47 protein-coding genes (1 of these 47 running past the window's edge) are annotated in these 57,671 nt (G+C 61.9%); 25 read left to right on the top strand and 22 right to left on the bottom strand.

Annotated elements, in window-relative coordinates:
* The 3 genes in view from AC5E6N_RS02855 to AC5E6N_RS02845 are tightly spaced (at most 14 nt apart) and all read right to left on the bottom strand, a layout consistent with a single transcriptional unit that may run on beyond the window.
* On the bottom strand, nt 1-286 hold the 5' portion of the coding sequence (locus AC5E6N_RS02855) for an RbsD/FucU family protein (protein WP_491746394.1). It extends 143 nt beyond the left edge of the window; only the first 286 of its 429 coding nucleotides appear in the window; its start codon is at nt 284-286; its stop codon lies beyond the left edge, outside the window.
* The gene (locus AC5E6N_RS02850; protein ID WP_491746393.1) at nt 276-1,328 is read right to left on the bottom strand and encodes an aldo/keto reductase; all 1,053 of its coding nucleotides are present in this window, start codon (nt 1,326-1,328) and stop codon (nt 276-278) included. Before AC5E6N_RS02850 ends, AC5E6N_RS02855 begins: the two co-directional genes overlap by 11 nt.
* A gap of 14 nt (nt 1,329-1,342) precedes the next feature.
* Complete coding sequence (locus AC5E6N_RS02845) at nt 1,343-2,053, bottom strand: GntR family transcriptional regulator (protein WP_491746392.1); 711 nt, start codon at nt 2,051-2,053, stop codon at nt 1,343-1,345.
* A 112-nt stretch (nt 2,054-2,165) separates the two neighbouring features.
* On the opposite strand from AC5E6N_RS02845, the gene AC5E6N_RS02840 reads away from it, so the two are divergent.
* The 11 genes from AC5E6N_RS02840 to AC5E6N_RS02790 all read left to right on the top strand — a co-directional run bounded on the left by AC5E6N_RS02840 (nt 2,166) and on the right by AC5E6N_RS02790 (nt 15,694).
* Nucleotides 2,166-3,689: a UxaA family hydrolase gene (locus AC5E6N_RS02840; RefSeq protein WP_491746391.1), complete on the top strand. Its 1,524-nt coding sequence runs from the start codon at nt 2,166-2,168 to the stop codon at nt 3,687-3,689.
* On the top strand, nt 3,665-3,910 hold the full coding sequence (locus AC5E6N_RS02835) for an SDR family NAD(P)-dependent oxidoreductase (protein ID WP_491746390.1): 246 nt from the start codon (nt 3,665-3,667) through the stop codon (nt 3,908-3,910). Before AC5E6N_RS02840 ends, AC5E6N_RS02835 begins: the two co-directional genes overlap by 25 nt.
* A 51-nt stretch (nt 3,911-3,961) precedes the next feature.
* Entirely contained in the window at nt 3,962-5,470 is a 1,509-nt protein-coding gene (locus AC5E6N_RS02830; RefSeq protein WP_491746402.1) for a sugar ABC transporter ATP-binding protein, read from the top strand.
* Nucleotides 5,467-6,474, top strand: coding sequence for an ABC transporter permease (locus tag AC5E6N_RS02825; protein ID WP_491687982.1), 1,008 nt, complete (start codon nt 5,467-5,469; stop codon nt 6,472-6,474). The genes AC5E6N_RS02830 and AC5E6N_RS02825 overlap by 4 nt, the downstream gene beginning before the upstream one ends.
* Nucleotides 6,475-6,544: 70 nt before the next feature.
* On the top strand, nt 6,545-7,489 hold the full coding sequence (locus AC5E6N_RS02820) for an ABC transporter substrate-binding protein (RefSeq protein WP_491746389.1): 945 nt from the start codon (nt 6,545-6,547) through the stop codon (nt 7,487-7,489).
* Nucleotides 7,490-7,848: 359 nt separating this feature from the next.
* Nucleotides 7,849-10,515 carry a GH116 family glycosyl-hydrolase gene (locus AC5E6N_RS02815; RefSeq protein ID WP_491746388.1) on the top strand — a complete coding sequence of 889 codons (2,667 nt, stop codon included), beginning with the start codon at nt 7,849-7,851 and terminating at the stop codon, nt 10,513-10,515.
* Nucleotides 10,516-10,529: 14 nt separating this feature from the next.
* Nucleotides 10,530-11,810: an ABC transporter substrate-binding protein gene (locus AC5E6N_RS02810; RefSeq protein ID WP_491746387.1), complete on the top strand. Its 1,281-nt coding sequence runs from the start codon at nt 10,530-10,532 to the stop codon at nt 11,808-11,810.
* Nucleotides 11,811-11,877: 67 nt separating this feature from the next.
* A complete protein-coding gene (locus AC5E6N_RS02805) occupies nt 11,878-12,774 on the top strand; it encodes a carbohydrate ABC transporter permease (protein WP_491746386.1) in 897 nt (298 codons plus the stop codon).
* Nucleotides 12,771-13,655: a carbohydrate ABC transporter permease gene (locus tag AC5E6N_RS02800; RefSeq protein ID WP_491746385.1), complete on the top strand. Its 885-nt coding sequence runs from the start codon at nt 12,771-12,773 to the stop codon at nt 13,653-13,655. The genes AC5E6N_RS02805 and AC5E6N_RS02800 overlap by 4 nt, the downstream gene beginning before the upstream one ends.
* Nucleotides 13,656-13,679: 24 nt before the next feature.
* The gene (locus tag AC5E6N_RS02795; RefSeq protein ID WP_491746384.1) at nt 13,680-14,579 is read left to right on the top strand and encodes an AraC family transcriptional regulator; all 900 of its coding nucleotides are present in this window, start codon (nt 13,680-13,682) and stop codon (nt 14,577-14,579) included.
* Complete coding sequence (locus tag AC5E6N_RS02790; RefSeq protein WP_491746383.1) at nt 14,576-15,694, top strand: ABC transporter ATP-binding protein; 1,119 nt, start codon at nt 14,576-14,578, stop codon at nt 15,692-15,694. Before AC5E6N_RS02795 ends, AC5E6N_RS02790 begins: the two co-directional genes overlap by 4 nt.
* Before the next feature lie 30 nt (nt 15,695-15,724).
* Here AC5E6N_RS02790 and AC5E6N_RS02785 read toward each other — a convergent pair whose 3' ends face one another.
* The 3 genes from AC5E6N_RS02785 to AC5E6N_RS02775 all read right to left on the bottom strand — a co-directional run bounded on the left by AC5E6N_RS02785 (nt 15,725) and on the right by AC5E6N_RS02775 (nt 20,381).
* Nucleotides 15,725-17,581 (bottom strand): ABC transporter ATP-binding protein, encoded by a 1,857-nt coding sequence (locus AC5E6N_RS02785; protein ID WP_491746382.1) that lies wholly within the window; start codon nt 17,579-17,581, stop codon nt 15,725-15,727.
* A gap of 185 nt (nt 17,582-17,766) precedes the next feature.
* The gene (locus AC5E6N_RS02780; RefSeq protein ID WP_491746381.1) at nt 17,767-19,359 is read right to left on the bottom strand and encodes an ATP-dependent DNA ligase; all 1,593 of its coding nucleotides are present in this window, start codon (nt 19,357-19,359) and stop codon (nt 17,767-17,769) included.
* The gene (locus tag AC5E6N_RS02775) at nt 19,356-20,381 is read right to left on the bottom strand and encodes a ligase-associated DNA damage response exonuclease (protein WP_491746380.1); all 1,026 of its coding nucleotides are present in this window, start codon (nt 20,379-20,381) and stop codon (nt 19,356-19,358) included. Before AC5E6N_RS02775 ends, AC5E6N_RS02780 begins: the two co-directional genes overlap by 4 nt.
* Before the next feature lie 228 nt (nt 20,382-20,609).
* On the opposite strand from AC5E6N_RS02775, the gene AC5E6N_RS02770 reads away from it, so the two are divergent.
* The 5 genes from AC5E6N_RS02770 (at nt 20,610) to AC5E6N_RS02750 (ending at nt 25,717) form a co-directional block, all read left to right on the top strand.
* The gene (locus tag AC5E6N_RS02770) at nt 20,610-21,911 is read left to right on the top strand and encodes an NAD(P)/FAD-dependent oxidoreductase (RefSeq protein ID WP_491746379.1); all 1,302 of its coding nucleotides are present in this window, start codon (nt 20,610-20,612) and stop codon (nt 21,909-21,911) included.
* Nucleotides 21,912-21,937: 26 nt separating this feature from the next.
* The gene (locus AC5E6N_RS02765; RefSeq protein ID WP_491746378.1) at nt 21,938-22,618 is read left to right on the top strand and encodes a type 1 glutamine amidotransferase; all 681 of its coding nucleotides are present in this window, start codon (nt 21,938-21,940) and stop codon (nt 22,616-22,618) included.
* A 189-nt stretch (nt 22,619-22,807) separates the two neighbouring features.
* A complete protein-coding gene (locus AC5E6N_RS02760; protein ID WP_491746377.1) occupies nt 22,808-23,809 on the top strand; it encodes a 4-hydroxyproline epimerase in 1,002 nt (333 codons plus the stop codon).
* Nucleotides 23,810-23,821: 12 nt separating this feature from the next.
* The gene (locus AC5E6N_RS02755) at nt 23,822-24,856 is read left to right on the top strand and encodes a trans-3-hydroxy-L-proline dehydratase (protein WP_491746376.1); all 1,035 of its coding nucleotides are present in this window, start codon (nt 23,822-23,824) and stop codon (nt 24,854-24,856) included.
* A 30-nt stretch (nt 24,857-24,886) separates the two neighbouring features.
* A complete protein-coding gene (locus tag AC5E6N_RS02750; protein WP_491746375.1) occupies nt 24,887-25,717 on the top strand; it encodes a class I SAM-dependent DNA methyltransferase in 831 nt (276 codons plus the stop codon).
* Here AC5E6N_RS02750 and AC5E6N_RS02745 read toward each other — a convergent pair.
* Nucleotides 25,714-27,609, bottom strand: a complete 1,896-nt coding sequence (locus AC5E6N_RS02745) for a hypothetical protein (RefSeq protein WP_491746374.1) — start codon at nt 27,607-27,609, stop codon at nt 25,714-25,716. The genes AC5E6N_RS02750 and AC5E6N_RS02745 overlap by 4 nt on opposite strands.
* A gap of 308 nt (nt 27,610-27,917) precedes the next feature.
* On the opposite strand from AC5E6N_RS02745, the gene AC5E6N_RS02740 reads away from it, so the two are divergent.
* Entirely contained in the window at nt 27,918-30,413 is a 2,496-nt protein-coding gene (locus tag AC5E6N_RS02740; RefSeq protein WP_491746373.1) for a hypothetical protein, read from the top strand.
* Between the two features lie 37 nt (nt 30,414-30,450).
* On the opposite strand, the gene pap is transcribed toward AC5E6N_RS02740, so the two are convergent.
* From pap to AC5E6N_RS02715, 5 genes are all read right to left on the bottom strand, one after another.
* Nucleotides 30,451-32,013 (bottom strand): polyphosphate:AMP phosphotransferase, encoded by a 1,563-nt coding sequence (gene pap, locus AC5E6N_RS02735; RefSeq protein WP_491746372.1) that lies wholly within the window; start codon nt 32,011-32,013, stop codon nt 30,451-30,453.
* 49 nt (nt 32,014-32,062) lie between these two features.
* Complete coding sequence (locus AC5E6N_RS02730; protein WP_491687963.1) at nt 32,063-32,362, bottom strand: hypothetical protein; 300 nt, start codon at nt 32,360-32,362, stop codon at nt 32,063-32,065.
* Between the two features lie 65 nt (nt 32,363-32,427).
* Complete coding sequence (locus AC5E6N_RS02725; RefSeq protein ID WP_491746371.1) at nt 32,428-33,633, bottom strand: efflux RND transporter periplasmic adaptor subunit; 1,206 nt, start codon at nt 33,631-33,633, stop codon at nt 32,428-32,430.
* A 2-nt stretch (nt 33,634-33,635) separates the two neighbouring features.
* Nucleotides 33,636-36,071: an ABC transporter permease gene (locus AC5E6N_RS02720; protein ID WP_491746370.1), complete on the bottom strand. Its 2,436-nt coding sequence runs from the start codon at nt 36,069-36,071 to the stop codon at nt 33,636-33,638.
* A gap of 2 nt (nt 36,072-36,073) precedes the next feature.
* Nucleotides 36,074-36,781, bottom strand: a complete 708-nt coding sequence (locus tag AC5E6N_RS02715) for an ABC transporter ATP-binding protein (RefSeq protein WP_491746369.1) — start codon at nt 36,779-36,781, stop codon at nt 36,074-36,076.
* Between the two features lie 400 nt (nt 36,782-37,181).
* Between AC5E6N_RS02715 and AC5E6N_RS02710 the strand changes: the two genes are divergently transcribed.
* Nucleotides 37,182-38,750: an alkaline phosphatase gene (locus AC5E6N_RS02710; protein WP_491746368.1), complete on the top strand. Its 1,569-nt coding sequence runs from the start codon at nt 37,182-37,184 to the stop codon at nt 38,748-38,750.
* Nucleotides 38,751-38,998: 248 nt separating this feature from the next.
* Here the strand turns inward: AC5E6N_RS02710 and AC5E6N_RS02705 are convergent, their stop codons facing one another.
* The 3 genes from AC5E6N_RS02705 to AC5E6N_RS02695 are packed head-to-tail and all read right to left on the bottom strand — an operon-like array spanning nt 38,999 to nt 41,341.
* Nucleotides 38,999-39,502 (bottom strand): GAF domain-containing protein, encoded by a 504-nt coding sequence (locus AC5E6N_RS02705; RefSeq protein ID WP_491746367.1) that lies wholly within the window; start codon nt 39,500-39,502, stop codon nt 38,999-39,001.
* A 4-nt stretch (nt 39,503-39,506) separates the two neighbouring features.
* Nucleotides 39,507-40,613: a M24 family metallopeptidase gene (locus tag AC5E6N_RS02700; RefSeq protein WP_491746366.1), complete on the bottom strand. Its 1,107-nt coding sequence runs from the start codon at nt 40,611-40,613 to the stop codon at nt 39,507-39,509.
* A complete protein-coding gene (locus AC5E6N_RS02695) occupies nt 40,610-41,341 on the bottom strand; it encodes a GntR family transcriptional regulator (RefSeq protein WP_491746365.1) in 732 nt (243 codons plus the stop codon). The genes AC5E6N_RS02700 and AC5E6N_RS02695 overlap by 4 nt, the downstream gene beginning before the upstream one ends.
* Before the next feature lie 86 nt (nt 41,342-41,427).
* Between AC5E6N_RS02695 and AC5E6N_RS02690 the strand changes: the two genes are divergently transcribed.
* From AC5E6N_RS02690 to AC5E6N_RS02670, 5 genes are all read left to right on the top strand, one after another.
* Complete coding sequence (locus AC5E6N_RS02690) at nt 41,428-42,420, top strand: sugar ABC transporter substrate-binding protein (protein WP_491746364.1); 993 nt, start codon at nt 41,428-41,430, stop codon at nt 42,418-42,420.
* A 61-nt stretch (nt 42,421-42,481) separates the two neighbouring features.
* Entirely contained in the window at nt 42,482-44,512 is a 2,031-nt protein-coding gene (locus tag AC5E6N_RS02685; RefSeq protein ID WP_491746363.1) for a hydantoinase/oxoprolinase family protein, read from the top strand.
* Entirely contained in the window at nt 44,509-46,215 is a 1,707-nt protein-coding gene (locus AC5E6N_RS02680) for a hydantoinase B/oxoprolinase family protein (RefSeq protein ID WP_491746362.1), read from the top strand. The genes AC5E6N_RS02685 and AC5E6N_RS02680 overlap by 4 nt, the downstream gene beginning before the upstream one ends.
* Nucleotides 46,216-46,227: 12 nt before the next feature.
* Nucleotides 46,228-47,763: a sugar ABC transporter ATP-binding protein gene (locus AC5E6N_RS02675; protein ID WP_491746361.1), complete on the top strand. Its 1,536-nt coding sequence runs from the start codon at nt 46,228-46,230 to the stop codon at nt 47,761-47,763.
* On the top strand, nt 47,756-48,691 hold the full coding sequence (locus AC5E6N_RS02670) for an ABC transporter permease (protein ID WP_491746360.1): 936 nt from the start codon (nt 47,756-47,758) through the stop codon (nt 48,689-48,691). The genes AC5E6N_RS02675 and AC5E6N_RS02670 overlap by 8 nt, the downstream gene beginning before the upstream one ends.
* Before the next feature lie 46 nt (nt 48,692-48,737).
* On the opposite strand, the gene AC5E6N_RS02665 is transcribed toward AC5E6N_RS02670, so the two are convergent.
* The 3 genes from AC5E6N_RS02665 to AC5E6N_RS02655 form a co-directional block, all read right to left on the bottom strand.
* Nucleotides 48,738-49,640, bottom strand: a complete 903-nt coding sequence (locus tag AC5E6N_RS02665; protein ID WP_491746359.1) for a complex I NDUFA9 subunit family protein — start codon at nt 49,638-49,640, stop codon at nt 48,738-48,740.
* A 226-nt stretch (nt 49,641-49,866) separates the two neighbouring features.
* Complete coding sequence (locus AC5E6N_RS02660; RefSeq protein ID WP_491746358.1) at nt 49,867-50,073, bottom strand: hypothetical protein; 207 nt, start codon at nt 50,071-50,073, stop codon at nt 49,867-49,869.
* A 347-nt stretch (nt 50,074-50,420) separates the two neighbouring features.
* Nucleotides 50,421-51,638 (bottom strand): MFS transporter, encoded by a 1,218-nt coding sequence (locus AC5E6N_RS02655; RefSeq protein ID WP_491746357.1) that lies wholly within the window; start codon nt 51,636-51,638, stop codon nt 50,421-50,423.
* Nucleotides 51,639-51,748: 110 nt separating this feature from the next.
* Between AC5E6N_RS02655 and AC5E6N_RS02650 the strand changes: the two genes are divergently transcribed.
* Nucleotides 51,749-52,393: a TetR/AcrR family transcriptional regulator gene (locus AC5E6N_RS02650; protein WP_491746356.1), complete on the top strand. Its 645-nt coding sequence runs from the start codon at nt 51,749-51,751 to the stop codon at nt 52,391-52,393.
* Here AC5E6N_RS02650 and AC5E6N_RS02645 read toward each other — a convergent pair.
* Nucleotides 52,390-53,262, bottom strand: coding sequence for a DMT family transporter (locus AC5E6N_RS02645; protein WP_491746355.1), 873 nt, complete (start codon nt 53,260-53,262; stop codon nt 52,390-52,392). The two genes, AC5E6N_RS02650 and AC5E6N_RS02645, sit on opposite strands and share 4 nt — an antisense overlap.
* Before the next feature lie 171 nt (nt 53,263-53,433).
* On the opposite strand from AC5E6N_RS02645, the gene recQ reads away from it, so the two are divergent.
* Nucleotides 53,434-55,281 carry a DNA helicase RecQ gene (recQ, locus tag AC5E6N_RS02640; protein ID WP_491746354.1) on the top strand — a complete coding sequence of 616 codons (1,848 nt, stop codon included), beginning with the start codon at nt 53,434-53,436 and terminating at the stop codon, nt 55,279-55,281.
* A gap of 23 nt (nt 55,282-55,304) precedes the next feature.
* Here recQ and AC5E6N_RS02635 read toward each other — a convergent pair whose 3' ends face one another.
* The 3 genes from AC5E6N_RS02635 to dctP all read right to left on the bottom strand — a co-directional run.
* Nucleotides 55,305-56,612 carry a TRAP transporter large permease gene (locus AC5E6N_RS02635; protein WP_491687944.1) on the bottom strand — a complete coding sequence of 436 codons (1,308 nt, stop codon included), beginning with the start codon at nt 56,610-56,612 and terminating at the stop codon, nt 55,305-55,307.
* A complete protein-coding gene (locus tag AC5E6N_RS02630) occupies nt 56,612-57,118 on the bottom strand; it encodes a TRAP transporter small permease (protein WP_491746353.1) in 507 nt (168 codons plus the stop codon). Before AC5E6N_RS02630 ends, AC5E6N_RS02635 begins: the two co-directional genes overlap by 1 nt.
* Nucleotides 57,119-57,169: 51 nt before the next feature.
* Nucleotides 57,170-57,671, bottom strand: a 502-nt coding sequence (gene dctP / locus AC5E6N_RS02625) for a TRAP transporter substrate-binding protein DctP (protein ID WP_491746352.1), incomplete at its 5' end; no start/stop codon positions are given.

The following is a 57,671-nucleotide window of genomic DNA, read 5'->3' as shown; positions in this document are numbered from 1 at the left end:
CCCGGATGATCCTCTGAAAATCGGCGACCGCCTCGGGGACGGCGTCCGGCTCGCCGACCACCTGCATTGTCAGGGCCGGATCGGGCACGAAACTGTCCAGCGGCATGACGGACAGGATCGCTTGCAAAATGCGGCTTGCCGTCGACCCGTCCGCACGGATGCAAGTCGGACCGAGGCTTTCGCCTGGGAAATTGGCGTCGGCAATGACGATTTCGTTGCCGTGTCCCATTGCCCGCAGGGCATGGAGCAGATCAGGCGACAGGACCGGATCAATGTCACGCAGCATAGTCGACCTCCGAGGGGAGCGGCGCGTCCGGATGGATCAGCCCTTCGCCGCGAAGGTCGGACCACAGAGCCGCGGGGACCGGTGTTTCGAGAACCTCGACATTGGCGCGCACCTCGCGTGCATTGACCGCGCCGGGAATGACGGTCTTGACACTCGGATGGCCGAAAACGAATTGCAGGGCGGCGGCGATCAGGGGCGTATTATGGGCCTTGCAGACCGCCTCGATCTTCCCGACCCGTTCCCGGATTTCAGGCGATGCTTCCGCGTAATTGTATTTGGCACCGGGCACCGGGCCGGTCGCCAGAATGCCGGAATTGTAGGGGCCGCCCAGAATGATGCCGACATCGCGTTTCTCGCACAGCGGAAGGAAACTCTCCAGCGCTTCCTGCTCCAGCAATGTGTAGCGGCCTGCAAGCAGGAAACCGTCGAAATCACCAAGGCCGAGCAGTTTCTCGCAGACCTGCCATTCGTTGACGCCGGCGCCGATGGCCGCGATATCGCCCGCATCCCGCAACTCGCACAAGGCGCGATAACCGCCGCCGTCGAAGAGTTCTTTCACCTTGGCGTCGCTCGCTTCCTGCGAGCCTTGCGAAAAGACACAGACGTCGTGCACCAGCAGAATATCGGCATTGGCAACGTCCAGCCGCCCGCGGCTCGCCTCATAGCTGCGCATGACGCCGTCATAGGTGTAGTCGAAGACGATGCGTTTTTGCGGCACGTCGACAAAGGCCTCCGGCGTGACCTCGTGCGGTTCGCAGTCGAGGAGCAAACGGCCGATCTTCGTGGAGAGCTGAACATTGTCACGGCCGAACCGCTTGAGAGCCTCGCCGAACCGTTCCTCCGAACGTCCGAGCCCGTATTGCGGAGCTGTGTCGAAATAGCGGATGCCGGCATCGAATGCCGCCTGAAGCGCGGCCTGCGCGTCGTCCTCGGGCACCTTGCGATAAAGATTGCCCAGGGGTGCGCCGCCGAAGCCCATTCTTGTCAATGGAACCGGCTGTTTCGTGCGGGAGTTCAGAAGTTTGGTGTCAGTGACCTTCATGCAGGTTTCCTGTCTTATCGAGATTGGAAAAGTTCCGGGCGGGTCTGTGCGAGTGCTTCGATGCGCGGCATCAGTTGGTCGAGGTGATGCTGCATGGCTTGCCGTGCAGCTTCCGGATCCCGGGCGCGAACGGCATCGGTCACAGCCTGATGTTCTTCAAGCGTTTCCGTTGCGCGGCCTGGCGTCGGCAGCAGGAGCATCCGCGCACGGGTCACCTGCAAGGATACATTGCGTGCAACCGCTGTTAGCCGGGGATAACCGGTGAACCGCATCAAAAGCGCGTGGAAGTCTTCATCGGCCTGGTAGAAGCCGGCAAAGTCCAGGTCCTCAACGAGAAGGGTCTGCAGCCGCATGTTCCGGTTGATCTGGGCCATCTGGTCTTCAGTGCGGTCCGATGCGACTTTTGTGACAGCGGCAAGTTCCAGCGCCTCACGCAGGAATGTGCCCTCGCGAATGTCCTCCATCGAAAAGTAAGCCACACGCGTCCCGGACTGCGGAATCACATCCACCAGGCCTTCATTCGCCAAACGCGCGATCGCTTCCGCCACCGGGGACCTGGAAACGCCGAGCTTCTCGCAGACCGGTGCCTTGCGCACAACGGCTCCGGGAAGGAACTGCAGCGAGAGGATCGCTTCCTGGAGGGCCAGGTAGACTCTCTGAGCAAGCGATCCTTCGAAGGAGCCAATGTCCTTTAGGTCGGTCACGTCGATTTCGGAATTCGTCATAAGTGCCCTCGTCTAACTAACATGTTAGTTGACATAGTCTGCAAGTCAAGCTAGTGCCTGAGGACAATGAACATCCACAAAAGTGGAGATCACGGGTGAGTGGAACGCACAAATGACGGGAAGGGATGTTCTGAAGCTGCGAGGCAATGACAATGTCGTCATCGCTCTGCGCGCGATTCCGGCCGGTTCCGTTCTGGACGGTGTGGCCGAACCGTTATCCGTCGCCGTCACCCCGGGGCACAAGATCGCCTGCTCGACGATTGCCGCCGGCCAGGATGTCCTGCGGTACGGTCAGATCATCGGCCAGGCCAAGATGGAGATCAATCCTGGCGAGCATGTCCACTCACATAATCTTGGCATGGCGTCCCACAGCCTGCGGGACCATGAGTTCGCGACACAGAACGATCCCCTGGAGCCTTTCGTCGAGCAGCGAACGTTCCTTGGCTATCACCGGGCGGACGGAAGGGTCGGAACCCGCAACTATATCGGCATCCTGACGTCGGTGAACTGTTCCGGCTCGGTGGCGCGCTTCGTTGCCGAAGCCGCCGACAAGGCCGGCCTTCTGGATTCGTTTCCCAATGTGGATGGCATCGTTCCGATCGTGCATGGCACCGGCTGCGGCATGTCGTCGGAAAACGAGGGCTACGCGACGCTTTTCAGAACCTTGTCCGGCTATGCCCAGCACCCGAATTTCGGCGGTATTCTCCTGATCGGGCTGGGCTGCGAAGTGATGCAGATTTCCGATCTTGTCGGCGGCCGGTCGATCCGCGCCGACGGTGCCCTGCGCTATATGACAATCCAGCATGAAGGCGGCACCCGCAAGACCATCGAGAAGGGGTTGGAGGAACTTCGCGGCATCGCCGAAATAGCCGATACGGCTTCAAGGAAACCGGCGCCGGTGAGCGAGATCACCGTCGGCATGCAGTGCGGCGGCTCGGACGGTTACTCCGGCATTACGGCCAATCCGGCGCTGGGATATGCGTCGGATCTCCTGGTACGTCATGGCGGCACGACCATCCTTGCTGAAACATCCGAAATCTACGGCGCCGAGCATCTGCTGACGCGCCGCGCCAAATCGGTGGACGTGGGAAAGAAACTCATCGAGCGCATTCGCTGGTGGGAGGATTACACCGCCCGCAATGGCGGCGAGATGGACAACAATCCAAGTCCCGGCAACAAGCGCGGCGGATTGACGACGATCCTGGAAAAGTCCCTGGGCGCCGTCGCCAAGGGCGGCACCGCCCCGCTGACGGATGTCTATCAGTTCGGCGAAATCATCGACAAGAAAGGGTTCGTTTTCATGGACAGCCCGGGGTTCGATCCCTGTTCGGTCACCGGGCAGGTGGCGTCGGGCGCAAATCTGATCACGTTTACCACCGGTCGCGGCTCGGTTTCCGGGTATAAACCCACGCCCTGCATCAAGCTGGCGACGAATTCGGATATGTACCGGCGCATGTCGGAGGACATGGATCTCGACTGCGGCGACATCGTTACCGAGGGTGTCGGCATCGAGGCGAAGGGCGAGGAGCTTTTCGAGTTGATGATCCGCGTCGCCTCCGGTGCGCGGACCAAGAGTGAGGAGCTCGGTTTCGGCGGTGCGGAATTCGTGCCGTGGCAGATCGGAGCGGTGATGTGATGCGGCTGCAGGGAAAGACCGTTCTCGTTACCGCGGCGGGCCAGGGCATGGGCAGGGCGAGCGCGCTTGCCTGCGCCGCCGAGGATGCCAGCGTGATCGCCACGGACAGGGACAAATCCCTGATGGACGGGCTGGGCGACATGGAGTGCCGGACCCTTGATGTTACCGACCCGGAAGCGATTGCCGCGCTGGCGGCGGACCGGCCAGGCGCTTCTGGTTGACGGCGGCGTAACGATTTGAGGTTTGGAGGAGCCGTGGCACCGATCGTCAAAATGACAGGTATCGAAAAGCGCTTTCCCGGCGTTCACGCCTTGAAGAACGTGCAGTTCGAACTGGAGGCCGGCGAGGTCCATGCCCTGATGGGAGAGAACGGGGCCGGCAAATCCACGCTGATGAAGATCCTTGCCGGAATTTACCAGTGCGATGCCGGCGAACTGCTGATCGACGGTGAGGGCGTGGAATTCGATTCCCCGAGGGCGGCGCTGGACCGGGGCATCGGCATCATTCACCAGGAACTCAGCCTGATGAATGATCTGACCACGGCGCAGAACATCTTTATCGGGCGGGAACCGCGCCGGCTTTTCGGTCGGCTCGACGAAGCTCTGCTGAACCGCAACGCGGCCGAAATCTTCGCGTCGATGAATCTCAAGCTCGATCCGAAGGCGAACGTCGGCAGTCTGACGATCGCCAAGCAGCAGATGGTCGAGATCGCCAAGGCGCTGTCCTACAGGTCGCGTGTCCTGATCATGGATGAGCCGACGGCGGCGCTGAACGACGCCGAGATCGCCGAACTGTTTATCATCATAAATCGCCTCAAGGCCGAAGGTGTCGGTATTATCTATATCAGCCACAAGATGGATGAACTGAAGCGGATCGCCGACCGCGTGACCGTCATGCGCGACGGCGAATATGTCGCTACCCTCGGAGCGGCCGATACGCCCATTTCCACCATCATCGCCATGATGGTGGGGCGCGAGGTGAAGGAGGAGCCGGTGGAAGCGCCGGACCTTTCGGATGCCGAAATCGCGCTGGAAGTGTCGGGCCTGTCGCGCGGCAGGGAAATCCGCGATGTCGGCTTTACCCTTCGCAAGGGGGAGATTCTCGGTTTTGCCGGGCTGATGGGTGCGGGCCGCACGGAGGTGGCGCGCGCCATTTTCGGCGCCGATCCGAAAGACGCGGGTTCGATCCGTGTTCACGGAAAGGACGTTTCCGTCTCGACGCCCCACGACGCCGTTGCGGCGGGGATCGGGTATCTGTCCGAGGACCGAAAGCACTTCGGCCTGGCGACCGGCATGACCGTGCGGGACAATATCACCCTTGCCTCCATGAAGACATTCACCGGCCGGGGTGGCGTCCTCAACGAGGATGCGATGCGCAAGGCAGCGCGGGACTACATCCGCGCGCTCGGCATCCGCACGCCCTCCGATACCCAGGAAGTCAGGCTTCTTTCCGGCGGAAATCAGCAAAAGACGGTCATTGCGAAGTGGCTGCTCAGGGACTGCGACATCCTGATTTTCGACGAGCCCACGCGCGGTATCGATGTCGGGGCGAAATCGGAAATCTACAAGCTTCTGGAAAACCTGGCGGCGGAAGGCAAGGCCGTCATCGTGATTTCGTCGGAACTGCCGGAAATCATGCGGCTCAGCCACCGGATCGCCGTAATGTGCGAGGGACGGCTGACCGGCATACTGCCGGGCGGCAAGGACACAACTCAAGAACAGATCATGCAGCTTGCCACGCAGCGCGAGGCAGCCATGCAACCGACGGGGGGAACACCGTGAAGACCGTGGAGGAAACCAAACCGGTCAATCTGCTTTCAAGATTGGTCGATACCGGTGCGCATCAGAAACTGCTCGCCTTCGCGTCCCTGATCGCGCTGCTGATCGTATTTTCGATCGCTTCGCCGAATTTCATGCAGACGTCGAACATGATCGCGATCCTGCAGGCGACATCCGTCAACGGCGTTCTGGCCGTCGCGGCGACGCTTATAATCATCACCGGCGGCATCGACCTTTCGCTCGGAACGCTCATGACATTCTGCGCCGTCATTGCCGGCGTCGTGCTGACCTTTGCCGGCATGCCGTTGCCGCTCGGCGTGCTTGCGGCCATCGCGGCCGGCGCCTTGTGCGGGCTGTGTTCGGGCACATTCGTCGCCAAGATGAAAATCCCGCCCTTCATTGCGACGCTGGGCATGATGCTGATCCTGAAGGGCCTGTCACTGGTGATTTCCGGAACCCGGCCGATCTATTTCAACGACACGCCCGGTTTCGATCAGATTTCGCGCGGATCGCTGATCGGCGAGGTCATTCCGGCGCTGCCGATCCCGAACGGCGTTTTGATCCTTTTCCTCGTCGCGATCGCCGCGTCCTACATTCTCGGGCGCACTGTGCTCGGCCGCTATACCTTTGCTCTCGGTTCGAATGAGGAGGCGGTGCGCCTTTCCGGCGTCAACACCGACGCCTGGAAAATGGCGATCTACGCCCTTGCCGGCGGTATCTGCGGCATTGCGGGCATTCTGATCGCCTCGCGGCTCAACTCTGCGCAGCCCGCTCTGGGGCTCGGCTATGAACTGGAGGCTATTGCGGCGGTGGTCATAGGCGGCACGTCCCTGTCGGGTGGCCGCGGCACCATCATCGGAACGCTGATCGGGGCGCTGATCATGGCGGTCCTGACAAATGGATTGCGTGTCCTCTCCGTTGCCCAGGAATGGCAGACGGTGGTGACCGGCGCGATCATCATCATGGCCGTCTACGCCGACATGGCCCGGCGCAGACAGTCGAAGTAAATAGCAATAAGAGAACGGTTGACGTTCCGGATTGAAGACAACCAAGTAAGTGAACAAAGGAGGAATATCAATGTTTTCACGTCGTTTTGTAATTGGCGCAATCGGTGCGATTGCCCTATCGGTGCCGGCAAGCGCCGCCTTCGCGGACGAGATGTATATCCCGCTCGTCTCGAAAGGATTTCAGCACCAGTTCTGGCAGGCCGTGAAGCTGGGTGCCGAAAAGGCCGCGCAAGAGGAAGGTGTTCGCATCACCTTCGAGGGACCGGACAACGAGACCATGGTCGACCGCCAGATCGACATGCTTGCCGCGGCCCTCGCCAACAAGCCGGCAGCGCTCGGATTTGCGGCGCTCGACAGCCAGGCGGCCATTCCGCTGCTGCGTCAGGCCCGGGAAGCCGGCATTCCGGTTGTTGCCTTTGACAGCGGTGTCGATAGCGACATTCCGATCGCAACCGCGACCACCAACAATGTGGCCGCCGCCAGCCTTGCCGCCGACAAAATGGCCGAGAAAATCGGCGGCAAGGGCAAGGTCGCCGTTGTGGCGCACGACCAGACCAGCCGTACCGGCATCGACCGCCGCGACGGTTTCGTGAACCGGATTGCCGACAAATATCCGGACATCGAGATCGCGACGGTTCAGTACGGCCAAGGCGACCACCTGAAGTCGACCGAAGTGACCAAGGCGATCCTGACGGCAAATCCGGACCTGAAGGGCATCTTCGGAACGAATGAAGGCTCCGCGATCGGGGTTGTCAACGGCGTCCAGGAGTTGGGCAAAACGGATCTGGTGATCATCGGCTACGATTCGGGCAAGGCGCAAAAGGATGCGATTAAGAGCGGGCTGATGACCGGCGCCATCACCCAGAACCCGGTCGGCATCGGTTATGAAACCGTCAAAGCCGCCGTCGCCGCAACGAAGGGCGAGGACGTGCCGGCGCTGATCGACACCGGCTTCTTCTATTACGATGCGTCCAACATTGACGATCCGGAAATCGCTGCCGTCCTTTACGACTGATCGATTTCAGGCCACCGCGCCGGCCCGGCAGGAAACCGCCGGGCCGGTTGACGCGCGACAGAAATGATTTCGTGAATTCCCGGTCCCGGTCCCGGTGCCGTGACTTTGTTTATCCGGCAATGATATTTTGTGTCGCTGCGGGCACGATAAACATCACTGCTCGTCCTCTCCACGCCACCCGCTCGACGGCACAACGCGAAATGGTCGACTTCAGGTCATGGCCGGTTGGCGCATCCGTCAACGTGTAAGCGGCATGGCCGGGATTCATGGTGATAAATGTGCACGATTGTCATCGAGCCATTGGCGCAAGCCAGCGGTTTCCCGATGGTCTAGGTTGAGTGCAGGGAGGATTGGCCAGCATGAAAAGCACCGATTATTTTGAGTATCGGGCCGATGAGGCGCCATTCACGATCTTTCCTTTGGGAGGGATCGGTGCCGGCAGTATCGGCATCGGCGCCGACGGCCGGTTCCAGGATTGGGAAATCTACAATCGACCCTCGAAGGGAAGCCTGAACGGCTTTTCGCATTTTGCCGTTCGGGCGGAACGCGGCGGCGAAGTATTGGACACGCGAATTGTGCACGGTCCGTTCCGCGGAAACCGCGCGGGCGTGTTGCACGGAAAGCAGTTCAACTCGTTCGGCTTCGGGCCCCGGCGGGAAGAGATGACGGGCTTTCCGCATTTCGAGCATGCGGCCTTGAAGGGGCCGTATCCGCTGGCGCGACTTGATTTCGCCGACGCGCGTTTCCCTGGAAACGTGGGAATGCAGGCCTTCAGTCCCTTTTTGCCGATGGACGACCGGACCTCGTCCATGCCGGTCGCTCAGTTCGAAATAGAGGTCGAAAACACGGCCGACGCGGAGATCGACTACACCGTGTTCGGCTGCATCGGCTTCGATTTCCACGCCATCAAGGGAAATGCGCGTGTCGACCTGCGATCCGAACGCGGCGCCATGATCGTCGGCACCAATCCCTGTGATCCCGATTCAGTCGACTACGCGCAGATTGCCCTTGCCACCGACCATACCGAGACGAGCCATCAGCGACACCTTTTCCGAGGTTCCTGGTTCGATACGATGGAGGTCTACTGGGCCGACATCAACAAGCCGGGGCCGCTCAAGGACCGCTTCTACGGCGAGGCGGAAAACGAGCTGGTTCTTAATCGCGGTCAGCATATAGAACACAGCGTCATTGCCGCTCACCTGACCATTCCGGCCGGTGAACGGCGCACGGTCCGCTTTGCGATCGGCTGGTTCGTCCCGAACGTCACCAAGACCTGGGTTTCGCGTTTCGCCCTGATCGGGGAGCGCCAGGACATCAAGCCGGTCTGGAAGAACTTCTATGCGACGGAGTGGTCCGATATCGGCGCGGTGATCGCCGAGACGATGGAGCGATGGGAGGCACTGTCGGCCGGAACACGCGCCTTTCAAGAGGCCATGCATTCATCCACGCTTCCCGAACCGGTCATTGATGCGGTCTCGGCCAACCTGTCGATCATGAAGTCGCCGACGTCGCTCCGGCTGGAAGACGGCACGTTCTACGGCTGGGAGGGATGTCATCCCGATACGGGCTGCTGCGAGGGGTCCTGCACGCATGTCTGGAACTATCAGCAGGCGCTGCCCTTTCTCTTTCCTGCACTTGAGCGCTCGATGCGTGACGCCGATTTTCAGGAGAATCAGGTAACGGATACGGGCGGCATGGCGTTTCGAATGGCGTTGCCAAAGGGGATCGGCACCAGCGCGGAACGGCCATGCGCCGACGGCCAGTTCGGTGCGGTGCTCAAGGCCTACCGCGATTGGAAACTCAGCGGCGATACGGATTGGTTGCGCAGCATCTGGCCCAACATAACGGCAGCCATCGCCTATGCATGGGCCGAAGGCAACTATGACCGATGGGACCCGGAGAAGACGGGCGTTTTGCACGGACGTCAACACCACACGCTCGATATGGAGCTGTTCGGTCCGAATGCCTGGCTCACCGGGTTCTATCTGGGGGCGCTCGCGGCCGGCGCCGAAATGGCACAGGCGCTGGGCGAACACGATCTGGAGGCCGAATATCGCGACATTCTGGGGCGCGGAAAGGCCTGGGTCGCAGAAAATCTCTTCAACGGCGAATATTTCATCCAGAAGATCGACATTGGCAACAAGGATTATCTGGAGCCTTTCAACTTTACCGCCGGCACCACCGGCCACGTCGCCGGAACCGTCTTCGATCAATACTGGAGCGACGAGCACGGCGAGATGAAGTACCAGATTCTCGATGGCTGCGGCATCGACCAGGTGCTCGCCCAGTGGCACACCAGCCTCTACGGTCTTGACGATATATTCGACCGCGATCAGTTCGCCTCTGCCGTTCGCGCCATCCACAGGCACAACTACAAGCCAAGACTCGGCGACCTTGCCAATCCGTGCCGGATCTTCGGTCTTGAGGAAGAGGCCGGCACGGTCATCTGCCACTGGCCCGAAGGCGCCCGGCGGCCGGTTATTCCCGTTCCCTATTCGCAGGAGACGATGCACGGTTTCGAATATGCGTTCGGCTGTCAGCTGATGATGGTTGGCGAGATCGAGAAAGGCGTCGACGTGTTCGCCGCCGTGCGTGACCGGTATCGCGGCCATAACCGGAACCCGTGGAACGAGATTGAATGCGGGTCGAACTATGCCCGGTCGATGGCCAGCTATGCCGCGCTCGTGGTGCTTTCCGGATTCGCCTTCGATGCGGTTTCGGGCTACCTCGCAATCGACCCCAAAATCCGCGACGCAGACCGTTTCAGATCGTTCTGGTCGAACGGAACGGCCTGCGGTACGATCGAAATCCGTGCCGGACAGGCGGATATCACGGTGATGTCCGGGACGCTTTCCCTGACCCGGCTTGTTGTCTGCGGTCGGTCATACGACCGGGCCGAGCTTGCCAATCTCGATCATGCGAAAGCCGTCAATGAACGTGTCGTTTTCGAGGCCGGCACCCAATTCTCCATTGTCGATCCCGACCTTGAGTTGAATGCCGACTACGACATAGCAGAAGTCCATTGAAAAGGAGGAGATCAATGAGAATCAAATCAATGGTTATCGCAGCGACCGCATGGTTGCTCGCCAGCGCCGCCGCGGCCCAGCCGCCGAGCGATATCGAGGCCAATCTCAAGGTCGTCCAATGGGTGAACGACCAGATCATCGCCAGCACCGACAAGGCGATCGAACGCTTTGCGGAAAAGTACCCCAATGTGACCATCGAAACGCAGTTCGTGCCGGTAACCGGTGGCGCCTGGGGCGACTACATCAATGCCATCTTCAATCAGGTGGCCGGTGGCGACACGCCGGATATCATCGCCATCGCCATCGAGGGATTTGCGCAACTCGCCGCGCGTGATCTCGTCATCGATCTCGAGGAAATCGCCGCCAGCGATCCGCAAGCCGGTGAGGTTCTCGCGGGGATCGACAGCAACCTGCTCGACGGAATGCGCACCCGGCCGACGGGCGACCTGAATTTCTTTCCGACCGAGTGGAATAACATCGTCATGTACTACAACAAGGACATGTTCGATGCTGCTGGCGTATCCTATCCCGAGGCGGACTGGACCTGGGATGACTTCCTGGAAACGGCGAAGGCACTGACGCTGAGCGACGAAAACGGCAACACCACGCAATTCGGTTTTGCCGTATCGGGGGCGAATTTCAGCCAGCAGCCCTGGTTCCTGACCAACGACGCGTCCATTCTTGATGAAGACTGGCGCCAACCCACAGTGGATACGCCTCAGTTTCGCGAATCGGTTGCGTTTCTGCACTCGCTCATTCACGAGCACGGTGTCGCTCCGGCTTATGAGAGCGGGCACAACACGGACAAATTCGCCGCACGGCAGGTTGCCATGGTCGGCGCCGGTCACTGGCCGGTGAAGGGATTCATCGAGGCGGGGTTGGACAATATCGGGGTGCAGCACATGCCCCGGAAAGCACGCCAGGCAACGGTGTTCGGTATCGGTGGATTGGCCATAACCGGGCAATCGGATAACAAGGAGCTGGCGTGGGAGTTCATCAAGGAAATGACGGGTGACGAATACCAGCAGGAACTGGCCGATTCCAATGTTTCCATCCCGTCGGCCCGCGCATTTGCAACCAGTGCGGAGTGGACGGCCTTCCCCGACAATTCGGAGATTTTCTACGAGACAGCCGCCACGGCGATCCCGGTGCCGTCACCACCCAATTTTGCCCAGGTGCAGGAGATCGTCGGACGCCATTTGAGCGCCTACATGGCCAATGACCAGGATATCGAAGCGACCATTTCGGGCATGGATCGCGAATTGCAGCGGTCCATGGACCGTGCTTACCGCTGATTCGAGCGGGTCCGCCCCGGCCGCAATGACGGTCGGGGCGGACGCGCATGGAATGGAGGCATGACCATTGGCGACGCTGGCCGGACGTGAAGCAAGGGCGGGCTATCTTTTCCTGCTGCCCGCCTATGCGCTCTATCTTCTGTTGCTGGCGATCCCGCTGGTCGCGGCGCTGGCCTTGTCCTTTTACGAGGTCGACCGGCTGGACCTTGAGTTCACATTTGTCGGATTGGCCAATTTTGAATGGATCTATACCGATCCGCGCTTCTGGAAGACCTTCCGCAACACCTTTTTCTTCATCTCCATGTCGGTCATCGGCAATGTCGGTCTGGGCCTATTGCTCGCGATCGCGCTGGACCGCGCCATGCCGACGCCCATCCTCTATGTGTTGCGGCTCGCCTATTTCCTGCCGGTGCTCGTTTCACTGGCCGTGGTGTCATTCATATGGCGGTTCATGTTCGGCACCGACCTCGGCGTCATCAACTATTATCTGGGGCAGTTCGGCATTCCGCGGATCGGCTGGCTGACCGACAGCGATGTGGCGATGTTCTCGGTGATCATCATCGATGTGTGGAAGAATGTCGGCTTCTTCGTCATCATCTTCCTCGCCGCGCTGCAGGGCGTGCCGCGCAGTCTGCTTGAGGCGGCCAGCATTGACGGCGCCCGTCCCTTTGCGGTCATGACCCGGATCAAGATTCCGTTCATCGCCCCGGTGATCCTGTTTTGCGTGGTCTACGCGACAATCGGCGGGCTGCAGGTGTTTGACTCCATTCGCATCCTGACCGATGGCGGTCCCGGCGACGCAACACGCTCGGTGGTCATGTACATGGTGTCGGAGGCATTCGGCGCCGGCGATCTCGGCACCGGGGCCGCGGCGGCCCTGACCCTGCTTGTCGTCATCACCGTGGTGGTCGCGCTGCAACTGGTGGCCAGGCGCCTGTTCGGCCGTGGCGGGAGGGACGGATGACGTCGGGTGTCCTGTCACAGGATGCGGGTCTTTCCCGACGCCTCCTTTCGGCGCTTCAGATCATTCATTGGCGCAACACGGTGTTGATGATCGTGCTGCTGATCGGAGCGGTCTTCATGCTGCTTCCGTTTCTGTGGATGTTCACCACCAGCGTGCAACCGGGTGCGGCATTCCAGTTGCCGCCGCGGTTCCTGCCGACCGAATTCAAGCTGCAGAGCTATCGCGAGATCATCGAAGGCCCGATCCCGTTCCTGCGGATGTACTGGAACAGTTTTTTCATCGCCGCTGCCACCACGATCGGCGTCATCGTCACCAGCGCGATGGCGGCCTTTGCGTTTTCCCGGTTGCGCTTCCCCGGCAACCGTGCGCTGTTTGCCGCCATGCTCATCGGCCTGATGGTGCCGCCGGCGCTGATACTGATCCCGCTGTTTTTCGGCATGGCCGCCCTGGATCTGATCAATACGCGATGGTCGCTGATCCTGCCGGGTCTCGCCAACCCGCTCGCGGTCTTCATGATGCGCGAGTTCATGCATAGCCAGCCGCGCGAATACGAAGAGAGCGCCTTTGTCGATGGAGCGAGCTACTGGACGATCTTCTGGCGCATATCCCTGCCGCAGATGGGACCGCCGATCGCCGCCCTTGCCATCATCGTCTTCACGACGAGTTGGAACAACTTCCTCTTGCCGCTGGTTTTCGTTCGCTCATTCGATGTGATGACGCTACCGGTCGGCATTCTTGCTCTGGAGGGAAGCTTCGGCCGTGCCTCGGTATCGGTCCTGATGGCCGCCGTGACGATGACGGTGCTGCCGCTCGTCATTGTGTTCCTGGTGGCGCAGCGCTTTATTGTCGAGAGCATCGCCAGCACCGGCATCAAGCGATAGCCCGCCGATTAGGAGGACAAGAAAATGTTGGGTTCGCAAGCCATCGAATTGACAGCGTCGGTCGCCGGTCTCGACATCGGCGTGCCGGAGGTGTTCCGCTTCGGTTACGCGCATTTTCCGACCGCTGTCGCCACAAATGACGGTTGGGCGCAGCACGACGGCGCCGAGATCGTTTTCATGCTTGGGGGCGAAGCCTGCTGGGAACTGGACACCGGTCTGCTGGTCCCGCTCTATGGCGGTCAAAGCGCGCTTTTCACGCGTCATACGCAGCACCGCATCACCAACGGAATCTATCCGCCCAGCAGCGCGTTCTGGATCGTTTTGGCGGGCGCGGAGCGCGTCGCGCAGCCCGCTTTGCTGACGCAGGAAAGCAGCCAGCTCTTCCAGGAGGATCTGGGCCGGCGCGGCCTGACAAGAAAGATCACCGACAAATGTCTCGAAAGCATCCGTGAACTGACCTGCCTTCTGAAAGACAGGCAGTTGTACACCGGCAATGCCATGGTGATCGCCGAGGTGCGCGCGCATCTGCATCTGGTGCTGATCGAGACATGGAAGGCCCACCGCTACAAGCAGCCGGTGGTGGACAATTCGCAGATTGTCGATCAGGTGCTGGAAGCCATGCACGAGACGGGCGGCAATGGCGTCTCGATCGGCAAGCTCGCCGGACAGCTCGGCTGCAGCCGCGGCCACCTCTACAACCGGTTCCGCGGCGTTGTCGGCATGCCGCCAAGCGACTATGCGCAGCGGTTGCGCATCAAGGAATCCTGCCGGTTGCTGACCGACGAGACGGCGTCGATCACCGACATTGCGCTTGAGAACGGCTTCAGCAGTTCCCAGCATTTCTCGCGTGTCTTCAAGCGCTATCTAGGTGTGACCCCGTCGGGATACCGCAGCCAGATGCAGAAAATGGGTGTGTCGTCGTGAGCGTTCTGCAATTGCGAAACATCAAGAAGCGCTTCGGTCAGCTCGAAGTCATCCACGGCGTCGACCTCGACGTTCACGAGGGCGAGTTCCTGGTATTTGTCGGACCATCCGGGTGCGGCAAGTCAACCATGTTGCGGATGATTGCCGGCCTTGAGACGATCACCGAAGGCGATTTGACAATCAACGGCGAACGGATGAACGACGCAACGCCGGTCAAGCGCGGCGTGGCGATGGTGTTCCAGAACTATGCGCTTTATCCCAACATGTCGGTCAGGCAAAACATGGCTTTTGGCCTGCAGCAAGCGGCAACGCCGAAGGACGAGATCGAACGCCGGGTCAGCGAAGCAGCCCGGACGCTGAAGATTTCCGACCTGCTTGGCCGCAGGCCCGGTCAGCTTTCAGGCGGACAAAGCCAGCGTGTGGCCATCGGCAGGGCGATTGTCCGCAATCCGGGCCTGTTTCTTTTCGACGAGCCGCTGTCCAACCTCGATGCGGAGTTGCGCGTGCATATGCGCGTCGAACTCGGCCGGCTGCATGCGCGTCTTGGCCGGACCATGATCTACGTTACCCATGACCAGGTCGAGGCGATGACCATGGCCGATCGCATCGTGGTGTTCGATTCCGGCCGCATTGCGCAAGTCGGTTCGCCGCTGGAGCTCTACAACCGGCCGGGAAATCTCTTCGTCGCGGGTTTTATCGGTTCGCCGCGTATGAACTTCGTGGCCGGCATACCGCAACGGGATGGCGCGAATGTGCGTATGGAGGCCTGCGGAGAAATAATCGAACTGCCGGCTGACGATGCGGCCTGTGTCGGCCGGCCGACGACGGTTGGCGTCCGGCCGGAGCATCTGCATCTGGTCGAAACCGGCCAGGGCGATTTCTCAACGACCGTCACGCTCGCCGAGCAATTGGGCAATGAAACCCTCGTCTACTGCAACTTCGGCGATGCGGACGAACCCTGGGTGGTGCGTGCAATCGGACAAAAGTTCTTTCGCGAGGGCGACCGGGTCAGCCTGCGGATCGATTGGCCCAACGCGCATATTTTCAACACCGGCACCGGCGAACGCGTCATGGTCAATGCCGTGCCGAAATCAGTCGAAGAACGGGCACTCTAAAGCATTTTGCCTTTAGAGCATCGGGTCGTCTTACGCGATTTCCTGCAGCTGGTTGTCGGTATGCTTGAAACCGCCCCAGTCACCGGTCAGCACGAAATGTCCCGGCCGGACCTCCCGGTATTGGCTTGGCTCCGGCTTGTATTCGAGCGGAAAGATGGGGGAGGGGATCGGCTTGAAATTCAGTTCGGCATCCGATTTGCGCTGTTTCGGATCGGCGACCGGCACGGCTGACAGCAGCAGCTTCGTATAGGGATGTTGTGCATCCTCGAATATGGAACGGCGCGGTCCCAGCTCCACGATCCGGCCCAGATACATGACCGCAACCTGATGGCTGACGCGCTCGACAACGGCCATATCATGGGAGATGAACAGAAAGGAAAGGCCGAGCTCGACCTGCAACTCCATCATCAGATTGAGGATTTCCGCCTGCACAGAAACATCGAGAGCCGAAACCGCTTCATCGGCAACGATGAGCTTCGGATGCAGCGCCAGCGCCCGTGCGATGGCAACCCGCTGACGCTGGCCGCCGGACAGTTCGTGCGGGTAGCGGTTGAAAAAACTGCGCGGCAGCCGCACGCGGTCAAAAAGCTCGGTGACCTGCCTGTGAAGCTCTTGCCTGTCCAGACTTCTGAAATTCCACAGCGGCTCGGCCACCTGGTCTGACAGCGTCATTTGCGGATCCAGTGAGGCGAACGGATCCTGAAAAACCATCTGCATGTCCGCCCGCTTCCTGCGCAGGTCGGACGCGGAGAGTGTCATGATATCCGTATCGTCCAGCCGGATTTCACCGGCCATCGGCTCGATAAGCCGCAATATCGAGCGACCGCAGGTGGATTTTCCGCAGCCCGATTCGCCGACCAGGCTCAATGTCTGGCCGGAATTCAGGCTGAAAGAGACGTCTTCGACCGCGTGTACATTGGCAACGTGCCGGCGAAATATCCCGCCATAGACCGCAAAGCGCGTGGTCAGTCCGTTGACGCGAAGAAGCACCTTGTCGGTTCCGGCGATGGGGGTCGCGCTCTGCTGCTGCGAACCGAGCAGTTTCATCGGTTCGGGAAGGTCCTTGCCGTGCATCTCCCCGAGCTTCGGCACGGCTGCCAGCAGCGCTTTGGTGTAGTCGTGCTGGGGGTTGTCGAAGATGGCCTCCACGCTGCCCTCTTCGACCTTGTTGCCGCGATACATGACGACCACGCGGTCGGCCATCTGGGCGACGACGGCCATGTCATGGGTGATGAAAACCACGGCCGTTCCGGTCTCGCGCTTGAGGCGGTCGATCAGCGCCAGTATTTCAGCCTGGATTGTCACATCCAGAGCTGTCGTTGGCTCATCGGCAATCAGAAGGCGCGGTCTGCATGCCATGGCCATGGCGATCATGACCCGCTGACGCATGCCGCCGGAGAGCTCGTGCGGATACTGCTTCAAACGCCGCTCCGGTTCCGGAATACGCACCTCGCGCAGCAGCTCGAGAGCCCGCTCGCGGGCCTGCGACCGGCTCATGTTCCTGTGTACCAGCAGTCCTTCGGTGAGTTGCCGTTCAATCGTGAAGACCGGATTGAGCGCCGTCATGGGCTCCTGGAAGATCATCCCGATCTCGTCGCCCCGAATGTCCCGCATGAGGTTCTGGCTGGACGCGGCGAGATCCGTTTCCTCGCCGTTCCGGCGGGAAAAGAGAAGCTTGCCGTTTGTTATGTCGCCTCCACCGAACTCGACAAGCCGCATCAGCGAGAGCGAGGAAACCGATTTTCCGGATCCCGACTCGCCGACGATGCAGACGGTTTCACCCGGCCACACCTCAAAGGACACATCCTGAACGCCAACGACGGGTCCGTCCCTTGTGGTGAACTCGACCCTGAGATGTTTGACGGAGGCAATGGCCTTATCCAGCAACTGAAACCCTCTCGGCGTTTAGGTTGTTCGTTTATCCCGGAACCCAGTTAATCACAAAATCGGAAACTTGGAAGCAAATTGCTTCGATCGCGTCATTCCAGTCCATCAAAAAACCATCGATGCCAGAAACACCAACGCTCCGGCCATGATGCTCGGCGACCGCTGTGCGGAGCTTGTGATGGGCTTTAAACGTCCGACGAGTTCAGCAACGCGTGGAGTTCCTCGATGGTACCGGCCTCGTCCGCCGGCTTGTCCTTGCGCCAGCGCCGCATGCGAGGAAACCGCAGCGCGATGCCGGACTTGTGACGTTTGCTTTTTTGAATGCCCTCGAACGCAATCTCGAACACATGCACCGGATTAACCCGCCGCACCGGCCCGAAACGTTCGAGGGTGTTGCGGCGGACCCAGTTGGTGATTTCGTTGAATTCCGCGTCGGTCAGGCCTGAATAGGCCTTGGTAAAGGGAACCAGCTCGCCGTTCTTCCAGGCCGCGAAGGTGAAATCCGTGTAGAGATTGGCGCGTCTGCCATGCCCGCGCTGGGCGTAGATCATCACCGCATCCACCGTCATCGGATCGATCTTCCACTTGAACCAGTCGCCCTTCTTGCGGCCCGTGTGGTAGACGCTGCCGCGGCGTTTGAGCATCAGACCTTCGCTGGCATGGGCGCGCGAGACCTCGCGCTCGACCGCAAGGGTCCGCCAGTCTTCGAACGCCAGCAGGGGCGACAGCCGCAGGGCGGGCGTATCCGCGTCAACGATCAGTTCCTTGAGGCGGGCCCTGCGTTTTTCAAACGCGACCTCGCGGATATCGACACCGACATCCTCCATCAGGTCGTAGGCCATGAGAATGACCGGGGCATCCTTGAGCAGTTTCTTGCCGACCGTCTTGCGCCCGATGCGGGTCTGCAGGGACTGGAAATCAAGCGGCCGGCCGTCGCGCCAGGGCAGGATCTCGCCATCGATGACGGTGCCGTCGGGCAGGCAGCCGGCGAGGTCGTGAAACTCCGGGAACCGGTCGGTCACCAGCTCTTCGCCGCGCGACCACACGAACACCTCGCCGTTGCGCACGATGATCTGGCCGCGGATGCCGTCCCATTTGCGTTCCGCCATCCAATCGGCGGTTTCGCCGAGGCTCTCGACCCCGTCATCAAGGGCGTAGGCGAGGCAGAACGGGTAGGGCCGCGAATGGCTGTCGCTGCTGTCGCCCGACAGGATGAGTTCGTCGAATGTCGTTGTCTGCGGCGTCCAGTCGCCCATCAGCCGGTGTGCGATCACCGCTTCGTCGATGCCGGTCGCTTTCGACAATGCCCGTGACATCAGTTTCTGCGAGACGCCGACACGGAACCCGCCGGTGATCAGCTTGTTGAACAGGAAACACTCGACGCGGTCGAGCCGTGTCCAGGCGTCGATCACCGCCGCTTTCCTGGCCTCCTCCTCGACATCGCGCAGCCCGACAATCAGATTGATCCATTCGCTCAAGGCCACATCGTCCGCATCGCCGTGTTCCGGCAGGACGAGGGCGATGGTTTCCGCGAGGTCTCCGACCACCGGATAAGCCTCTTCAAACAGCCAGAGCGGAATGCCGGCTGTCTCAGCCGCCCATTCGCGCAACAGGGTCGTATTGACCGTGCGCCGCGGCCGCCGGTGGGACAAAAGCGCGATGGTCCAAAGTTTGTCGTCCGCCCTGGCGGAAGAAAAGAAGTCCGCCAGCGCCGCCACCTTCACGGTTGTCTTTGTCGTCCGGTCGAGGGCGGTGAACAGATCGGCGAAATCCTTCATGGCGATGCCTCCGCGCCGCTCGAGGCTTCTTCGAGATCCTCGCCGCGATATTCGGTTTCGACGATGCGCGCGTCATAACCGCGTTCCTCCAGCCAGCGGCGGAATATGTCCGTATAGCCGTGGGTGACATAGATGCGCTCCGCGCCCGTCGCGGCGATGGCGTCGTTGAGTTCGGCCCAGTCGCAGTGATCCGACAGGACGAACCCGCGGTCGACAGCCCGCCGGCGGCGCACGCCGCGCATGGCCATCCAGCCGGAGGCGAACGCCGTTGAAACCCGCGGGAACCGGCGCATCCAGTTGGAGCCGAGCGCGCCGGGAGGCGCGATGACGAGGGAGCCGGCGAAATCCTCCTTGTTCTGCTCATCCGTCACCTGGACGGTGCGCGGCAGGTTCAGACCCTGTGCCTTAAGAACCGCATTGGTGTTTTCAACCGCGCCGTGGGTGAAGATCGGGCCGATGCTCTCATCAACACCCGCGAGCACCCGCTGCGCCTTGCCCAGCGAATAGGCGCCCAGCACACTCGTCCGTCCGGCATCGGCATTGTCGCGCCACCAGCCGTTGATGTCCGACATCACTTCCGACTGGGGCTGCCAGTTAAAGACCGGGAGGCCGAAGGTGCATTCGCTGATGAAGGCGTTGCAGGCGACCGGCTCGAACGTTTCCGACAGACTGTCCGGCTGCACCTTGTAATCGCCCGAAACGACCCAGACGTCACCGCGATATTCCAGCCTGATCTGCGCCGAGCCGGGAATGTGACCGGCCGGATGGAATGAGATGTCGACCCCGTTGATGGTCCGTGTCTCGCCGAACGCAACGGTGTCCAGGCGGATCTCGCCCAGCCGAAGCCGTATCACCGGTGCGGCGGCTGCGGTGCACAGATAACGCCCATGACCGGGCCGCGCATGGTCCGCATGACCGTGCGTGATCAGCGCCCGGTCGACCGGCTTCCACGGATCGATGAAGACGTCGGCCTTCGGGCAGTAAATCCCGCGATCGGTAAATTCCAGCAGGTCCTTCCGCAACGCACACCAATCCTTCAAACAATCGACAACAGCCCGAGACCAAATGGCGCTGCCATCGAAAGCGGCAACCATATCATGTGTCTGACCGCGCGTGCCGCGCGCCCGGAAAGTCGTGCGAACCGGGCCGTTTTTCCTTATCGTCACAGGCAATTTACCGTAAACCAGCACGAGGCGCCGGGCGAGTCGCGGGCGCTGTACCCAATGCGGCTATACGGGCTGGAGTGCTCAATGGACCTGCTGACGGCCAACGACAATCCGGGTGAGTACCCGAATTCCTATTACGCGGCGTCGACGGACCTGCTGCCGAAGCAACCTTTCGCGCAGGGCGATCTTGAGTGCGATGTCTGCGTCGTCGGCGCGGGCTATATGGGCGTATCGGCGGCGCTGCATCTGGCCCGGCGCGGTTACAATGTGATCCTGCTCGATGCACAGCGCATCGGTTTCGGCGCATCCGGCCGCAATGGCGGTCAGGTCAGCCGGGGCCAGCGCGTGGATCAGGACGTGCTGGAGGATCTGGTGGGGCGGGAACAGGCCCGCGCGCTGTGGACCATCGGCAACGAGGCTGTGGACCTTGTGCGGACGCTTGCCGAGAGCGATGAGGTGCGCGCCGAATTCCATGAGGGCGTCGTTCATGCCGACCATCGCCGGCGCTTTGTGCCCGAAAGCAGGGACTATGTCCGCAAATTGAACGACGAATACGGCTATGAGGCCGTCCGCTTCCTGGACCGGGACGAGATGCGCCAAACCGTGAACTCGTCAGCTTACCATGGCGGTACGCTCGATATGGGTTCCGGCCATATCGATCCGCTGGAACTGGTTCTCGGTCTGGCGCGCATGGCCCTTGCGGCCGGTGTGCGGATTTTTGAGCAGTCCAGGGTCGTCGGCCTCGTTCCGGGCGCAAAGGCGCTCGTCAGAACGGACGAGGCCACGGTGACCGCGCGGTTTGTGGTGCTTGGCTGCAACGGATATATCGGCGGTCTCCAGAAGGAGGTCGCCGAGCGTGTCATGCCGCTCAACAACTACATCGTTGCGACCGAGCCGCTCGGCCCCGAACGGCAGGAGCAACTGGTCAGGAACAATTATGCGGTCGCCGACAGCAAATTTGTCATCAACTATTTCCGCTTTTCCGACGATCACAGGCTCTTGTTCGGCGGCACCGAAAGCTATGGCTACCGGTTCCCGCGCGACATCGCCGGGGCGGTGCGCAAGCCGATGCTTGAGATCTTCCCGCAGCTTCGGTCCGTGCGGATTGACTATGCCTGGGGCGGGACGCTGGGCATCACCATGAACCGGCTGCCCCACTATGAACGCCTTGCCGGCAATATGTTCAGCTTTTCCGGTTTTTCCGGACAGGGCGTGGCTTTGGCGACTTTGTCCGGCCAGATCGCCGCCGAAATGATTGCCGGACAGGCCGAACGGTTCGATGTGATGGCACATGTGCCGACGTCGCGCTTTCCGGGCGGTGTCGCGCTGCGCTCTCCGCTGCTGGCGCTTGCCATGGTGTGGTATTCGCTGCGGGACCGTATCTGAGGGGGCAGCGCTGAAGAGGAAATGCCGTGAAGATAGGAATTTTGCAAACCGGCCGCTCGCCCGAGGAACTGCGCGAAAAGAGCGGCGACTACGACGCGCTCTTCAAGCGCTATCTGGGCGGACGCGGCTTCGAATTCGTGACCTATCCGGTCCTCGACGGCGTATTGCCGGCTTCGCCGCATGAAGCCGATGGCTGGCTGATCACCGGCTCACGGTTCGGCGTCTATGAAGACCATGCGTGGATACCGCCGCTGGAGGCGTTCCTGCGGCGCGCCTACGGCGATGGCGTGCCGATTGTCGGCATCTGCTTCGGGCATCAGATCCTCGCACAGGCGCTCGGCGGCCGCGTGGAGAAATTCTCCGGCGGCTGGTCCGTCGGGCCGGAGCTTTATGACAGTGAGCGCTTTGGTCCGCAAAGCATCATCGCCTTTCATCAGGACCAGGTGGTGGAAGCGCCGGCGGATGCTGAGGTCGTCGGCTCCTCGCCGTTTTGCGCAAATGCGATACTCGTTTATGGCGACAAGGCGCTGACGGTTCAGCCGCATCCGGAGTTCAACGCCGCGTTCCTGGCCGACCTGCTGCAGGCGAGAGGCGATATTCTGCCCGCCGATATTGCCGAAAAGGCCCGCGCCAATCTCAATCAGCCCCTGACCTCGGTCGATTTCGCCGATGAGATCGAAGCGTTCTTCAAACGCGCCCGCCGCTGATCAGGTGGCCTCGGCCCGCACGAAGTCCGGCAGTTCCGTCCGCGATGTGTGTCTTTATCTGATTGCCAGAGGCTCCGACAAATAGCAAACAGGGGAGGGCGCCGATGCGGAATTGGTGCGCAGTGGTAATAATATCGCGGCGGGCCGCGCGGAAATAAGGTGCAAACCGGAGAGTTGGACGACGAGCAGATGGCAAACCACACTTTTCAGTGCATTGACGGTCACGCCTGCGGCAATCCCGTGCGGGTGGTCAGCGGCGGCGCGCCGCGGCTTGAGGGTGAGACCATGCTCGAGCGGCGTGCCCATTTCCTGGCCGAATATGACTGGATCCGGACCGGACTGATGTTCGAGCCGCGCGGCCATGATCAGATGTCCGGCTCCATCCTTTATCCGCCGACGCGGGACGATTGCGATGTCGGTATTCTCTTCATCGAGACCTCCGGCTGCCTGCCCATGTGCGGACACGGGACCATCGGCACGGTGACGACCGCGATCGAAAACGGGCTGGTATCGCCCCGCACGCCCGGCACCTTGCGCCTCGACACGCCGGCCGGTCCGGTCATCGCCGAGTACAGGCAGGAAGGCCGCTTTGTTGAGGAGGTCCGGCTGACAAACGTGCCGTCATTCCTCTACAAGACCGGCCTGTCGGCACAGGTGGCCGGGCTCGGAGATGTCTTTGTGGATGTCGCCTATGGCGGCAATTTCTATGCCATCGTGGAACCCCAGGCGGCCTTCTCGGATATGGCCGATCACCGGGCGAGCGACCTGGTCGGCTGGAGCCCGTTATTGCGCTCGGCACTGAACGAGAAATACGAGTTCGTTCATCCGCAGAAGCCTGAGATATCCGGCCTGTCCCACATCATGTGGACAGGGCGGCCGACCGTCGGCGAAGCGCATGCCCGCAATGCGGTTTTCTATGGCGACAAGGCGCTTGACCGCTCGCCCTGCGGTACCGGAACATCGGCCCGCATGGCGCTTGAGAGCGCCCGGGGAAACCTGTCGCCGGGCGACGAATATGTGCACGAGAGCATCATCGGTTCAATCTTCAAGGGCCGTGTGGAGAAGGCTTCGGAAGTTGCTGAATATGAAGCGATAATCCCGTCCATCGGTGGGTGGGCGCGTGTGACCGGATTCAACACGATCTTCATTGACGACCGCGATCCCTATGCGCACGGTTTTGTCGTTATCTGATTGGACATTCTCATGCAGGCACCCCGGACGATCCATGTCGTAAGCTGTCACGCGGAAGGCGAGGTGGGCGACGTGATCGTTGGCGGTGTCGCGCCGCCGCCGGGCGAGACGCTGTGGGCGCAACGCGACTTCATTGCCGCGGACGGAAGCCTTCGCGACTTCGTGTTGAACGAGCCGCGCGGCGGCGTGTTCCGGCATGTCAATCTTCTTGTCCCGCCGAAAAACCCGAATGCGCAAATGGGTTTCATCATCATGGAGCCGCAGGACACGCCGCCCATGTCCGGTTCGAATTCGATCTGCGTGTCGACCGTGCTTCTCGAGACCGGCATCCTGCCGATGAACGAACCGGTCAGCGAACTGACGCTGGAGGCGCCGGGCGGGCTCGTCCGGGTCAAGGCCCGCTGCCGCGACGGCAAGGTGGAGTCTGTTGCCGTTCAAAACCTCCCGTCCTTTGCCGACCGGCTTGACATGCCGCTCGAGGTCGACGGTCTTGGCACGCTGAGCGTTGACACGGCATTCGGCGGCGACAGCTTCGTGATCGTCGATGCCGCGCAACTGGGTTTCGAGCTTGTCGAGGCCGAAGCACGCGATCTGGCGCAAACGGGCATGCACATAACCCGGGCCGCGAACCGGCAGCTCGGTTTCCGTCATCCGGCGCTGCCGCAATGGAAACACATCTCCTTTTGCCTTTTTGCCGGTGCTCTCGAACGGAACGCAGACGGCTTCGGCGCCGGATCCGCCGTCGCCGTCCGGCCCGGCAAGATCGACCGGTCGCCGACGGGGACGGCGGTCTCGGCGCGCATGGCGGTTGAACACGCGCGCGGCCGGATGAAGCCGGGTGATGCGCTGTTGGCACGCTCGATCATCGGCTCCGCATTCACGGGCCGCATTGTCGAAACGGCCAGGGTCGGCGAAAAGGACGCCATTGTTCCCGAGATCACGGGCCGGGCCTGGATCACCGGAACACACCAGCACATGCTCGATCCCGATGATCCGTGGCCGCGCGGATATCGCCTGAGCGACACCTGGCCCGATGAAGACCCGTAGCCGCATCCGCAACGCGCGAGAGGTCCCGGCGTGAGCGAAGTCGACGAAGAGGCGCTTGCCGACGCCTATAATCGTGGCCTTGCACTGGAGAAGGCCGGAGATGCGGCCGGTGCGGCAAAAGCCTACCGGCGGGCACTTGAAATCGATCCGGACGACCATGGCGGCGTGTCGATCCGGCTGGCCGCGCTCGGGCTTGAGGCCGCGCCGGAAAAGATGCCCGACGCCTATGTCGCAACCCTGTTCGATCAGCATGCCGACGATTTTGACGACATACTTGTCGAGCAACTGCGCTACGGCGTGCCGATGCAGATGCGTCAGCTTTTGCGCGACGAAGGGATAGGGCAGGCCGGACGCGTGCTCGACCTCGGCTGCGGAACCGGTCTGGCCGGTCTGGCGCTGCGCGATTGTGCGTCGCATCTGACCGGCGTCGATCTTTCGGAGCGTATTGTCGAAATTGCCTATGACAGAGAGGTCTATGACGATCTCTATATCGGCGAGGCGGTTGCCTTCCTGCAGGATTTCGAAGCCGAGGAGGCCGGCCGCGCCTGCTGGGACATGATCGTGGCGACCGACGTCTTTCCCTATCTCGGAGACACCGGACCGATCATGACCGCGGCCGCCGAACGGATCGTGCCGGGAGGTTTTTTCGGGTTTTCCACGGAAACCCTGCCGGCGGCGGCTTTCGGCGATGCGGACTACACCGTCGGCCCGAACCGGCGCTTTGCCCACCAGGCGCCGTATATAGGAGAAGCGCTTGATGCCTCGGGTTTCGAGACCATAGCCATGCGCGACATAACGGTCAGGCTGGAGGAGGGAGCGCCGGTCCCCGGACATCTGGTGCTTGCCCGGCTGCGCTCCTAATCGAGGACGCCGGCGGTTTTCATCGCTGAGGCAAACCGGTCCCAGTCCTCATCATAGCGGAAGGGCTGCGCGCGTTTCAGGGTCTCCATCGTCACGCCCGGCCACGCCGCCAGCGCTTCGGAACCGGCCTCCTTCGCCTTGTCGGTCTTTCCGGCCTCGACATAGACAAAAGCGAGATTGAGGAGGGTCCAGCCGCGGCGCTGGCTGTTCTCGGACCGTGAAACGCCCTGTTGCGCCCATCTTATCGCCGCATCGTGCATGCCCTTGAAGGCATAGCTGCGCGCGATGAAGCTTGCATACCAGCTTGGATAAACCGGATTGAGCGACACCGCGCTCCTGAGCAGGCTGATCGCGCGTTCGAGCTCACGGTCGAAGGACGATATCCAGCCCGCCGTTGCAAGCAGGTGCGAATTGTTGGGACTGGCATTTGTCGCCTCGTGGGCGAGCGACAGCGCGCTGTCATAGCGCCCGGCGATCTGATCGATATAGGCCTGGGCGATCTGGATTTCCGCGCTTTCATTCGCGCTCATGCTGCCGTCGAGCTGCGACGCCTCCTTCAGCAGATCGGTTGCTGCCTGGAGGGAATCGAGAGCGTTTTCGCTGTATCCCCATTGGGCGTCGAATGTGTGGGTCCTGGCTTCGAGCAGGAGCGCCTGATAATAGTCCGGATCGATCTCGCGCACCTGGCTCAGCAGCCGCCGTGTTTCGATCATCGAATCCTTCGTGTAGTTGCGGAAGGCTTTTTCAGCCTTCATCAGTCCGAGATAGGCGCCCACATGCGTGGTGCTGTTGCCCTTGTTGGCGGCTTCCATGTCGTTGGTCAGTGTGACCTGCAGCGACACGAGCACCCTCAGGCTGATTTCGTCCTGAACGGCGAAAAGATCCTCCTGATCGCGTTCGAAGCGCTCGCTCCAAAGCGACTCGCCCGAATCCAGATCTGAAAGCTCGGCGATGACGCGCACGCGATTGTCCTGTGTCTGCACCGTCCCGGACAGAACGTATCTTACCCCGAGTTCTTCTCCCGCCGCGCTCGGTCCTTCAAATTCCTGGGCCAGCGCAAAGGCGGAGTTTGCCGAGATCACCGCTATCTGCGGAACTTCGGAGAGCGCCGAAATGATAGAAACCGTGATGCCGTGCGCGAACATCGCGCCTTCGTTGCCGAGTGTGACGTTCTCAAACGGCAGCACCGCTATGGATGGCCGGTTGAACTCCGGAACGTCGGATGCGTTGACCGTTTGGCCGCTGCGGTCCGCTCCGAAATAAAACAAACCGGTGGCGGCCACGATGAGTAATGCGGCAACGGTGCATGCGATGGCGAGAGCCGTCCTGCGTCCTGCTTTCCTGGTCACCGGCTGTTTTTGCCGGGAAAGCACCCGCGTCTTGTCGTCGTATTTGATGTCGAACACGGCAACGGATCGGGGAACGCTGTCGAGCGCGGCATTGCCGATCTGCTCGGCGGGGAGTTCGATTTCGTAGGCCGCCAGTTCCTTTGCCGCGCCGGAAATACAGATGCCCCCCGGTTCGGCGAGTTCCGTCAACCCGTTGGCAGTCTTTTCGGTTGCCGCAACCGCCTGTGGACCGCCGTCCCCGGAAACCACGTCTATACCCATGCGGAGCTGGATTCGCCGGTCTTCCCGTTGGTCCCTGTTTCGGGCTTTCAGCGCCTGTTGTATGCCAACGCCGAATGCCACCGCATGCCAGGCGTCGGGAAATCCGAGGAGGGCGCGGCCTTCCAGTTCCCGCAGTTCCCGCCCCGAAAACACCGGCAATTTCCCATGAATCAACTCACTGTTGATTGCGTCGATGGCATTGCGCGTGCGTGATGCATCGATGCGCATCAGTCGCGAATATCCCACGACCACGATTGACAGTATTGCTTGCTCTTTGTTCATGAACCGTCGTTGCCGGAAAACCGTCTCACCTTTGCCCTTCGCGCCGCCTATAGTTAGGAACAAGTGCACAATAAGGCCCTGAATTCAATTGACCACCAGCTTTTGTAATATTGATCACCGGTGCCTGCGCCGCCAGGGAAACGGGCGGCAAGCCACCATATTGGACCATGGTTTATGGAGTGCCGCTTGTAAGCTTCATGTTTCATTCCTAGCATGAGAGTAAGACGGCTTGAATTTTCAAGGGCCCTCAGCGGCCGTTGCCCGAAAGAAGGCGTATCGGAGGTCCAATAGGAAAAGAAACGTATTTCATGGAAACGGGTTCATCAAAATCTGCAATTCCCTGGCCTGAAGACTATTCCGGGCTTCGCGAACCGCTGCTCGCCGAACTCGGAGGCGAAAGCCGGGTTTACCTGCATCGGGTGATCAGTGAGGGCAAATCCGGCGCCCAGGTGATGGCCGCCGACGTGACCAGCGAGCGTTTCACCGGCCAGGCGATCCTCAAGCTCGACCATGCGACCGGGATAAGGCGCCAGGAGGCGCTGGAACACGAACGCCATGAACGCGCGATAATCGCCGCGCCGGAATATGCCGAACATTATCTGCCCAAGCTGGTGTGCGCGATTCAGCAGGATGATCAGGTGGCCGCGCTGACCACCATAGCCGCGCGCGGTCTCGAATACGCGATTGCGTGGAGCGACTGTCCCTACGGTCCCCAACTGGAGACGGCCTTGCGGCTGTCCGAGGACCTGCTTGAGCGCTGGAATGCCGACTACACTCTGGACCCGGAGATGTTGACACCGCAGGATCTGCTTTCCGGCTGGCTCGACTACCGTTTGTCACGCGAACGCGGGAGCCGGATTCACGGGTTTCTGGAGGACATATGCGGGCTGGATCCGGAGGCTTCGACCTTTGTCTTCGACGGTGACTGGTTTCCCAATCCCCTGGCGTTTGCCAACGGACAGGTCAGCCTGCCGGAGGCGGTCAAGCTCCGGGCGATAAAGGGCAACCAGCATGGCGACCTGCATGGCAACAACGTTCTCGTCACCAAGCAGTTCGATGTCGACCCGCACTACTACCTGATCGACCTTGATTTCTACCGCGACGACGGGTTCCTGTTCTACGATCACGGACTATTCGAGCTCGATTACCTGCTGACCTCGCGGGAGCGTTTCACGCCCGGTCACTGGAAAATCATCATGCACAACCTGCAGCGCAATCCGCCGCTGAACCGGGATGCGGGGCTGTTCGGGGCCGACATCGGAATACTCCAGCTTGTCCGGGAGTTTCGCGACAGGCCGAAACGATGGGTTGATCGCCACCAGCCGAACCGCCTTTCCTTTCTGGAAAGCCAGTATCTGCTGGCCCGTCTCGCCGCCGGGATGGCTGTGTCTCACCAGCGCCGGAGCGACGCATCGCGGGCGCTCGGTTTCCTTTACGGCGCTTACAATCTGAAGGACTATCTTTCCCTTCACGATTTCAATTGGCCCAAACATGGCCCTGAATTTGCGATCGGCGGCCTGTTCTCGCGGGCTTCCGCCGGTCATGCCGAAAGTCCGTCGGCACCGGCGAACGGCGACCGCGGGTCCGCCCAGCCGGCAGGTCGTCCGCCGAAGCTGACCGTCGCCGTGCTGCCGCTGACCTGTTCGGAAGAGGCCGGGCCGCTTGCCGATATAGCGGACGATCTGACCGACGGCCTGATCACGGAGCTTTCTCGTATCGACTGGTTCACGACGATCCGGCGTTCGGCCACACAGTCCTTTGCGGGCCGGCAAACCGATCCCCAGAGCGCCGGGCGCGAGCTCAAAGCCAGATATGTTGCCCACGGCAACGTTCGAAAGGCGGAAAACGTGGTTCAGCTGTCGGTTCAGCTGATTGAGACCGATACGGGCGATGAAGTGTGGTCGGAGAGGTTCCGTTTCGACCCCGAAATCGATGATGTTTTTGCCAACGAGGACATCGTGGTCAGTAGTGCGGCCGCTGTCATTGATGCGGTCCTGGACCGCAATGAACGGGACCGGGCGATGCGCGGCAATCTCGAGGAAGCCGGCGCCTGGGAATTGATCCAGAGGGCCCGATGGCATTTTTATCAGGTTACGCCGGAAGACGATAATCTGGCCTCGGGTTTCGCCGAACGGGCCATCGAATTGTCGCCGGGCTATTCCTCGCCCCATGCCATGCTGGCGCACATCAAGAACCGCTCGGTGTTCTATGGCTGGACGGAGTCGAGCCAGGAGGTGGTCGCCGAGGCGGTCAACCTTGCGCGTCATGCGGTATCGCTGGACCCCGGCAGCAGCTACGCGCATGAGAGCCTGGCGCGCGCTTACATGTTCGCCGGCCGGCACGGGGTTGCGATCAGGGAAGCCGAAACCGCGGTCTCGCTCAATCCGAGTTCATCCTCGGCCCATTTGTGGCTGGCGATTTGCCTGCTTTGGGCCGGAAAACCGGCGGAGGCGATCCCGGTCATCGATCTTTCCATGCGATTGGGCCCGTTCAATCAATGGCGGTCCTATAAGCTCAGCGTCAATGCCGCGGCCTATTTCTTCCTGGGAAGGGCCGAGAAAGCGGAGGAATTGTGTCGTCAGGCCATGGATTCGGGCCATGGGCATATGGTCGTTGAGTTGTTCCTGGCGCTTATGGTCAGTTTTCAGGGGCGAACGGAGGAAGCGCAAGGATACGTCAATGAGACAATGGAGCGGCGTCCCGATCTCACCTGCACCAAGATCCGCGGCATGTTGTCCGGCATCAAGCCGGACCTGCTTGAGCCGCTGCTCCGGAAACTGGCGTCGCTGGGCGTGCCTGAATAGGTCGGATTTGCGACGACGTCCATATCTCTTCCGCTGACTACTCGAAAGGCTCGTCCAGCGCCTCGGCGAGTTTCCGGCAATAGGTTTCGACGACCTTGACGCGGGCAAAACGTTTGTTGTTGCCTTCCACCAGGGTCCAGGGCGCCGCCGATGTGCCGGTGTACTGCACCAGATCGTTGACGGCCTGTTCGTACTTGCCCCATTTGTCGCGGTTGCGCCAGTCTTCCTCGGTCAGCTTCCAGCGCTTGTAAGGCGTCTTCTCCCGCAGTTTGAAGCGGGCAAGCTGCTCTTCCTTGGTAATATGGATCCAGTATTTGACGAGCACCGTCCCGTGCTCGATCAGTTGATCCTCGAACTCGTTGATTTCCGCATAGGCGCGCCGCCACTCGTCTTCACTGGCAAATCCTTCAACGCGCTCGACGAGAACGCGCCCGTACCAGGTGCGGTCGAATATGGTGACATGGCCGTCACGCGGTATCCGGCGCCAGAAGCGCCAGAGATAGTGCCGCGCCAAGTCCTCGTCCGTCGGTGCGGCAATGCCGTGGACCTGGTAGTTGCGGGCATCGAGCGCCTCGTTGATGCGGCGGATCGCGCCGCCCTTGCCGGCCGCATCAGGCCCCTCGAACAACAGCACGCTGGACCGGTTCTTGGCCTTGGCGACGAGGTGGAGGCGGTGCAGACGCGCCTGCAGGTCGAGCAGGCGCTCCCTATAGGCTTCCTTCTCCAGTTTTTGAGACATGTCGAGGCCGGTCAGGACCGTAATCGACTTTGCCGTCTCATAGGCGTCGTCATCCGGCCGCGCGGGGGCGGAAGCCGGTCGGTTCTTTTTCGACTTACCCCCTTTGGCCGCTGCGGGGGTCTCCGGATGCTCGTCATCGGCCGGCCGGGTTTCCTTCAATCTGCGCTCAATGGCGTCGCGCAGGATATTGGTGACGGTCACCGACCGGTAATTGGCGTCGCTCCCCTCGACAACGGTCCAGGGCGCGATCCCGCGATTTGTCCTGGAGATGAGGGGTTCGGCGGTGTCGATGAATGTGTCGTAAAGACGCCAATGCTCCCAATCGCGCGCCGTGACACGCGCTGCGGTCAACGGGTCGTTCTCCAGGTTCTTCAGCCGCCGTTCCTGCGCATCGCGGCTTAGATGCATCCAGAATTTGAGGATCAGCGTGTCGTCGCGGGCAAGCGCGCGCTCAAAGGCGGCAATGCGTTCAAGCTGTTTGATGAAGGCGGCTTCGTCGAGCTTGCCGTGGACCTTTTCCAGAAGCGGCCGCGTATACCAGGCGCTCAGGAACATGCCTATGCGGCCGCGCGGCGGCAGATCGCGCCAGTATTTCCAGAATTCCGGCCGTTCGGAGTTTGCCGCGCCCTTATCGTCATAGGCGCGGGTGATCAGCCAGCGCGGGTCCATCCACGCATTCAGAAGGCTGACCGTCTCCCCCTTGCCGCCGCCGTCGACACCCGCAAAAAGGACAATGACCGAAAAACGCTTGTTCTTGTGCAGTTCGTCCTGAAGTTCGAGCAGCTGCTGGCGCAGATCAGGCGCCGCGCGCTTGAAATCGGACTTCGAGATGGTGCGTCCCAGTTCCGCGGTCTCGAACATGCAAATCCCTCCGCGGCCGGAAGCGTGCCGCCGCCGGCCTCATCTTGCTCTAGCAGACGGCTATCTCGCAAGGCCGGATGGTGAATGTCTTGTCCGGTTCCGTTCGCGAGGCGTCGAACATGCGGCCGTCGACGCATTGCACGCGCGCCTCGTAGTAGCGGTTGGCGCCGAGCTGCCCTTCCTGCATGTTCAGGTAGTAGTTGACCGCACATTGCAGTTCCGTCTGCAGTTGCAATCCCAGATCGTCCAGCCAGGACGGATCGGATGACTGTGAAAGGGCAGGGGAAAGCGTCAGCGAACACATGGCCGCGGCAGCCGCACCGAGCATTGCAGTCCTGAAACGTGACATGAACACCTCCTTGTACTGTCGGTACTCATGCTACCTGACGGCCGCTGGCGGGGCCTTGAGTCAGATCAAACGGGCGAACGTTCTTCCACCAGACTGCCGTGCTCCAGAAGGTCGCTCGGATAGAGCACCACCGTGTCGCCGGGCTCCAGTCCTTCGACAACCTCGGCATCGCTGTTGTTCATCTGCCCGACCCGGATGCGCCGCAGCATTGCCTTGCCGTCCGAAATGACGAAGACCGACCATTGGCCGCCGGTGCGGAACAGGGCCGCAATCGGCACCTTCAGCACGTTGTCGTCCTGCCATATGCCGAGGCGCGCGAGCACGCGGTAGCCGTGGCCGAGATTTTCCGGAACGCTGGCCGGATCGATCACGACATTCACGCGCTGCTCCTCGATGCCCAGCGACGACACCTTGGTGAAGGCTGCCGGCTCGACCGTGCGCACGGTCCCGGTGATGGTGTCGTCGCCGCCCCAATCGGTGATTTGCACGGTCGCGCCCGGTTTGATGCGCGCCGCGTCGCTGGACAGCAGGTCGACGATGATCTCCAGATTGGCCGGATCGCCGATTTCGGCAATACGGGTCCCGGGCGAGACGGCCTGTTCGCTGCGGGCAAGCACCTTCAGAACGACGCCGTCGATCGGCGCGGTGATGTTGACGCAGCAATCGCCCGATGCGTCGCGATTGTTCGGCCCGCTCGGCTGCTGCAATCGGGCCTCGGCGCTTTCGAGCTCGGCCTTGCGCAGCTTGATCGTCGCCTCGGCGCTGGACACCTGCGCCTTTTTCAGTTCCCATTCGCTGTAGGAATGCTCAAGCTGGCTGATCGATATCGTCTTCGTCTCAGCCAGTTTCCGCGCCCGCTTGTAGTTGGATTCCGCCAGGTCGTGTGCCGTTTGCGCGCGCTGAAGCTCCACCTCGGCAAGCGCCACCGAGGACCGGGCGGCTTCCGCCGCCGCGCGCAGTTCCGCCCGTGTGCGTTCGTCCAGGAACGGCGGGTCCATCGGATATATGGAGGCGATGACCGTCTCATTGGCCTTGACGGCTTCGCCCTCGTCAAGCGTCGTGCGGGCGAGATGCCCGGCGATCGGCGAGGACACCGCATAGACATCGCGAACCCGGGTGACACCTTCCTCGTCTATGCTCACCTGCAGCGGTCCGGCGGTTATGATCGCCGTATCGACCGCCATCGGCCGCTCGCGCAGCGCCAGATAAAAGCCGCCGCCGATGATGACGGCCAGAATGATGAGTCCGATCCGTTTGATCCACACACGCATGGTTATTCTCTCGTTTTCAGGACGCGGATAAGGTCGAGGCGATCGACCCGCCGCCGGACGATCAGCGCCGAGACAAGGGCCGCCACCACGACCACGAGGCTTGAAACCGCAAATGTCTGGGCGCTGACCACCAGGGGAAAGCGGAAAAGATCGTTGGCAAAACCCTGCACCACCGACCAGGACAGGCCATAGCCCAGCAGCCAGCCGAGCGGCTGCGCCATGAAGACGATCACCGCGAGTTCTATCATAAGGACGCTCGAAACCTCGGCCCGCGTAAAGCCGAACACACGCAGGCTGGCGAGCTCGCGCGCCCGCTCCGAAAGTTGTATGCGCGCCGAATTGTAGATAACGCCGAAGGTGATGATCACGGCGAGCGCAATATAGACCGTTGTGCTGGTGGTAATGTTCTGTTCGATCGTCTCGCGGAACCGTTCGCGCGATACGCCCTGCAACGCAATCCCGGCGATCGCCGGTGTCTCCTTGATCTTCGCGTAAAGCTCCGGCAGCGCGTCGCTGTCGACGAGAATACGTGCGCCCGAAACGCGCCGGCCGTCCCGCAACAGCCGGTCCAGCGCTTCGCTGCGCATGTAGGCCGTGAGGCCCACATAGCTTTGCGCCAGCCCGCTGACGGCGATGGCTCCGGTGACCGCCGGCCCCGCCGCATCGGGACTGGTGGCCGGTCCGCCGGCAAGGGCGCCCACTTCGAGATCGACGATCCTGCCATCGCGTTCCAGAAGCTCGACTTCGACGAAGTTGCCCGGCCTCAGATGCAGTCTGTCAGCCACGCGTTCCGACAGGATAAGACCGGCAGGCGGCGCCGGCATCGGTTTGAGATCGAGGTCGAGGATCCGTGAAAGGTCGGCCTCCTCGGGAACGCCGATGATTGACATGCGCAGTTCCCGGTGTCCGTTCCGCAGCTTGACCGCCGTTTGCCGGAACGGCTCCGCCCTCAAAACGCCCGGAAGCGCCGTGACCGCGAACAGGGCATCCGGCGACAGGTCCTCCGAGAACGTCAAAGTCGCGTCCTGCCGGTCCGCCTGGAAGAAGATCGCATCGATCATGAAGTCGATGGAGTCGAACGCAAACAGCGATGTGATCAGCAGCGCCACCGACATGGATGTGCCGAGCGCCGTCAGCATGGTGCGCACCGGCCAGCGCACCAGATGACGCAGAGCCATGACGGTCAGTTGCGAAAACATGCGGCTCCGCTGCATCTGCCCGAAGAACAGATTGCGGTAATTGGTCGGCGCCGGCGGGCTCATGGCAACCGCGGGCGGCAGCGATACGGTCGACCAGATCGCCTTTGCCGCACCGGCCAGTGCCGCGGCGATTGTTACAGCACCGGCAAGCACATAGAGGTCGATGCTCTGACGGAAGATGAGGAAGGGAAAGGTGAAGAAATCGGCATAAAGACGTGTCAGCCCGCGTCCGAGCCACCAGCCGGCGACGGAGCCGATGGCGAAACCGACCAGCGCAATGACGATGACAAGTTTGGCGTAGTGGCTGCCGACCGCGAGGTTTCCGTATCCGAGCGCTTTCAGCAGGCCGACCTGCTCGCGCTCCAGCGCGATCAGCCGCGACAGGATCATGTTGACCAGGAACGCCGCGACTGCCAGGAAAATCGGCGGAATGATCGACGACATGGCCTGCAACTGGTCGAGTTCGGAATCGAGAAAGGCGTGCGAGAGCTGGTCCTCGCGGTCATAGGCACCGGTTCCGCCATAGGGTTCGAGCATGTCGTCCAGCGCGTCGATGATGGCGCGGGTTTCGGCATTGCGCACCGTCGCGAGACTCACATCGTTGAACGCGCCGTCCATGTCGAACAGGCCGCCGAGCGTTTTCTCGGACATGAAGAACACGCCGTAGCGGCGCGCATCGGGGATTATATCGCCGGGCCCGATGGCGTAGATATATTCCGGCGACAGCACGGTGCCGACGATGGTGAGCGCCCGCTTGCGCCCGTTCATGATCGCTTCGAACGTGTCGCCCGGACGAAAGCCGTGGGCGTCCGCAAAGGTCTCGAGCACCGCCACCTCATTGTCCCGCCCCGCCTCGGGCATGCGGCCGTGGCGAAGATAGAGCCGGTTGACGGAAGGATCGCGGAATTCGGGGATCGACACGACCTTGCCGGAGGCGGGCTCTTCCATGCCGACGACGTCGATCAGCACAGGCTTTGCGATCCTGAGCTCGGCCGAAGCCACGCCGGAGATGTTCTCGATGCGCGATTGCAGATGGCGCGGCGCGCGTACGGCCGTCGCGAACACGGTGCCGAAACGGTAGCGGTCGTAGAACGCGGCGCGCGTTTCCTCCAGCGAGCGGTAGGCGCCGACCGACAGGATCAGTGTGGCAACGCCGCAGGCCATGACGAGCGCGATGGCCAGCGCCTGCGCCCACAGCCGACCGAAATCGCGGTAGAGCTTTCTGTCGAGCATGCTCATGGCTACCACACCACCTCGGAGGGCCGGATCCGCGTCTCATTGGTCCTGATCTGCGAAATCCTGCCGTCGATGAAGGAAATCACCCGGTGCGCAATCGCCTGGATCGCCGCATTGTGGGTGATGACGGCGGTCGTCGTGCCGAGTTCGTCATTGATCCTGGCGAGGGCTTCCAGAACGAGGATGCCGGTCTTGGAATCGAGCGCGCCGGTCGGCTCGTCGCACAAAAGCACTTCCGGCCGCTTGGCGATCGCCCGTGCGATGGCGACGCGCTGCTGCTCGCCGCCCGACATCTGCGCCGGGAAGTGCGTCATGCGGTTGCCGAGGTCGACCATGCCAAGCGCTTCGTCCGGCGACATCGGATCGCGCGCCACTTCGGTCACCAGCGCGACATTCTCCCAAGCCGTCAGGCTGGGGATGAGATTGTAGAACTGGAAGACGAAACCCACATGGTCGCGCCGGTAGCGCGTCAACTGCCGTTCGCTATAGGCGGTCAGTTCCTCATCGCCGAAATGCACCGAACCGCTGGTCGGCGTGTCGAGGCCGCCGACAATGTTGAGGAAGGTCGATTTGCCGCTGCCGGAGGGGCCGAGCAGAACCGTCATCTCGCCCTCATAGAGCGTGATGTCGACGCCGTTGAGCGCCCGCACCTCGACCTCGCCGCTGCGATAGATTTTCGTCAGCTCCCGTGTCCGGAAGATGGCCTTGTCCATAACTGCCGCCCTTTCGCGGAGCAGCTTGCACCTTCGTGCCGGGCCCCGCTTTGATCTTCGTCAACATGGGTATTGCGCAGCGCATTGAGTATAGCAGCGTTTGCGTTTGGGGGGCGGCGCGACGACGCATCGTGTCCCGAACTCACGGTCGGCCGCGGCTCAGGAGCTATTCGATCGTCCAGATGCCGGCGAGGCCGTCGCCCAGGTGGCGGGTGAAAATCACCTCGTCGCCCTTCACCGAGATCGTCTGGTCCCGTGCGGCTGTGGAAAACTCGGGCGTGCAAGTGCACCGGCGATCGTGAAAAGACCGTCGTCACATACCGATAACCCGTGTGAAATACTCATGTTAAAAACCTGACGTATCGTTTTCGTCATTCACTAAACCATGGAGGTGATGACAATGAATGTTACCAGACTGCTTCTCGCCACGGCCTTTTCGGCCGTGCTTGCTCTTCCGGCGTTTGCGCAGGGCCAGGGCGCAAAGAACGTGATCCTGATGGTGTCGGACGGAATCGGCTTCAACGGCTGGCTCGCCGCTGACTACTATCAGGGCCTTGCCGGCCAACAGTCCTACCAGGTCGCGCGCCCGGGCGGGGCGACCCCCGTCGTGTACGGCCTCGACCACCATTCGCTCAACCTGATCGATGGCATGGGCAGGCTGCTTCCCAGTGGCGAAGACGTCAGACTGGCCGCCGGCGCCGTGGCACAGGGTTATGATCCGACGACCCGCTGGACGCGGTTCGAGAACACGATGCGCAACGACTTCCAGCCCGTGGGTGAGCGCTACACCTCTTACACCGACAGCGCCGCGGCGGGGACTGCGCTCATGGCCGGCCGCAAGACCTCGAACGGCCGCATCAACCAGGATTGGAGCGGCAAGGAGAATTTCCGCACGATTGCGCAAATCGCCATGGATCAGGGCCGTGCCGCGGGCTCGGTCGCTTCGGTGATGGTGTCGCATGCAACACCGGCCTCGGTGATTGCGCACAACATCTCGCGCAACAACTATGTGGAGATCTTCAACGAGATGGTGGCGAGCGATCTCGATGTCATCATGGGCGCCGGCCATCCGCTCTATGACAACAGCGGGAACCGTGTCGAGCCCGAGGATGAGAAGGCTTACCGCTTCGTCGGCGGCTCCGAGACGCTGAAGGCGATGACCAGCGAAGAAGGTCTGAACGGCTTTTCCTTCATCGACGCCAAGGCGGATTTCGAAGCGCTCGCCGCCGGCAAAAATGTGCCTGAGCGCGTCGTCGGCATCGCCCGCGCCGGGTCGACCCTTCAGGCCAGCCGTGAGGGCTTGCCCGACGGTGACACACCCTCGGGCATGGCTTTCAATCCACTGGTGCCGGACCTTGCGACCATGAGTCTCGGCGCGCTCAATGTTCTGTCCCAGGACGAGGACGGCTTCTTCGTGATGATTGAAGGTGGTGCTGTCGACTGGATGGGCCATGCCAACGACATGCCGCGCTACATCGAGGAGCAGATCGACTTCAACCTTGCCGTTGATGCGGTGATCAAATGGGTCGAGGAAAACTCCGGTTGGGACGAGACCCTGTTGATCATCACCTCTGACCACGAATGCGGCGGTATCTGGGGCGAAGGCACCTGGACCAACGGCGTGGGCGGACCTGTCGCGGCGGATCGCAGCGATGAGGCGCTTCTCGCCGCCCGCTTCGACCCGACCGAGGACACGTTCAACGAATACCTGGCGGTGCAGGACCGTGGCACCGGCAGGATGCCGGGTTACCAATTCTCCTCGCGCAACCACACCAACGAGTTGGTCCCGCTTTGGGCGATCGGTCCGGGCGCCGAACTCTTCGCCGAGTTTACGCGCACCGATCTCCAGGCCGCTGAGCTGTGGGGCGACACCTATGGATGGGACGGCGACTTCGTCGACAATACGACGGTGTTCCACGTCATGAACGAGGTCTTCGCGGCTGACGAAATGGTGAGGGCGACCCAGTAAACCATCGGCTGGCGGTTTTGCAGGGGGCTCTCGGACCGCACCATTGGAGCGGTTCGGTGTCGCCCCCTGTTGCCGCAGCATGAAAGCGGGCCGCGAGCGATCCTGGCCCGCTTTCCGCCATCAGATCAGAGCGGCAACGAGGCGGTCCGGCGTCAGAACGTCGCCTTGAGGTGATCCGAAATCACGGCTTTTTCTGCCAGAACTCGCCGCAGGAAGCCGATGCTCTAAAGGATTTGGCCCGTCTTCGGTTACAGTCGTGCCGGCATTGTCCCGCCATTGCCGATTGACAGGGAGGCAAAGGTGATCATCGCGGCGGGTGTGATATTCAACGCGCGGCGCACGCGCTCGCCGGTAAAATAACCGGCCTCGTGAAGCAGATTGACGGTCCCGAGTATCTTGGAGGCGAGCTTGACCGGTATGTTGACGACCGAACCGCAGCCGAGGCCGGCGATTTGTTCGTGGTCCGGAAACACCTGCGCGATTTCCTCGATCGTGTTGGCGACGAACACGTTGCCATTGTCGAGCACGGTTTCGGTCCAGTGGCCGGGCGCAATGTCCTTCAGACCCGACAGGGGATAGGCCTCCGGCTGGTTTGTGTAGATCCGCCGCGCCTGACGGGTGACCGGATTGAAGGTGGAGCACGAAAATATGATAGCGCCCACTTCGGCCTGAAAAACCTCGTCGAGGCGGGCGAATATATCCTGCGCCGAACCCGATTCCGCATCGGAAAAAAACTGATCGTACCAGTTCATTTTGCTATGTGCCGACCAGTGTGAGTTCACGGGGAAACGATGTCAGGGATGTGCATCCGGAAGCCTTGATGAGGACATCATCTTCGATACGAACACCGATCTCGTCCGGCTGGTAGAGACCGGGCTCTATGGTGATGAGCATGCCGGCCGAAAGCTGCTCATGGTTTCCCCGCATCACCTGCGGAGCCTCGTGAACATCGAGGCCAAGCCCATGGCCGGTTTTATGAACGATAAGATCGGCGAAGTGTGAGGCGGAAAGAACGCCGGTGACATCTGCGTCAAGCTGGTGGGCCGTCAGACCGGACCTTGCAATGTCACGGCCTTTTGTATTGGCCGCCAGTACGGTCTCATAGATATCGGCATGCCTGTCAGCGGCGAATTCAACAAACACTGTGCGGGTGATATCGGCGCCATATCCGTTCAGTTGCGCACCGAAATCAAACAGCAGCGGATCGCCCGGCCGCAAGGGCGTTTCGCCGGGCACGCCGTGCGGATTGGCTGCATGTCCACCTGCAAGAACGATGGGTTCAAAGAACAATCCGTCGGCACCGTTGGCAAGCATTCTCATTTTGAGGAGGCCAGCGACCTGCTTTTCCGTCATGCCGGCGGAGACGAGGTCCAGTGTCTCGGCGAGCGCGGTTTCGCTGATCGCAACCGCCTTTTTGACCTCGCTGATTTCATCCTCGCTCTTTATGAGCCGAAGGCGGCTCAAAATGTCGCTCGCATCCACGACGGCGTCCGGCCCGGTATGATGGCGCAATGCATCGGCCTCGAACACCCGCATGCGGCCGCCTTCGATCCCGATGGTCATGTCACGCAATGCCTCGCCCGCTTGCCGAAAGGCGTCGCGATATCCAGTGTCGTCCTGCCAATAGAATGTCGGCATATCGGGAAATTCGCTTTCCCATTTCAACCGCTCCAATTCCGGCATGATGGCCCAAAGCTCGCCGGACGCTGATGCGAACAGCACTGTCGGCCGCTCCATCAGCGCGAAATCGAGGCCGGTCAAGTAGAAAAAATTGGGGCCGGGGACGAATGCCGCAACATCGATTTTCGCCTCCTTGAGGAGGGCCGCCAGATGATCGCGCCGCTGATCATGAATGGCACTCATTTGAGTGTCTCAAGCTGGATCGGATGGTCGGCAAGGTCCATATCGTCGGCAAATTTCGGCTGCAGTGAACGCACCACGATTGCGAACTCGGCATGAATGATCTCGGTCATGATCCGGTCACAGGCGTCCGCGCCCTTCTCCAGCACCGCGTCGGCCAGCCGCGTCAGGTTTGCAAGCGCCGCCCGCAACTCGTCCTCGGTCGCGCTTGGAAAATAGTGGAGAATCTTGGAGCGGACGCCGCCATCGAGCACCTGATCGAAATATTTGATCTGGAACATATTGCCCGTCAGGCCCGCCAGATAACGGCGGAAGGCGTTGTCCGCCTTCAAAACCTCGTCATGCTTTCCGGCTTCGATTGCAGCGGCGTATGTGTCCAGATAGTCCTGCATAACCCGTCTGTCGGCGTTGTCGGCCTGCGCCGCCGACCGCGCGGCGCCCCGTGACAGGATGAGCAGCATGTCCAGATAGTCGCCGGTATTGTTGAGCAGCATCGGCGCCACGATTGTCGTGCGGTTGGGCAGAAACCGGACAAATCCTTCTCCGGACAAAAGCAGAAGAGCCTCGCGGACCGGCGTGCGCGACACCTTGAAACGGGCCGCCAGTCCGACCTCGTCCAGCGCCGATCCCGGTTCTATGCGAAGCCACAGAATATCCTCGCGCAGCGCATCATAGACCTGAAGCGCACCGCGGCGGACCGGTGACCCGTTGCTTTCAGCTTTTTGTGTCACGTCTGACTCCATCATGAGGACTTGTATAAAGTTTGCATAATTGTATAATGGCTTGCGGCATAAGACAAGCGACAGGGAGGAAACTGATGCTGTCGGCATTCAAAACACTGGCAATAGGCGCCGGACTTGCTCTGGCATTTGCATCGGGCGCTCACGCGGAATCGAAGAAAATCGCATATTTTGCAGCCGCGTCTCAAAACGGCTTCAACCAGGCCACCTATGCGGGCGTGGAAGAAAAGGCCAAGGAACTTGGCTATGAGACCGCGATGTTCGATGGCCGCTTCGATCCGGCGCATCAATACAGTCAAATCGAAGACGTGCTCGCCGGCGGCAATTTTGCCGGCTTTATCGTCGCCCCGAACGACACCGTCGGCATAGCGGGTGCGTTCGAACAGGTGGTTGCCGCCGGAACGCCCATTGCAACGGTGCTGTTTCCCGTCGGGCCGGACCTGACAACCCTCGAGCCTCAGGTCGAGGGCATCACATCGACCGTTGCCTCGCCTCCGGTTGAAGGCGCGACATTCCAGGCAAATGCCGTGGTCAAGGAATGCGAGGGCAAGGATCCCTGCAATGTCGTGATCCTGATCGGGGCGAAAATCTTCCCGTTCGACAATCTTCGTCTCGAAACCTTTCAGAAGGTTCTGGCCGAACATGACAACATCAAGGTTCTGGCCGTGGGCGAGGGCTGGTACGATCCGGACAAATCCCTGACCGCGATGACGGATATCCTTCAGGCCGCCAAGGACGTTCATGTCGTCCTGTCCAATGCCGACCAGCATCTGGTCGGTGCCGAGATCGCCCTGGAGGCCGCCGGATATTCGGTGCCGGATTTGTATCTGAGCGGAGGCGGCGCCGCCTCGATCGCCATCGACGCCATTCGCGAGGGTCGTTGGGACGCGACGCTCGCCTATTTCCCCAAGACCATGGGCGCGATGGCGGCCGAACAGATCGTCAATGCCATCGAAGGCAAGCCGGTCACGCAGGTGATCAATATGGACACCGCCGGCCCGCTTGAAGCGATGATCGATCAGAAAGTGCTCGATGCGAACCCTGACTTCAAGGGCGAGTGGGCACAATAGGGTTCTGAGACCGGGGCCGATGCGGCCCCGGTCGGTCATTTCCAGTTACAAGGTGATAGCCGTGGCTAAGAACTACCGTGTGTCGGCCGACATCGGCGGTACATTTACCGATATTGTCTATCAGGACAGCCAGAGCGGATCCTGCGGAGCCTTCAAGGTTCTGTCAACTCCCGAAAATCCGGCCCTGGCGGTCCTGAAGGGGATCGAGACCGTCGTGGAAAAGGACGCGCAGATCGATTTCTTCGTGCACGGAACGACGGTCGGGCTCAACGCCCTGCTGACCCGGCGCGGCGCCAGGGTCGCTTTGCTGACGACCAAAAACTTCCGCGACATCTACACCATTCAGGGCAACGACCGCGGCGAGATTTTTTCCATCCGCTGGAACAAGCCCGCGCCTCTCGCAAGCCTCGAACATACCTATACGGCGAGCGAACGCATGGCTGCCGATGGCGAGGTGGTGGAGCCGCTCTCCACAGAGGATCTGGACCGGTTTGCCGACGCGGTCGAGCGCGAGGGGTACGAGGCCATGGCCATCTGCTTCCTGTTCGCTTTCAAGAACCCCGTTCACGAACTCGAGGCGGCCGAGTATCTGGGCAAACGCCTTCCGGGCATCGCCATCGCGCTGTCCCACCAGGTCTCGCCGGAGTGGCGCGAGTATGAGCGCACCTCGACGACGGTCATGGACAGCTATCTCGCACCGGTCGTCCGCAAATATCTGGAAACGCTGATCGGAGAGCTGAAGGACAGGCTTCCGGCGGGGCAGGGCATTCACGTCATGGAATCGAATGGTGGCGTCATGAGTGCGCTATCGGCAAGCCGCGCGCCTCTGCAGACGCTGTTGTCCGGCCCCGTTGGCGGTGCCATCGGAGGCAAGGCGCTGTCGGCGGCCACCGGCAGGCCGAACCTCATCTGCATCGACATGGGCGGCACTTCCTTCGACGCAAGCCTGATCATCGACGGCCTTCCGTCGGGATCCAACGAAACGAAGATCGAGGGGCTGCCCATCCAGATGTCGGTGGTGGACATTCACGTGATCGGCGCCGGCGGCGGATCGATCGCCTGGGAGGAGGCCGGCGCCATGCGTGTCGGCCCGCAGTCGGCCGGATCGAATCCGGGTCCGGTCTGTTATGGCCGCGGCGGCACGGAACCGACCGTCTCCGATGCCAATCTCGTTCTCGGACGCCTGGACGGCTCGAATTTCTCCGGCGGCGAGATGCAGCTCGACCGCCAGGCTGCCTCCAACGCGCTGGCCGCCATGGGCAGCCGGTTCGACATGTCGGCGGAGGCGATGGCGCAGGGCGTCGTTGATATCGTCAACGCCAAGATGGCCGACGCCATACGCACGATCACGGTGCAGCGCGGCATTGACCCGCGCGATTTCTCGCTTGTCGCCTTCGGCGGCGCGGGGCCGGCCCAGGCGGCCGCTCTGGCGGAAGAACTGCAGATCGGTGAAGTCATCATTCCGGTTCACCCCGGCGCCTTCTCCGCCTGGGGCATGCTGCAGACCGATGTTCGTCACGATTTCAAGGAAACGCTCTACAGCTTCTGGGATCTGATGGAGGTCTCGACGCTGGAAGACGCTTTCGCGGCGCTTGAGAAAAAGGGCGGCGACTATCTCATCGCCGAGGGGATCGCCGAACAGGATATCGGCTTCGAGCGGGCGATTGATTTCCGCTATTACGGTCAGGAATACGTGTTGACGATTCCGCTGCCCGCCGGCCCGATTGACATGAAAGCCGTCAGAAGCGCGTTCGACGTTGCCTATGAACGGCAATATGGCCACTCAAGTCCGGAAAACCGGGTGGAAATGGCCAATATCCGGGTTGCGGCGCTCGGCAGATTGCCGCGCCCGCGGAACGCGCCGCCCGCGCCTGAAGCACCCAGACCACCGCGGCAGCGGGACGTTTTCTTTTCCGGCTCCATGTACGAGACGGCGATCCTTGATCGCAACGCCATTGGACCCGGTGATATCGTCAAGGGTCCGGCCATTATCGAGGAAGGCACAGCCACAACGCTGGTGCCGCCCCACTGGCAGATCGCCATGATGGACGGCGGACACCTGTCGCTGACACGAGGGGAAGCATCGTCATGAGCAAAACTGCCGATCCCATCACCACCGAAGTCGTCAGGAACTTCGTCATCTCATGCGCCGAAGACATGAACGCCTCGCTGTGGCGATCGGCGCACTCGGCCATCATCTATGAGGGCAAGGACAGCGCCGTCGCGCTGATGGACGAGCACGGCAACATGCTCGGCCAGTCGACGGGCGTGCCGCTCTTCATCGGCGCCATCGATGTCTGCGTGCGCTGCGTCAAGGACTATTACGGGGACGATATCGGCGAGGGCGACGTCTTCATCATGAACGACAGCTACATGCAGGGCACGCACCTGCATGACGTCACCGCCATCGGGCCGATCTTCTTTGAAGGCGAACTCATCGGCTTTGGCGCGGCACGGGCTCACTGGAACGACATCGGCGCCATCGATCCGGGTTCGACCATGGGCTCGACCAACATCTATCAGGAAGGTTTGCGGCTCGGGCCGACACGGATCGTCAAGGCGGGGGTTCCGATCCGCGAATGGTACGATCATCTCAAACTGAATACCCGGTTGCCCGATGCGAGCATCGGCGATCTCGGCGCCCAGATCGCCGCGATCAGAACCGGCGAGCGCCGGCTTTCGCAACTGCTGCAGAACATCGGTGCTGAAACCTACCGCTCCGCCTGCCGGAACATATTCGAACAGGCGCGGCGGCTCGACCGGGAGGCGATCTCGGCAATCAAGGACGGGACCTGGTCGCGCGAAGGCTATCTGGACAATGACGGCTTCGGCGAAGAGCCGGTCAAGGTCGCGCTGTCCCTCACCATCAAGGGCGACACGCTGACTGTCGACCTTGCCGGCACGTCCGGGCCGGTGCCCGGATCGATCAATTGCGGCGCGAGCCAGACCGAATCCCTGCTGCGCCTTGCCTATAAGACCATGATCAGCCCGGACCGGGCCATCACCGGCGGATCGTTCGAGACCATGACCGTCAAGATGCCGGCCGAATGCCTTTTCAATGCCCAGGATCCCGCGGCCTGCGAGTGGTATTTCACCGGCCTTGGCCTACTGGCCGACCTGTTCATTTCCTGCCTGTCGGAAGCCATGCCGGAACGCTCGACGGCGGCCCATTACGGAGATTCGATGGTCGCCGGTTTCTTCTCCGTCGATCCCAAGCGCGGCCAGTGGATCTCCATCGAGCCGACCGCCGGCGGCTGGGGCGGACGTGCCGACGGAGACGGCGAAAGCGCGCTTATCAATCTGGTCAATGGCGGCTTCCGCAACATTCCGGCCGAAGTCATGGAGACCAAATTCCCGATCAGGCTGGAAGAATTCTCCATCCGTCCCGATTCGGGCGGTCCCGGCCGCTATCGCGGCGGCTGCGGCGTCGTCAGGCGATACAAGACCCTGGAGCAGTGTTACAGCGCCCTGTGGTTCGAGCGCTCCAGGACGCCGGCCTGGGGCCTCAATGGCGGCAGGGACGGTGCCGGCCCGCGGATCACCATCACATTCCCGGACGGTTCGACGGAAAGCCTCTTGAAGATGCGCGCCCGCGAATTCCAGGCCGGCACGACCGTTGAGACGATGACCGGCGGCGGTGGCGGCAACGGGGTCGCGGAGGCAAGGCCGTTTGACGAGGTCATGGCGGACGTGCGCCAGGGATTTGTCACGCCTGACGGCGCCTGGAAGGACTATGGGGTGAAAATAGGTCCTGATATGCTGGTCGACGAGGCCGCTTCGAAGCCGAGGACTTGACACGGGAGACCCATGGAACCCGGCAGCACCGATATTCCCGCCATTCGCGCAAAGGATATAGGCGTATCCTTCTCGGGCATCTCCGTGCTTCGGGGCGTCACGCTGGACATCCGGCAGGGCGAAATCCACGGGCTGGTGGGCGAGAACGGTGCCGGCAAGTCAACGCTCGGCAAGGTGCTTGGCGGCTATTACACGGCATCGCACGGGCAGATGGAGGTATTCGGCCGGCCGGTCGCCGGTTGGGATTCCCATTCGGCGCTGGCAAACGGCATCGCCATCATGCACCAGGAACTGCAGCTCGTTCCCGCCCTGACGGTCGCCCAGAATGTTTTTCTCGGCATCGAGCAGCACCGCTGGGGCGTGCTGAGGACAACCGAGGCGGAACGGCTGAAAAGCCTCATGGTGACGAGCGGATTTTCGCTCGATCCGCACGCGACGGTCGCCGATCTGTCGATCGCCGATCAGCAGAAAATCGAGATTTTGCGCGCCCTTGCCCGCAACGCCAGGGTCATCGTCATGGACGAACCGACCTCCTCGCTGTCAAAGGGCGAGGTCGATCAGTTCCACGCGTCCATGAAGAAGCTTCGCTCGGAAGGCAAGACGGTGATCTACGTTTCGCACTTCCTCGATGACATTCTGTACACGACCGACCGGATCACCGTGCTGCGCGACGGCGAGCTTGTCAGCACCTTCGCGACGTCGGGCGCGACCAAGGCGGATCTGGTCTCCGCCATGCTGGGCGACGGGAAAACCGAAACGCTGTTTCCGCCGAAGCAGATAACACGGAATACGGCGCCCGTCCTCGAAGCGAGGAACCTCAAAAGCGAAACCGGTGTGAAAGACGCCTCGCTGAGGGTCGGCCGCGGCGAGATCGTCGGACTGATCGGCCTCGTCGGCAGCGGTCGCAGCGAGATCGCGCGCGCGATCATTGGCGCCGATCCGGCGACCGGCGGCGAGGTGATCGTCGAGAGCGAAACCTATTGCGACCGCGATCTGGCGAAATCGACCGAACGCGGGCTGGTCATGGTGCCCGAGGACCGGCGCAAACAGGGCCTCGTGATGACCATGCCGGTGCGCGCCAACATGTCTCTTCCCCATTTAAAGCGGCTGTCGACGGCCGGCATTGTCAACGGCGATGCCGAAAAGGCCCGGGCGCGGGAGCTGATCGAGCATTTCAATGTCCGCCCGGCCATGCTCGATGGCGACGTTTCCAACTATTCGGGCGGCAACCAGCAGAAAGTGCTGATCGGAAAATGGCTGATGGAAAATCCGCGCCTCGTCATTCTGGACGAGCCGAGCCGCGGGGTGGATGTCGGCGCGCGCCAGCGCATTCACGAAGCGATCGCCGAACTGGCGGCATCGGGAACGGCCGTCCTGCTCATTTCCAGCGAAATCGACGAGGTGCTCGGCCTGGCCCATCGCGCCTATCTGGTCGACGACGGCGCAATCGTCGAGGAAATCGATCCTAACGACAATGACGAGGCCGCGGTGCTCTCGTTACTCTTTCATCATCAGAGCGCCCATATGACGGATGGTCTTCGTGAATAGGTATACGGTCCTGCATTTCCTGCAGAATTATGCGGTTCTGATCATGATCGTCGCGCTGACGATCGCGCTCAGCCTGATGTCGGACAGTTTTTTCACCGTCCGCAACCTGCTCAATATCCTCAATCAGAACGCCCCGCTGGCGATCATGGCCTCCGCCATGACGCTCGTCATCATCGCCGGCGGGTTCGACCTGTCCGTCGGCGCGATCTTTGCGATGGGCGCGGTGTGCTCCGCATGGATCGCGCTGCATGTCGACCCCTATATCGGCCTGTTGATGGCGCCGGTCATCGGCCTTCTACTCGGAACCATGAACGGTTTGGTGATCACCACGCTCAAGGTGCATTCGTTCCTCGCCACCATCGCCACCAGCCTGATTTTCAAAGGGATCGCCATCGTCATCTCCGACGGCCGGCTGATCCCGGTCCGGATGGCCGAATTCACCTGGCTCGGACGCGACAAGATTGCCGGCGTGTTCATCGCCGTGTGGGTGATGGTCATCTTCGCGTTGCTGCTGACATTCCTGCTCAACAGAACCGTGTTCGGGCGCAAGGTGTTCTCGGTCGGCGGCAATGAGGACGCGGCGATCCTCTCGGGCATCCGCACGAACCGGATCAAGATCGCGACCTTTGCCCTGGCCGGCCTCGCGGCGGGCCTGGCTTCGGCCATCCAGGTCTCGCGGATTTCCATGGGCCAGGCGTCGGCCGGAACCGGCATGGAACTGCAGGCGATCGCGGCGGTGATACTCGGAGGCACCAGCATCTATGGCGGCGTCGGCGCGGTCTGGCGCAGCATTGCCGGCGTCCTGCTGCTCGCCCTGATCAACAACGGCTTCAACATTCTGAACGCCGATCCGTTCTACCGCGACCTGACCACCGGCCTCGTCATCCTTGCCGCCATCGGCATCAGCGCCGGCGGCAAACCGCGTTAGGCCAAGTCCGGCACCATAGGGTTGGCACATATCTTAAACTGCGCGTTCAAATCAGCCCCATCGCGGTGGCGGAGCGCGGTGCGATCGACAGGTCGGCGAAGGTCGCCACGTCGTCGCCGACGATGTTGTCCTGCCGCATCAGCACGACCTGTCCGGGCGTGAGCGGCGGGTTCGGCAGTTGGTTTGCCAGCGCTGCAAGGGCACGCCAGACCGTGAACGGGACCGGCAAGAACAGCCGCCGCCGGCCGGCGCGCGCGGCAAGCCGGCTGAGGATCTCGCGATATGTCAACACCTCCGGCCCGCCCAGATCATAGACCATGCCGGCCGTCCCGCCCCGATCGAGAACACGGCAGACGGCCTCGGCGACGTCTCCCACATAAACGGGCTGAAGCCGCGTGCCGCCGTCGCCGAAAAGCGGCACGATCGGCAGCCGCCGGATGATCGCATCGAGATCGCCGAAAAAGGCCCCGTCGCGGCTGAACAGGACACTCGGACGCAGGATCACCGCGTCCGGACAGGTCGTGCGCACCGCATCGTCACCCTCGGCCCGGGCGCACACATAGGCCGAAGGCGAGTTCCGGCTTGCGCCGATCCCGGATATGTGGATGAGCCTGCAGTCTCCGGCCGCCTTCACAACCTCCGCAATGGCGCGCGCCGCCTCCACATGCACGCCCCGAAACGTCTCAGTGCGCGTCTCGACATAAAGCCCGATGCAATTGACCACCGCCCCCGCACCGCTCAAGGCCCGGCCCAGAGCCTCACGGTCCTTGAGATCAAGCTGAACCGCCCGGACCGGACGATCCCATTGACCGGAAAGCCGGTCGATCTTCTCCGGAAACCGCGTCCCGACAGCCACGGCATGCCCACGCCCCAGCAGCGCCCGAACCACCCGCCGCCCAAGAAACCCGGTCCCCCCAAGGACAATCACCTCACGCCCAGCCGCCAACACGATCAACCCTCCATGTGCTCAGTTTTGCATATTATCGGGCGACCGGACATGGTGTTCAGCGGGAAACTGAGGGAAACGTGATCGTGCAGTGCAGTTGGAGCGGGTTTCGGCTTTGAGCCGGGGCGGACACTGCCTGTAGTGCACGCGATGACCAGATTGGGTGGATTACGGGCCTTCGCTGTGCTCCGAACAAACGACGGGATCGCGGACTTACCGGACCCTCAAACTACTCCTTTGAAGCAAAACTTAGTATGTCTGATGCGGACTGGAACACTTCCTCAACTTCGGGGTTCATGCCGCCGGATTTGGCAATGGCTTCCTTGTCCACGTTGATTCCATCAATTAACTCCCTCGTAAGGCCTGGCTTCAATTCTTCTAACCGGGGTATTAGGGCAACCAGAATATAATTAGCTCCGCTGGTCATCTTCTCCATATCAATCACCTTTCATGTGAATATCAGCCAACCAAGGTTTCAGCTTTAATTTGAATAACACTGAACCTAAAAGGTTTATCAAAACTGCAACGGCACCTCAGGGCCGAAAGCGATCACAATCGTGCCCCGACCCTCGCCATGATCCGCAAAGCTCCGGCAGTTCAATGAGCAGCTTGTGCCGCCGCCCCGGCCCATCCTTTCACCACCCCACTTCAGCAAAGCAAAATCCATCCGCAAACCTTGCTTCCCCTGGGTGATCGCATAAGGTCCGCCCCGCCAGCCATATCGGCAAGCATTTGTCCACCGCAGCCGGGCGTTCAGCCGGCCGCCAATTGCCGCATATGGCCTCAGCTGCCGGGCGTCGGGCGCTGAACGCGGGCAAGGAACGTCACTGCCAGCATCGCCAGCGCCGCCGCGAGAAGGGGCAGGGCGGCGGCCACGTCGTAGAGCACGCCGCCGAGGATCGGCCCGCATATGGCGCCGAGGCCGAAGGCCGAGGACACCGACCCGGCGGCACGCCCCTGTTCGTCGGCGTTGACCGCGTTGGCGGCGGCGGCCGAGATCGCCGGAAAGGCCCATCCGGCCCCGAAGCCGGCCAGCGCATAGGACGCCGCAAGGGTGAGGCCGTCCGGCGCGAAGGCCGCGACGACGAAACCCACCGCGGCAATGGCGCCGCCGGCGCGCATCAGCGTGTGCGGCTGCCATCCAAGGCGCGCCACCACCATCTGGGCGACGATGAGCGCCACGCCGACGGCCGACAAGGCAATGCCGGCGAAGCGCACGGCGGCAGGGCCGGGCAGCCCCAGGCGATCGAGGGCGATAAAGCCGATAATAATCTGCGCGGTGCCGACCGCGATCATCACCGTAAAGGCCGCCAGGACCGGACGCAGCAGCCGCGGGTCGCTCAGCGCCAGCGGCTGCGTGACCTTGCCGCCGCGCGACGGGCTGCGGGGAAGGCGCGCCGTGACAAAGACGAGCACCGGCAGCGGCAGGATCGCCAGAATGAAGAGTGGCGTTGTCGGCGACGGTCCGGCGGCAATCGCCACGAAGGCCGGCCCGAACAGGAGCCCGGCCGCCTGCGCCGCGCCGAGCCGCCCCATGGCGCCCGCGCGGGCGTCCGGCGCGTAGCGGTCGGCGATCATCGCATTGCCGGCCGCCGGAACGGCCGAATAGGCAAGGCCCATGCAGAACCGTGTCGCCACCAGCGCCGCGAGCGCCGTCAGCGGCGCAAGGCCCCAGCCGATGCCCGCCTGAGCGCCGAGACACAGCGCAATATAAGCCAGCGAAAATCCGATCAGGCCGACCACCAGCACCGGTTTGCGGCCGATGCGGTCCGCCGTGTGGCCCCAGAAGCGCGCCGCCAGCACCCAGCCGATGCCCCCGGCCGTCGCTGATATGCCGATCTGCCAGGCCTCGAGCCCGATCGCCTCGGCAAGCGGACCGGCGACGGCAACGAACCCCATCATGCCCATGCTGCAGACGGCATTGGCGAGATAAAGCGGAAGCAGCGGCGCGGCGGTCTCCCGTGCTTCATCCATCGTGGTGCTTTCGGGCTCGCCCGTCATGACACGGGTTCCTGGAATTGGCGGCCAGTTCAAACGCCGGCCGGTTGAATATCTTATGCGTACAGTGTACGCATACTGCACGATCGCAAAGCCGAGTCAAGATTGATGCGATGGCCGAAAACAGCTCTGAAACAGCGACGGTGAACGACCGGCGCGCGCCGGCGGCGACCCGCCTCGACCGCGAATGCGTGGTTAAGGCGGCGCTGGCGATCGTCCGCCAGGACGGTCTCGAGGCGCTGTCGATGCGCCGCATCGCCGCGCATCTCGGCTCCGGCGCGATGTCGCTCTACCGGCATGTCCGCGACCGCGACGACCTGCTGCTCGGCATGCTCGATCACGTGGCGAAATCGATCCCGGCGCCCCCGCCCGGCAGGGACGACAGGGACGAGATCGCATCCGTCTTCGCGGTTATGCACAGGGCCATGCGGCAGGATCCGTGGATTGTCCGCGTGCTGCTCTTCGAGGGGCTGGGCAGTCTTTTGATGCTGCCGCTGATCGAGCGTGTCTTCGCCGCGCTTTTCCGTCTCGGCTGCGACCGGCAGAAGGCCGTCGAGATCTACTGCCTCCTGCTGCATTACGCCTATGGCGAATGCCTGTCCTTCCAGACGGTTGCGCAGCGCGCCCGGGCGCGCTCTGCCTTCATGGCGGCGGTCGAAGACGATTATCCGGCAGCCGCGAAGGCTTTTACCGTCGTCGACGACTGGCCTTATGACGAGTTCGACCGCAATGTCCGCCGGATTCTGGACGCGCTTTAGCGTTTCGACCCGCGAACGGCCAGCGCCGCCGCGCCGGCGACGATCAGCGCCGCGCCGATCACCGCCGCCGTCGAGGGCAGCACGTCATAGAGGATGAAATCATAAAGGGCGGCGAAGACCAGCACGGTATAGAAGGCCGGCATCACCACGCTGGCTTCGCCCCGCTTCATGGACTGGATGAAGAACGACTGCGCGCTCACCATGACGACGCCGAGCGCCGCGAGCAGCGCCCATTGGCCGGCATCGGGCCATGTCCACACGAAGAGGGCGGCGGTCAGCGACACGGCGGCGCCGATGGAATTGTTGATCAGCAGCACCCGGAGCGCCGGCTCGGTATCGCTCAGCCGCTTGATGAAGATCGCCTCGAAACCCATGAAAAGCGCCGCCGAAAGCGCCAGCAGGCCGGCCGGCTGAAAGGCATCCGTCCCGGGCCTCAGGATGAGCAGGGCGCCGGCGATGGCAAGGCCCGCGGCGATATATTTGCGCATCGTCACGCGTTCGCCAAGCATCAGCACCGCAAGGCCCATGGTGATCAGCGGGTTCAGAAAACTGATCGCCGTCGCCTCGGCAATCGGCATGCGGGCAACGGCGGCGAACATGCAGGTCACCCCCAGCCAGCCGCAAAGCGAGCGCAACAGGTGCAGGCGCCAGCGGGCGCCCGAAAGCGACGGGCGCGATTTCGGCGCCGCATAAAGGAAAAGCACGATGGCGCAGAGCGCAAAAACAAAACGGCCGGCGCTGACCTGAAGCGGGTTCAGTCCCGGGCCTGAGCCAGTTTCGAGGCCGAGCCGCTTGGCAATCATCGACGTTGCCGCGACCAGCAGGCTCGCCGCGATCATCAGCGCGACGGCCTGCGTCGTGGCGGGCATTCCTGAATTGGCGGTTTTTTCCATTGCGACGGAAGGCTTAGCGCAATTTTCTGATGCGATACAGGCCCCTCGGCAGACGACGCGGCGTCCACAATATTTCAGCCCGGTGGCTTCCCTTTGCGTGCCGATCGTCCATACTTCGTCCGATTCCCCCGATGCGGAGCAGGCCCGTTGACAATAGCCGGACAATTGAACGCGCAGATACCGCCGGTGAAAACCGGCACCGACCCGCATTCCGTCCTGCACCACGTGTTCGGCTACAGCGCCTTCCGGCCCGGCCAGGAGCGCATCATCGACCACCTGCTGGCGGGCGAACATGTGCTTGCCGTCATGCCGACCGGCGGCGGCAAGTCGCTGTGTTATCAGATCCCCGCCATCCTGAGCGAAGGCATAACCGTGATCGTCTCGCCGCTTGTCGCGCTGATGGACGATCAGGTCGCCGCGCTCAATGCCAATGGCGTGGCCGCCGTCGGCATTCATTCCGGCATGGACCGTGAGGCGCAATATGCGGCCTGGGATGCGGTGAAGCGGGGCGAGGTCAGGATCGTCTACATGTCGCCGGAGCGGCTGATGGGCGAGCGCATGCTGACGGCCCTTGGCGAACTGAACGTCGCCATGTTCGTCATTGACGAGGCCCATTGCGTCTCCAAATGGGGTGTCAGCTTCCGGCCCGAATACGAGATGCTGTCGCAGTTGAAGGAGCGTTTTACCGGCGTCACCTTCGGCGCCTTCACGGCCACCGCCGATGCCGCGACGCGCGAGGATATTGCCAGAAAACTCTTTCCGGGGCCCGGTACGACCATGGTGCAGGGCTTCGACCGGCCCAATCTGCGGCTTGCCGTTGCGCCGAAGAGCGCCTGGCGCGGCCAACTGCTCGACTTCCTGGCGGACAAGAGCGGCCGGAGCGGCATCGTCTATTGCCTGTCGCGCAGATTCACCGAGGAGGTGGCCGCCTTTCTTTCCGGTGAGGGGTTCAATGCCATCGCCTATCACGCCGGCCAGGACGCGGCGGCGCGCAAGAGGGGACAGGACCGCTTCATGAGCGAGGATGCGGTCGTCATGGTCGCGACCATCGCCTTCGGCATGGGCATCGACAAGCCCGATATCCGCTTTGTCTGCCACCTCAACCTGCCGGGCAGCGTCGAGGCCTATTATCAGGAGATCGGCCGCGCCGGCCGCGACGGCGCGCCGGCCGAGACGCTGATGATCTACGGCCTCGACGATATCCGCATGCGCCGCATGTTCATCGACGATGACGGCGAGGACGAGGCCCACAAGCGGCGCGAACACAAGCGGCTCGATTCCCTGCTTGCCTATTGCGAGGCCTCGGCCTGCCGGCGAAAGGCGCTGCTCGCCTATTTCGACGAGGAGATCGAGGCCTGCGGCAATTGCGACAACTGCCTCGATCCGCCGACACTTGTCGACGGTACCCGCCACGCTCAGATGCTGCTCTCCGCCGTCTACCGCACCGGCCAGGTGTTCGGTGCGGCCCATGTCATCGACGTGGTGCGCGGCGCCGAGACGCAGAAGATCCTGGAACGCGGTCACGACCGCCTGCCCACATTCGGTGTCGGCGAAGACCACTCGAAGCAATACTGGCAGGCTTTTGTGCGCCAGCTCGTCGCCGGCGGCGCGCTGTCGATCAACATCCGCAAATATGGCTGTCTGGAGATCACCCAGCCGGGGGCCGATATCCTGCGCGGCAAACGCAGCTTCGAATTCCGCGAGCCGCAGATCGCCGCAAAGCGCGACCGCAAGAAGAAGCGGCCGGCCGCCGCGGCGACGCTCTCAAGCGCCGACGACGAACTGCTGACCAGACTGAAGGCCCTGCGCCTCGAGCTTGCCCGCGAGAAAAACGTCCCCGCCTATGTGGTCTTCCCGGACGCGACGCTGATCGAAATGGCCGCCGAGCGCCCGGCCGATCTCGATGCGATGGCCGGCATCAACGGCGTCGGGCCGAAGAAGCTCAGCGAGTATGGCGATGTGTTTTTGCAAGCGATTACAGACGCGGTAGGTTAGCGCAGGCGACCAGTGCCGTATCCTCACTGATAGGGCAGCCACAGGGCAATCTTCGGAAAGGCGATCAACAGGGCGACCAGCAGCAGCGAGCAGCCGATGAACGGGAAGGCGGACGTATAGATCTCGCGCATGGTGGTGCCGGGCGGCGACACGCCCTTCATCACGAATAAGAGCAGCCCGAACGGCGGTGTCGTGAAGCTGATCTCCAGGGCGAGCAGCATGATGAGGCCGAACCAGACCGGATCGAAACCGAGCGTCTGCGCCAGCGGGAAGAAGATCGGCACGGTCAGCAACATTATCGATATCTGCTCCATGAACATGCCGAGAAGCAGCAGGACCGCGAACATGACAAGCAGCATGGCGAGTGGCGCCAGTTCGAAGGAGGTCGCCCAGCTGATGAGACCCCTTGAGGCGCCGGAAAAGGCGAGCAACTGGCTGAATGTCGCCGAACCGAAGACGATCAGATAGGCCATCAGCGTCACGCGCAGCGCGCCGTTGATCGACCGCCGCAATGCGTCCCATGTGAGGCAGCGAAACACGGCGGCGAGGATCAGCACGCCGAGCGCGCCGAAGGCGGCGGCTTCCGACGGCGTCACGAAGCCGTTGATCATCAGGGCGACAATCACCACCATGACGCCGACCATCGGCACCACGTCGCGCATTAAGAGCAGCGCCTTTTCGCCAAAGGACATGGGCGGCACGTCATAGGCGGGCGCGGCATCCGGATCGATCCTAGTCTGCAGCCAGATCGTCCCGATGTAAAGACATGCGAGGATCAGCCCGGGAATGACGCCGGCAATCAGGAGGGCGCCGACATCGATCTGCGCGAGCGTCGCAAGCAGCACGGCAAGCGCAGAGGGCGGGATGATGATCGCCAGGCCGCCGGTACCCAAAATGGGCCCGATGCTCATATGGGACTTGTAGCCGCGGCGGTTCATTTCCGGCACCATGAGCGAGCCGAGCAGGGCGGTCGAGCCCATGGAGGAGCCGGAGAGTGTCGAAAACCCCGTGCCGCCGAGGACGGTGACGTAGCTCAAACGGCCGGGCAGGCGGCCAAGCAGCCGGTCGATCGCGTTGAACATGCGCGCGCCCAGCCCCGTGTGGAAGAAGATTTCGCCCATCAAAAGAAACAGCGGAATGGGCACAAGCGCGTATTTGGTCAGCGCGCCGAGACCGTTGTTGAGCATCTGCCCGACGCCCCGGTCCCCGCCCATGAAGACCCAGGCCCCGACGATATTGGCCGCCAGGAAGGCAAGCGCCACCGGCATGCCGAGCGCCATGAGAACAACGATCGTGCCGAGCAGCAGCAGCAGGGCCTCGTACCATTCCATTATTCGTGAATTCCCGCTTTGCCGGTATGCATGAGCTCCGGGCCGACCACGAAGCGCATGAATTCAAAGGCCATCAGCCCGAAACTGAGCGGAAAGCAGACGGTCAGCAGCCATCGCGGATAATAATAGGCCCGGGTGTCGACATCGCCGCGTTCGATGTTGGTCAGGAACAGCTCCACACCCTTCCAGGCAAGGATGATGCACACGGCAACGCAGGCGAGCGCCACGCCGCGGCTGACGATGCGCCTTGGAAATTCGGAAAGCGCCGAGGTCACCAGTTCGATATGCACGTGGCCCTTTTCCCGCACCAGCCAGGGCGCGCCGAGCATGGTCATGTAGAAAAGGCCGTATTCGGCCGAGGTAAAGAGCCAGGCGAAGGGCTGCAGTCCGGTATTGCGCATCAGAACCGACAGGATGACGGAGACCATCAGCCAGACCAGCGTCGCTCCGGCGACGAACGCCATGGCGTAAAGCAAGGCGTCGTAGCCCTTCCTGATTGCCGTCATCGGTCCCGTCCAGAGGCCGGACCCGCCACGACGGGCGGGTCCGGACAGGTGTTAGTCTGCGTTGAGATCGTAGAAGTGCTCGATCAGACGGTCGTAATTGTCCGTTCCGCCGGGCTGATCGGCCATCAGTCCCTTCATGCGCTCCCATGTCTTTTCGCGGGCGGCGGCGAGATAGTTGGCCTTTGCCTCGCCTTCGAGGGTGACAACCTTCATGCCGGCCGCGTCGAGTGCCGCGAAGTCCTCGTCGCGCTTGGCGCGCAGGGCTTCGACGCTGTCCTTCTCATGCTGGATGGCGACATCCTGCAGGATCTTCTTGGATTCATCGCTGAGACTGTTCCACTTGTCCAGATTGACGATGACGCCGAGATCGGTGGAGAAGAAGCACGGCTCGATACGGTAGTTGAGGAACTCGTTCCATTTCAGGTCGATCAGGCCGATCTGCGTCCAGCCGGTCGCGTCGACGACGCCGCGTTGCAGCGCCGAATAGACCTCGCCGGTCGGAAGGTCGATGACCTGCGCACCGAGATAGTTGGTGAAGAAGGCGTTGTAGACA

The organism is Hoeflea sp., from assembly GCF_984452065.1.
The sequence above is the reverse complement of the archived record's forward strand: the minus strand, read 5'-3'. Positions and strand labels throughout refer to the sequence as shown.

Bases quoted from the DNA above. Each gene is read 5' to 3' on its own strand.
- AC5E6N_RS02810 (WP_491746387.1), top strand. From the start codon at position 10,530: ATGAGAATCAAATCAATGGTTATCGCAGCGACCGCATGGTTGCTCGCC.
- AC5E6N_RS02650 (WP_491746356.1), top strand. From the start codon at position 51,749: ATGGCCGAAAACAGCTCTGAAACAGCGACGGTGAACGACCGGCGCGCG.
- AC5E6N_RS02710 (WP_491746368.1), top strand. From the start codon at position 37,182: ATGAATGTTACCAGACTGCTTCTCGCCACGGCCTTTTCGGCCGTGCTT.
- AC5E6N_RS02715 (WP_491746369.1), bottom strand. From the start codon at position 36,781: ATGGACAAGGCCATCTTCCGGACACGGGAGCTGACGAAAATCTATCGC.
- AC5E6N_RS02795 (WP_491746384.1), top strand. From the start codon at position 13,680: ATGTTGGGTTCGCAAGCCATCGAATTGACAGCGTCGGTCGCCGGTCTC.
- AC5E6N_RS02660 (WP_491746358.1), bottom strand. From the start codon at position 50,073: ATGGAGAAGATGACCAGCGGAGCTAATTATATTCTGGTTGCCCTAATA.
- AC5E6N_RS02850 (WP_491746393.1), bottom strand. From the start codon at position 1,328: ATGAAGGTCACTGACACCAAACTTCTGAACTCCCGCACGAAACAGCCG.
- AC5E6N_RS02830 (WP_491746402.1), top strand. From the start codon at position 3,962: ATGACAGGTATCGAAAAGCGCTTTCCCGGCGTTCACGCCTTGAAGAAC.
- AC5E6N_RS02635 (WP_491687944.1), bottom strand. From the start codon at position 56,612: ATGGAATGGTACGAGGCCCTGCTGCTGCTGCTCGGCACGATCGTTGTT.
- AC5E6N_RS02680 (WP_491746362.1), top strand. From the start codon at position 44,509: ATGAGCAAAACTGCCGATCCCATCACCACCGAAGTCGTCAGGAACTTC.
- AC5E6N_RS02700 (WP_491746366.1), bottom strand. From the start codon at position 40,613: ATGAGTGCCATTCATGATCAGCGGCGCGATCATCTGGCGGCCCTCCTC.
- AC5E6N_RS02720 (WP_491746370.1), bottom strand. From the start codon at position 36,071: ATGAGCATGCTCGACAGAAAGCTCTACCGCGATTTCGGTCGGCTGTGG.
- AC5E6N_RS02675 (WP_491746361.1), top strand. From the start codon at position 46,228: ATGGAACCCGGCAGCACCGATATTCCCGCCATTCGCGCAAAGGATATA.
- AC5E6N_RS02760 (WP_491746377.1), top strand. From the start codon at position 22,808: ATGGCAAACCACACTTTTCAGTGCATTGACGGTCACGCCTGCGGCAAT.
- AC5E6N_RS02705 (WP_491746367.1), bottom strand. From the start codon at position 39,502: ATGAACTGGTACGATCAGTTTTTTTCCGATGCGGAATCGGGTTCGGCG.
- AC5E6N_RS02655 (WP_491746357.1), bottom strand. From the start codon at position 51,638: ATGACGGGCGAGCCCGAAAGCACCACGATGGATGAAGCACGGGAGACC.
- AC5E6N_RS02815 (WP_491746388.1), top strand. From the start codon at position 7,849: ATGAAAAGCACCGATTATTTTGAGTATCGGGCCGATGAGGCGCCATTC.
- AC5E6N_RS02645 (WP_491746355.1), bottom strand. From the start codon at position 53,262: ATGCCCGCCACGACGCAGGCCGTCGCGCTGATGATCGCGGCGAGCCTG.
- AC5E6N_RS02630 (WP_491746353.1), bottom strand. From the start codon at position 57,118: ATGACGGCAATCAGGAAGGGCTACGACGCCTTGCTTTACGCCATGGCG.
- pap (WP_491746372.1), bottom strand. From the start codon at position 32,013: ATGTTCGAGACCGCGGAACTGGGACGCACCATCTCGAAGTCCGATTTC.
- AC5E6N_RS02780 (WP_491746381.1), bottom strand. From the start codon at position 19,359: ATGAAGGATTTCGCCGATCTGTTCACCGCCCTCGACCGGACGACAAAG.
- AC5E6N_RS02725 (WP_491746371.1), bottom strand. From the start codon at position 33,633: ATGCGTGTGTGGATCAAACGGATCGGACTCATCATTCTGGCCGTCATC.
- AC5E6N_RS02800 (WP_491746385.1), top strand. From the start codon at position 12,771: ATGACGTCGGGTGTCCTGTCACAGGATGCGGGTCTTTCCCGACGCCTC.
- AC5E6N_RS02840 (WP_491746391.1), top strand. From the start codon at position 2,166: ATGACGGGAAGGGATGTTCTGAAGCTGCGAGGCAATGACAATGTCGTC.
- AC5E6N_RS02770 (WP_491746379.1), top strand. From the start codon at position 20,610: ATGGACCTGCTGACGGCCAACGACAATCCGGGTGAGTACCCGAATTCC.
- AC5E6N_RS02755 (WP_491746376.1), top strand. From the start codon at position 23,822: ATGCAGGCACCCCGGACGATCCATGTCGTAAGCTGTCACGCGGAAGGC.
- AC5E6N_RS02745 (WP_491746374.1), bottom strand. From the start codon at position 27,609: ATGAACAAAGAGCAAGCAATACTGTCAATCGTGGTCGTGGGATATTCG.
- AC5E6N_RS02730 (WP_491687963.1), bottom strand. From the start codon at position 32,362: ATGTCACGTTTCAGGACTGCAATGCTCGGTGCGGCTGCCGCGGCCATG.
- AC5E6N_RS02740 (WP_491746373.1), top strand. From the start codon at position 27,918: ATGGAAACGGGTTCATCAAAATCTGCAATTCCCTGGCCTGAAGACTAT.
- AC5E6N_RS02845 (WP_491746392.1), bottom strand. From the start codon at position 2,053: ATGACGAATTCCGAAATCGACGTGACCGACCTAAAGGACATTGGCTCC.
- AC5E6N_RS02820 (WP_491746389.1), top strand. From the start codon at position 6,545: ATGTTTTCACGTCGTTTTGTAATTGGCGCAATCGGTGCGATTGCCCTA.
- AC5E6N_RS02690 (WP_491746364.1), top strand. From the start codon at position 41,428: ATGCTGTCGGCATTCAAAACACTGGCAATAGGCGCCGGACTTGCTCTG.